This window comes from Acaryochloris sp. IP29b_bin.148, from assembly GCF_028285565.1.
In the GTDB taxonomy this organism is placed as follows: domain Bacteria; phylum Cyanobacteriota; class Cyanobacteriia; order Thermosynechococcales; family Thermosynechococcaceae; genus Acaryochloris.
In genome coordinates this window covers 1-44,019 of record NZ_JANQOY010000092.1, presented here as the reverse complement: position 1 = coordinate 44,019, position 44,019 = coordinate 1, and the positions used below count along the sequence as shown (strand labels likewise).

At 49.1% G+C, this 44,019-nt stretch carries 39 protein-coding genes, 1 tRNA gene and 1 pseudogene; 18 read left to right on the top strand and 23 right to left on the bottom strand.

Going from position 1 to position 44,019, the window contains the following annotated elements; genetic code table 11:
• Positions 1 to 78: 78 nt before the first annotated feature.
• From Q0986_RS09110 to Q0986_RS09070, 9 genes and pseudogenes are all read right to left on the bottom strand, one after another.
• Positions 79 to 624, bottom strand: a pseudogene (locus tag Q0986_RS09110) (Rpn family recombination-promoting nuclease/putative transposase); the annotation flags it as partial.
• 168 nt (positions 625 to 792) lie between these two features.
• A complete protein-coding gene (locus Q0986_RS09105; protein WP_299408369.1) occupies positions 793 to 2,493 on the bottom strand; it encodes a right-handed parallel beta-helix repeat-containing protein in 1,701 nt (566 codons plus the stop codon).
• A 63-nt stretch (positions 2,494 to 2,556) separates the two neighbouring features.
• Complete coding sequence (locus tag Q0986_RS09100; RefSeq protein WP_299408366.1) at positions 2,557 to 6,450, bottom strand: TonB-dependent receptor; 3,894 nt, start codon at positions 6,448 to 6,450, stop codon at positions 2,557 to 2,559.
• On the bottom strand, positions 6,450 to 7,982 hold the full coding sequence (locus Q0986_RS09095; RefSeq protein ID WP_299408363.1) for a hypothetical protein: 1,533 nt from the start codon (positions 7,980 to 7,982) through the stop codon (positions 6,450 to 6,452). Before Q0986_RS09095 ends, Q0986_RS09100 begins: the two co-directional genes overlap by 1 nt.
• A gap of 222 nt (positions 7,983 to 8,204) precedes the next feature.
• Entirely contained in the window at positions 8,205 to 8,765 is a 561-nt protein-coding gene (locus Q0986_RS09090; protein ID WP_299408360.1) for a hypothetical protein, read from the bottom strand.
• 107 nt (positions 8,766 to 8,872) lie between these two features.
• Entirely contained in the window at positions 8,873 to 11,563 is a 2,691-nt protein-coding gene (locus Q0986_RS09085; RefSeq protein ID WP_299408356.1) for a hypothetical protein, read from the bottom strand.
• Positions 11,564 to 12,527: 964 nt separating this feature from the next.
• Complete coding sequence (locus tag Q0986_RS09080; RefSeq protein ID WP_299408375.1) at positions 12,528 to 12,602, bottom strand: alkaline phosphatase PhoX; 75 nt, start codon at positions 12,600 to 12,602, stop codon at positions 12,528 to 12,530.
• A gap of 12 nt (positions 12,603 to 12,614) precedes the next feature.
• Entirely contained in the window at positions 12,615 to 12,800 is a 186-nt protein-coding gene (locus Q0986_RS09075; protein WP_299408353.1) for a hypothetical protein, read from the bottom strand.
• 67 nt (positions 12,801 to 12,867) lie between these two features.
• Complete coding sequence (locus tag Q0986_RS09070) at positions 12,868 to 13,083, bottom strand: hypothetical protein (RefSeq protein WP_299408349.1); 216 nt, start codon at positions 13,081 to 13,083, stop codon at positions 12,868 to 12,870.
• A 1,084-nt stretch (positions 13,084 to 14,167) separates the two neighbouring features.
• Between Q0986_RS09070 and Q0986_RS09065 the strand changes: the two genes are divergently transcribed.
• Together Q0986_RS09065 and Q0986_RS09060 are read left to right on the top strand one after the other, a co-directional pair.
• A complete protein-coding gene (locus Q0986_RS09065; RefSeq protein WP_299408346.1) occupies positions 14,168 to 14,413 on the top strand; it encodes a hypothetical protein in 246 nt (81 codons plus the stop codon).
• 462 nt (positions 14,414 to 14,875) lie between these two features.
• Positions 14,876 to 15,973: a calcium/sodium antiporter gene (locus tag Q0986_RS09060; protein WP_299408341.1), complete on the top strand. Its 1,098-nt coding sequence runs from the start codon at positions 14,876 to 14,878 to the stop codon at positions 15,971 to 15,973.
• Here Q0986_RS09060 and Q0986_RS09055 read toward each other — a convergent pair.
• Positions 15,970 to 17,043 (bottom strand): substrate-binding domain-containing protein, encoded by a 1,074-nt coding sequence (locus tag Q0986_RS09055; protein ID WP_299408336.1) that lies wholly within the window; start codon positions 17,041 to 17,043, stop codon positions 15,970 to 15,972. The genes Q0986_RS09060 and Q0986_RS09055 overlap by 4 nt on opposite strands.
• A gap of 625 nt (positions 17,044 to 17,668) precedes the next feature.
• Between Q0986_RS09055 and Q0986_RS09050 the strand changes: the two genes are divergently transcribed.
• The 6 genes from Q0986_RS09050 to Q0986_RS09025 all read left to right on the top strand — a co-directional run bounded on the left by Q0986_RS09050 (position 17,669) and on the right by Q0986_RS09025 (position 22,185).
• Positions 17,669 to 17,872, top strand: a complete 204-nt coding sequence (locus Q0986_RS09050) for a DUF2811 domain-containing protein (RefSeq protein WP_299408332.1) — start codon at positions 17,669 to 17,671, stop codon at positions 17,870 to 17,872.
• A gap of 251 nt (positions 17,873 to 18,123) precedes the next feature.
• Complete coding sequence (locus Q0986_RS09045; RefSeq protein ID WP_299408327.1) at positions 18,124 to 19,824, top strand: DUF3352 domain-containing protein; 1,701 nt, start codon at positions 18,124 to 18,126, stop codon at positions 19,822 to 19,824.
• A 184-nt stretch (positions 19,825 to 20,008) separates the two neighbouring features.
• Complete coding sequence (gene cysH, locus Q0986_RS09040; RefSeq protein WP_299408322.1) at positions 20,009 to 20,737, top strand: phosphoadenosine phosphosulfate reductase; 729 nt, start codon at positions 20,009 to 20,011, stop codon at positions 20,735 to 20,737.
• A complete protein-coding gene (locus tag Q0986_RS09035; RefSeq protein WP_299408319.1) occupies positions 20,730 to 21,002 on the top strand; it encodes a MoaD/ThiS family protein in 273 nt (90 codons plus the stop codon). The genes cysH and Q0986_RS09035 overlap by 8 nt, the downstream gene beginning before the upstream one ends.
• Positions 21,003 to 21,111: 109 nt before the next feature.
• Positions 21,112 to 21,708 (top strand): hypothetical protein, encoded by a 597-nt coding sequence (locus Q0986_RS09030; RefSeq protein WP_299408316.1) that lies wholly within the window; start codon positions 21,112 to 21,114, stop codon positions 21,706 to 21,708.
• Positions 21,709 to 21,813: 105 nt separating this feature from the next.
• Complete coding sequence (locus tag Q0986_RS09025) at positions 21,814 to 22,185, top strand: hypothetical protein (protein ID WP_299408311.1); 372 nt, start codon at positions 21,814 to 21,816, stop codon at positions 22,183 to 22,185.
• 323 nt (positions 22,186 to 22,508) lie between these two features.
• On the opposite strand, the gene Q0986_RS09020 is transcribed toward Q0986_RS09025, so the two are convergent.
• Positions 22,509 to 22,694 carry a hypothetical protein gene (locus Q0986_RS09020; RefSeq protein WP_299408307.1) on the bottom strand — a complete coding sequence of 62 codons (186 nt, stop codon included), beginning with the start codon at positions 22,692 to 22,694 and terminating at the stop codon, positions 22,509 to 22,511.
• On the bottom strand, positions 22,687 to 23,025 hold the full coding sequence (locus Q0986_RS09015; protein ID WP_299408304.1) for a type II toxin-antitoxin system RelE/ParE family toxin: 339 nt from the start codon (positions 23,023 to 23,025) through the stop codon (positions 22,687 to 22,689). The genes Q0986_RS09020 and Q0986_RS09015 overlap by 8 nt, the downstream gene beginning before the upstream one ends.
• A gap of 340 nt (positions 23,026 to 23,365) precedes the next feature.
• Here Q0986_RS09015 and Q0986_RS09010 point away from each other — a divergent pair, with 340 nt between their 5' ends.
• The 3 genes from Q0986_RS09010 to Q0986_RS09000 are packed head-to-tail and all read left to right on the top strand — an operon-like array spanning position 23,366 to position 27,848.
• A complete protein-coding gene (locus Q0986_RS09010) occupies positions 23,366 to 24,115 on the top strand; it encodes an ABC transporter ATP-binding protein (protein ID WP_299408299.1) in 750 nt (249 codons plus the stop codon).
• Positions 24,115 to 26,724, top strand: a complete 2,610-nt coding sequence (locus Q0986_RS09005; protein ID WP_299408294.1) for an ABC transporter permease — start codon at positions 24,115 to 24,117, stop codon at positions 26,722 to 26,724. The genes Q0986_RS09010 and Q0986_RS09005 overlap by 1 nt, the downstream gene beginning before the upstream one ends.
• Before the next feature lie 2 nt (positions 26,725 to 26,726).
• Positions 26,727 to 27,848: a lipocalin-like domain-containing protein gene (locus tag Q0986_RS09000; RefSeq protein ID WP_299408291.1), complete on the top strand. Its 1,122-nt coding sequence runs from the start codon at positions 26,727 to 26,729 to the stop codon at positions 27,846 to 27,848.
• Positions 27,849 to 27,923: 75 nt separating this feature from the next.
• Here Q0986_RS09000 and Q0986_RS08995 read toward each other — a convergent pair whose 3' ends face one another.
• On the bottom strand, positions 27,924 to 28,214 hold the full coding sequence (locus Q0986_RS08995) for a helix-turn-helix transcriptional regulator (RefSeq protein ID WP_212661944.1): 291 nt from the start codon (positions 28,212 to 28,214) through the stop codon (positions 27,924 to 27,926).
• A complete protein-coding gene (locus Q0986_RS08990) occupies positions 28,204 to 28,536 on the bottom strand; it encodes a type II toxin-antitoxin system RelE/ParE family toxin (protein WP_299408282.1) in 333 nt (110 codons plus the stop codon). Before Q0986_RS08990 ends, Q0986_RS08995 begins: the two co-directional genes overlap by 11 nt.
• Before the next feature lie 140 nt (positions 28,537 to 28,676).
• Here Q0986_RS08990 and Q0986_RS08985 point away from each other — a divergent pair, with 140 nt between their 5' ends.
• From Q0986_RS08985 to Q0986_RS08970, 4 genes are all read left to right on the top strand, one after another.
• The gene (locus tag Q0986_RS08985; protein WP_299408278.1) at positions 28,677 to 29,024 is read left to right on the top strand and encodes a CidA/LrgA family protein; all 348 of its coding nucleotides are present in this window, start codon (positions 28,677 to 28,679) and stop codon (positions 29,022 to 29,024) included.
• A 13-nt stretch (positions 29,025 to 29,037) separates the two neighbouring features.
• A complete protein-coding gene (locus tag Q0986_RS08980; protein WP_299408275.1) occupies positions 29,038 to 29,760 on the top strand; it encodes an LrgB family protein in 723 nt (240 codons plus the stop codon).
• Between the two features lie 7 nt (positions 29,761 to 29,767).
• Positions 29,768 to 30,388: an ABC transporter permease gene (locus Q0986_RS08975; protein WP_299408270.1), complete on the top strand. Its 621-nt coding sequence runs from the start codon at positions 29,768 to 29,770 to the stop codon at positions 30,386 to 30,388.
• Positions 30,389 to 30,463: 75 nt separating this feature from the next.
• On the top strand, positions 30,464 to 32,797 hold the full coding sequence (locus Q0986_RS08970) for an NB-ARC domain-containing protein (RefSeq protein WP_299408267.1): 2,334 nt from the start codon (positions 30,464 to 30,466) through the stop codon (positions 32,795 to 32,797).
• Here Q0986_RS08970 and Q0986_RS08965 read toward each other — a convergent pair.
• Both Q0986_RS08965 and cpdA read right to left on the bottom strand, forming a co-directional pair.
• Complete coding sequence (locus Q0986_RS08965; RefSeq protein ID WP_299408263.1) at positions 32,794 to 33,135, bottom strand: hypothetical protein; 342 nt, start codon at positions 33,133 to 33,135, stop codon at positions 32,794 to 32,796. The genes Q0986_RS08970 and Q0986_RS08965 overlap by 4 nt on opposite strands.
• Positions 33,136 to 33,230: 95 nt before the next feature.
• Positions 33,231 to 34,028: a 3',5'-cyclic-AMP phosphodiesterase gene (gene cpdA / locus Q0986_RS08960; RefSeq protein ID WP_299408259.1), complete on the bottom strand. Its 798-nt coding sequence runs from the start codon at positions 34,026 to 34,028 to the stop codon at positions 33,231 to 33,233.
• Positions 34,029 to 34,693: 665 nt separating this feature from the next.
• Here cpdA and Q0986_RS08955 point away from each other — a divergent pair.
• Positions 34,694 to 35,347, top strand: a complete 654-nt coding sequence (locus Q0986_RS08955; protein WP_299408255.1) for a retropepsin-like aspartic protease — start codon at positions 34,694 to 34,696, stop codon at positions 35,345 to 35,347.
• 63 nt (positions 35,348 to 35,410) lie between these two features.
• Complete coding sequence (locus Q0986_RS08950) at positions 35,411 to 36,928, top strand: SagB/ThcOx family dehydrogenase (RefSeq protein WP_299408252.1); 1,518 nt, start codon at positions 35,411 to 35,413, stop codon at positions 36,926 to 36,928.
• A 2-nt stretch (positions 36,929 to 36,930) separates the two neighbouring features.
• Here Q0986_RS08950 and Q0986_RS08945 read toward each other — a convergent pair whose 3' ends face one another.
• Positions 36,931 to 37,629 (bottom strand): HAD family phosphatase, encoded by a 699-nt coding sequence (locus tag Q0986_RS08945; RefSeq protein WP_299408249.1) that lies wholly within the window; start codon positions 37,627 to 37,629, stop codon positions 36,931 to 36,933.
• A 270-nt stretch (positions 37,630 to 37,899) separates the two neighbouring features.
• Between Q0986_RS08945 and Q0986_RS08940 the strand changes: the two genes are divergently transcribed.
• The gene (locus Q0986_RS08940; RefSeq protein ID WP_299408246.1) at positions 37,900 to 38,205 is read left to right on the top strand and encodes a DUF6679 family protein; all 306 of its coding nucleotides are present in this window, start codon (positions 37,900 to 37,902) and stop codon (positions 38,203 to 38,205) included.
• A gap of 252 nt (positions 38,206 to 38,457) precedes the next feature.
• Here the strand turns inward: Q0986_RS08940 and Q0986_RS08935 are convergent, their stop codons facing one another.
• The 6 genes from Q0986_RS08935 to Q0986_RS08910 all read right to left on the bottom strand — a co-directional run bounded on the left by Q0986_RS08935 (position 38,458) and on the right by Q0986_RS08910 (position 43,997).
• Entirely contained in the window at positions 38,458 to 39,021 is a 564-nt protein-coding gene (locus Q0986_RS08935; RefSeq protein ID WP_299408243.1) for a hypothetical protein, read from the bottom strand.
• A 148-nt stretch (positions 39,022 to 39,169) separates the two neighbouring features.
• Positions 39,170 to 41,254 (bottom strand): serine/threonine-protein kinase, encoded by a 2,085-nt coding sequence (locus tag Q0986_RS08930; RefSeq protein WP_366918548.1) that lies wholly within the window; start codon positions 41,252 to 41,254, stop codon positions 39,170 to 39,172.
• Positions 41,255 to 41,382: 128 nt separating this feature from the next.
• Complete coding sequence (nfi, locus tag Q0986_RS08925; protein ID WP_299408234.1) at positions 41,383 to 42,063, bottom strand: deoxyribonuclease V; 681 nt, start codon at positions 42,061 to 42,063, stop codon at positions 41,383 to 41,385.
• Between the two features lie 38 nt (positions 42,064 to 42,101).
• Positions 42,102 to 42,842, bottom strand: coding sequence for a hypothetical protein (locus Q0986_RS08920; protein ID WP_299408230.1), 741 nt, complete (start codon positions 42,840 to 42,842; stop codon positions 42,102 to 42,104).
• Between the two features lie 577 nt (positions 42,843 to 43,419).
• The gene (locus tag Q0986_RS08915; protein WP_299408227.1) at positions 43,420 to 43,767 is read right to left on the bottom strand and encodes an ADP-ribosylation/crystallin J1; all 348 of its coding nucleotides are present in this window, start codon (positions 43,765 to 43,767) and stop codon (positions 43,420 to 43,422) included.
• 153 nt (positions 43,768 to 43,920) lie between these two features.
• A tRNA-His gene (locus Q0986_RS08910) sits at positions 43,921 to 43,997 on the bottom strand.
• Between the last annotated feature and the right edge of the window lie 22 nt (positions 43,998 to 44,019).

The following is a 44,019-nucleotide window of genomic DNA, read 5'->3' as shown; positions in this document are numbered from 1 at the left end:
AAAGTGCGAACTCAACCCAGAGAAGGTTATCTCTCAGAAGCCCTACCTTATTAGCTTTTAGCCTTTCGTGTAGGAACGAATCGCACCAGCTAGAATCCCAGTTGAGGCCGCAACATTACTCTGAACCCGCAGCTCTGGCAAATTATCAATGCGCTCAGCCACCTGTCGCAACGTTTGTGATTGATCTGGAGTACTGGTTAAAACGGCGAGAGGGAGCAATCCCACCGATTCGATGAAAGGCTGTGTGGGTTGTTCCCAGAGTCGAATCACCTCAAACTCATGTCGGGTTCCCGGAATCTCAAACGCTGTTTGGAAAACATATTCTGAACGAGAGGGCGTCAGATAGATCACCCCTTGCTTCATTTCTTTTTGGGGAAAGCGGCGATAAACCCGCAGACGGTCATCAGCCATCCGATCAGCCATATTCTGGTCTGGTTCAGTCTGAAATTCGAGATGCAAAATATACGCTTCTGAATCGAGAAGAATCAGCGCATCTGCACGAATGGGTTCAAGTGAAAGTTCAGAAGAGCTGAGCTGCGTAAGCAGGATGGGTTCACCGAGAAGCCATCCTGCAAAATCACTGAAAAAGCTCTCTGTAAGGAACTTACAGGTGGAGTCAAACATCCCGGAATTATATCAGCCCTACCAAAGTCATATTCCTTATGAATTAGGTGCAAGGCTAGGGTAAAAACACTAGGGAATAGGGCCACCTGCAAAGCAGCCCTATTCATTTAAATGCATTTTGAATGGTATTCAGCAGTTTCAATTACTATTGGAGCCAATAGGCCGTTATTATTCCGCAGAGACGTCTAGAAGCTGGATCTCGACATTGAGGGCAGGTTCTGAAGTACCATAGTCGGGATGAGTTGCGATCGCACTGAATTGATCGCCCGGTTGCACATCGGTGAGGGTGGCTGTAAATCGTCCCTCCTCATCCGCCGTCACTGACATCATCGGCTTGCTCAAAGGCCCTTGCAAGTCGCCTTGTTCTAGCACTTGATACAGGACAACCTCTGCGCCTGGATCCGCCTTACCATCCAGATGCACTTGACCGTCCATCCAGTAGAACACGGAGCTAAAAAATTGTGGGGTGTTAATGCCACGATTAGCCGTATCTCGCTGGCGCTGATCCGAATTACGAGGGGGATTGGGACCATCACCGATTTGATAATCTTGGACCCTCGTGCTGGAGCGGGCCGCTAAATCAACCGAATTAATCGACAGACGAGAGAACCGATCCAGAAAACGATTATCGCGGGCAATCAGATCAATACTGAGCCCTTTAAGATTGGCAAACTGGTTCTCTTGGATAATATTGCGATTACTGGTGGGATAGGCCGTCACCAAAACCCCTGGACCGGGTTGATCTTGAATCGTATTACCGATCACTTGATGGTCATCGCCCATCAAGACGACCGCAGCCCGACGGAACCGTTGACCATTGCCCACGATCTGATTGTCCTTGATTTGAATCGCACCCTCTGGTCTATACAGATAAATACCGCTACCAGCATTATTCGTAATTTGATTGGCTCGGATTTGGCTACCTGCAATCCGGCCTTCTAAACGAATCGCATCGGGCATGCCTGCCACGCCATTACCTGCAATCATATTATTGGCAATTTCCGTTTGCTCAGCTCGAACACTGGTAATCACGGCACTACTGTCATGATTAGCAATACGGTTATTGAGAATGCGGGTACCCACAGCGTTATAAATGGAAACCCCAAAAGCAGAGCGGGGCGCTTGCACATCCATCCCCTCTGGAGAAAGCCCCAGCCAATTGGCCTCAATCACAACCCCTTGAGGCGGAATATCCTGCTCATCTTCATAGGGATAGGTGACTTCGGGATTATCTTCTTCCCGATGCTTCTCTGGCACGAGACGATGGGCAATAAAGATATCGGCAGGCGGTGTGGTGGCCGTGGTTTGATGCTGAGCGGTAAACCCGTAAAAGCTTAGCCCTTTCACCTGTACCTGGTCTGCGGCAATGGTGAGACCACGAAAGACTTCCACATCCTCAGCGGCAGTCAGCGCCACTACAGGGGCAGGAACACTCCCCTTATCAGCAACATAGCCTGTTTGGCTCGTGCCATCCACCACTAACCCCGGTTGTAAAATCGTCGGTAAGAGTGCCCGCAGACGGATGGTGGTTTGGTCGCTAGGCAGGTCGAACTCGATCCGGCTATGCTCTAGGCTAGGCGTAATTTGGGCCTGCTCAGCTGCACTCAGATCCGCCTTGTTCAGGGTGCCGTTGGTGAGTGCGATCGCTTCTCGCAACGTCAGCGCCTCATCTGCACGGATTTTACCGTCCAGATTGCTATTGACCACCACCCGCACAGATGAAGGATTAGGGGTTTGAGCATGGGCAACACGGGATAAGCCGAGGCCGGAACAGGTGACCAGGGAAACCAAAGCGGCCCAGGCCATAACGGTTCTACCCGAAAGACTGGATCGTCGGAGATCAGATTGAAGTGTACTGCGGAAAGACATGTTTCCTTCTCGATAATCACTCATGGGGAATCAATGGAGCAGTGGGTCAAGGTGTCCTTAAGACTAGTCCTTCGGCGAAGGACTAGAGGACGTTTGTTGTGAAACAGGAACAGTGGATTTGCGGTTCACCTTCGTCTTGGCCTGTTGGGCATTATCTTTCCCTTTATCCGCTGTGGTAGAAGACTCCTGTTGTTGAGGAGGAGCCACTTCATTACCAAACCCAAAATCCTTAAACAAGTTATTATCTAACTTCAGAGTGATGCCAAAGAACGGACCACTTGCCGACCGCGAGTTGCCTAAGTCGCGATCGCTCACATCACCAAAGGCATACCCCGCTGCCAACCGTACATTGGGGTTGAGGTAATAGCCCACTTCAGCAGAAGCCCCAACCTCATTGAAACCTGTGCTGTTTTGGCGAATCCAACGCACCTCGCCGCCAATATCCCAGCGGTAGCCTAGGCGATAGGTGGCTCGGAGTTGGGCCAGGGAAATGCTGCTGGTTCCTACCAAATCTTGAGCCAGGAAGGATTTGCTATGTCGCCAAGCGAACTTACCGTAGAGTTCCCAGCGCCAGTTCGGTGCATAGATCGCTTCTGCCGCTAGTAAATGATCCACACTGCCTGTCCCACTCCCAAACAAAATTGTGTCGGGAATCGTTGCCGGATTTTCACGGTATTCGTAGCGCAATAAAGCATTAAGCTTATCGCTGTCAGGATTACGATAGGCCAGCCCCAATTTCACATCCCGGCTGGTGCCGAGAGCCGACAGGGTCTGATTAGAGGCACTGGCTTGCTGATACTGAGCCAGCACCGTCAGGTCTCGAGTAGCGCGTCCAAGCGCATTGGCCGTCAGCACAGTATTGGAGCCTGTGGAGGTATCGCTATACTCAAATCGAGCACTCGCTTGAAAATCCGGGTTGTTGGTATAGGCCAAACCGACGCTAAAGCTGTTCCCAGAGGTGAGTCCTAAGGCAGAGGCACCAGCCCCAACAGCAAAGGGTTGGGCAATTTGCTGGCTGGCTGCGGTTCGTCTTAAGGAGTTATTAAAGACATGCTCGTAAGAAAAGTCTGCACGTAGCCCCGGCGCAATCGTTAAACCCTGATCAATCCCAAAATAGCCTGCCATGCCGAACCCTTCCGTCATCGCGAGCGATCCTCGGAGGGTGGTATCGGTGGAGAAAGTATGTTGACCCGTGATGTCAAGGCTGGTGATCAGGTCATCTTCAAACTCGCCCCCCGTGAGGTAGGTATTATTCAAGCCCACCACAATACCGGGATGCACCTGCCATTCCAAACCTACTAAGGTGCGATTGGGATAGAGCGGATCCACATCTGACGATAGGGTCAGGTCATTCTGAGCCCGCAAGGTGAGGTTTCTAGTTAGAGGAACCGTTAGCGAACTGCGAAGCTGATCAGAATTCGTGGTTTTGCCCGTGATTCGATCCGTGCGATCGCGGTGGACGTAATCTAATCCCACATCCGCTGGACCAATTCGCTGCTGAATCCCGGCGGTGATCGTGGTCAAAGAGTTATCCACCACGCTGCCAGGAGTGGGGGCAAAACCGGGTTGAATCAGCGCTTCAAAATCATCCAAAGGCCGAGGTGCAACTCCAAAGTTATCTTCGTGGTCATAACTGGCCCGCAATCGTGTATTTTTGGCAACGGTCGCTAGAATCTCAGCGCCGTAGCGCGTTTGGCCGGGGACAAAGCTCGTAGTGGCGTTGTTAGAGAATCCTTCATCCGCCCATTTGAAGTAAGCTCGACCCGTTAAATTCTCAATGGGATTGGCTTCTACCTCTACTCGGTAGGCGTTCCCACTGACCCCCTGAGTGAAATCCAGAGAATTATTGGAGTGGGCATATTCGGCAATCAGGCGATTATTCTTGCCAAAGGAAACGAGGGCATCGGCACCGTACAGTTCAAAGTCTTGGCTGCCTCGGTCTTCACGGAAATAGGTGGCACCAATCCAGCTCTCTTGATCCAGCGTTCGTGAAAAGGTGTACTGGGCGCGTCCTGCGATTGTATCGGTATCAGCATTCTCCCCTTCAAACTGGTAAGTGGTGACAATGCGGCGAACTAAGACATATCCTTGTTCATCGACATCGGTTCTGAGAATAGGACGCTCAAACTTTAAAGTGCCGCGATCATAATCGATCTGATAGTCTGCGCCCCGAGTCAGACGCTCGCGCTTAAGGACCGTACCTGGACGGTTGAGCTCTTCCAACTCCAAGAAAACTTGTTCACTCCCAGGAATCAGTAATCGACGAGAGAGGAAATAAAACCCACTGGTGCCATCGGGCGCAATGGTGTCCCGTTGAAACCCGTCATTGTTGTTCCCATAGGCCGCCGTCAGTTGCAGGTTACCAATATTGAAATTGCCTTTGAACCCATGCAGCGTCCGATTCGTTGCTGTAAACAACTGAGAGGAGCGGGAAAATTCCTCGGTATGGTAATCGCCCCACATAAAGTAATCACTACCCGCACCGGGAACAGGGGAGGTCCGTTCGAGTCGGACAAAGATATTGTCAGTGGAAGGTGCCGTCACATCCGTAATGGAGTTATCACCGTAGGTAGTGTAATTGTTGTAGTCACAATCCGAGCCCGATGCTTTGAACAGGCTGGCTTCCCCAGTACAGTCTTCGTTAAGGGGGCGCTCACTATTGTAGGCTCCAGTTAATAACCAATCGCCAATTGAGGTAATACCAAAGGCTTGGGACCGAACATCTACGTCATAACTATTATCCTGATCCAAGGGCAGAAACTCGCGGAAACTATCATAGAAGTCTGTGCCTCGACGGCCAATTCGAACATCGACAACTCCTGTTAATAAACCAGAAGGACGAATCGGTGTAGCAAATTGAAACTGGTGAAAGGCCTCTAGATCACTCGCGGTTGCCCGAATGCGGACTAAACCCGCATTAATGCTGGACTGTAAATCAGCGGTAAATTGACCATCAATCGCTTCCACCTGAAAACCAGGAACATCGGGTTTACTATCAGCACCAACGAACTCTCCGTCCGTGGCTTCCAGTGTCACCGTGGCATCCCAATTAGACTGGTTGCCATTTTCATCTAGTAGGAATCCTTGAACCTTAGCCGTAGAACGACCATCCGCGGGAACTTTGCTTTCAGCCGTCTGCACTTTCAGCTGAGCGGGTTCTCCGGGCACTTCGACCTGGATACTGGTAGCTGCCGCTTGGCCAACTTCATTCACACTAATGGTGTTAACACCAGAGCTAAGAATAACCCCGTACCAGGTTTGGCGGACCCGCTGAGTCTCAGAGTTGGTCGCGGTTCGACCCACTTGGGCTTTATCTACAGCCTTGCCATTAACACGAAGCTCAACGGATTGATCAGTACCATATTCAATAATGACGGTGACAGCAGGTTTATCCACAACCGAGCCAGTTACCGGTGTCAGGATAGAAATACCTGAGGCATTAGGAGCAACAGGAGTGCTCTCAGACTCCTGGGTAACAGGAGAAGCTTGAGGTTGTTCAATAATGTCCTGTGTCTGAATGATCTTAGAAGAAACGACCTCTTGAGCTAGGCTCCGTGGGGGAGCGACCTCAGCCAACTTATCCGCCTCAACGGGCTGGGCTGTTTTTTCGGTCGTAACCGCTTGACGAGTCTTAGTGGCTGCTTGAGCTACCTCTGGACTGACCACTTCCGGCACAGCCTTAGCAGCCGTGGGGGCCTCCTGGGCAGATGGGGTTGTTGGCAATACCGCCTCTGACTTCTCTGCAGCCGGAGCTTCCACTGTCTGAGCGGGAGCATCTATTGCTGCAGATTCTGCTTCTGATATAGGCTCTGCTTCCGACACCTCGTTGGTGAGCTGTTCTCGCCGCTGAGTTTTTTCTGCAAGCGCCTGAGCATTAACAAGGTTCGGTGTGAATGTTACGCTGCTAGCGATTAGTCCAAAAAGACTAGCCTGAAATATTTGAGTATAGCGTTTCATTATTTGGCCTCCTCTTGGAATGTGGGAGTAACGCCAAAATTCATGCGGACCGTGCCACCAGGTGAAAGCCGGACTAGCCGCGAGGGGCTATTTCGCTCTGCAAAGTGTAAGTTGGGCGCTAAGGTATAGCCTGGTAGAGTCGTTAAATCTAAAGCGCCAGTGCGAGCACCAGGGAGCACGCATTTGACATGGAATAAGCCATTTTCATCTGTAGTAATTCGGTTGCCATCATCCATCCACACCACGGCGTTGGGGATACCCGGCTCTCCGAGCTGTTGTTCACCATCAAAGTTTTTGTCTACAAACACCCGGCCTAAAACGTTGCCGCAATCCGTGAGAATGCCAGGGTTGACCCGAACCCGATGCACTGCAGGACCATCCCGAACCTCTAGGTCATTGTCGACTCGGGCTCCTTCAACGGTTGCCGAGTTTCTGCCATCCCCTCTAATTGCATCTGGGGTCAATTGGGCGGCATAAGCAATATTGAGAACCCCCTCTCTGGGCAGGACTGCATTGGTTCTTAAGGTTAAATTCAGTCCCTCTCCTTCCACTGAAATGGGAACAGCTGTCTCACTGATGATGCCTCTAACAGAGCTGGGCAGCAGTTTGAATCCAGCAGGGAGGACATCCTGAATGGTGAGTGTATCGAGGTCTCCATCAGAGCGGTTGCGAATAGTCAGTCGGTAAATGACCGTATCACCCGGGGCAGCGTTCGCGCGATCGCCAGACTTGCTAATTTCGATTTGATTGAGCTGACACAGGGTTGAGGAGAAATTAATGGCCAGTAACTGTAGGGGAATATTGTCCGCATCCCGAACTGTGGTAAATAATGTGGTGGCTGTTTCCTCAAAGTCAGTGACTGCCCCCGCAGCGATGGGCAAACCGTCTAAAGAGGTAGCCTGGTAGGTTACCAACAAGCGATTATCGGTGTCGGTGATTTGGGTCAGCCGGATCCGAACGCGACGTTGGTTATAGATAGACCCTTCCGGTGGATCGACAACCAAGATAAAGGTGCTACCCACAGAGAGCTGACCTCGCGACGGATCGAGTAGGAAGCTATAGGTTCCCTCACTTGCATTAGAAAGCGGGAAGGGATTTAGATTCGTGGTGTTGGGACTAATTCCCAAGGGAATATTATTGCCAGGGATATCAGGAACTTCAGTTGGAGTTAAAGCAATCAGGCTCCCTAGTTCAGATTGTGTCGGGCCAGCAGGGCTATACAACCCAACTGTAAATCCTGAGTAGTTATCGAGGACTTGCCCTCCACATCCTAAAATTTGTCCCCGCGGATCAGTTAGAGAAGTGTCCAGAGGCGTTTGTAAATCATTGGTCACCCCTTCAATCAGGGTGCCCCCATCACGCTGAGTAAAATAGCTGTAGCGGGCAATATTATCCAGCAAAAAGGTTTCAGGCTCTGATTCCTGGGCTATCGCGACCCCAGAGAATAGCTGTGGAAGTAATAAAGTGATAGCTGCTGCATATCGCCACGCTGCACGGGGGCGAGGTATCAACTTTTGGGGAAGTGGTCTCACGGTGGTGGACTCCTCTGGATCAGTCATTGGTAGAAAGGGAGGGGGGCAGCTAAGGTCTCTAGAGGGGGGCGCATCGGTCTAGAGAACAGCAATTAGTCGACAACTTAAGGGAAGATTTTGGGCGCACGATCCCTGTCAGGCCTTGATACACGCCTGAAAACAGCACGGTGCAGTATAGGTGAGTTAAGAAAGCAGGAAGGAGCAGCCCCTTCCTGCACAGAATTATTGGACGGTTACTTCGTAAACAGCTTGAACCTGAGCCATGGGCTGAAGTGTTTCGCTGTAGTCCCAACGGACATGGCTGTACATTTCAGCAGGAGCAGGAACCATCTTGACGGAACCATCAGGCTGAGTTTCCTCAATCATCGGCTGGGCAGAGTAAGTCTCACCACCATCGATGCTGTAGGTCAATGCTGCACCATTGGCACGAGCAGAGTCAGCAAGATAAGCAGTTTGCTCAGGAACGGGCTGAGTGACCACTAAGCTATTAGCAGGATTGTCGCCACCATTTTCACTATTTAATGTGTAGCGAATCACATCTCCAGGCTGAACGGAGACTTGCCCTTCAAGGGCTTCCCAGGAAATCACTTCTTCGCCTTCGGCGTTAATTGTGATTACTTGCTTCTCGGCACCTAAGACGAGTTTGACCTGCGGCTGCAGAATGTTTTGGACAAGGGCTTCACCCGCTTCCTGCAGGTTCGCTAAAACGGAGGTGCTGCTGACAAAGGGAACCGCAACAGCGATAGCCAATACTCCAAGGCCCAGGGATAAACGACGTTTCATGTTCAAAAAACCTCAATGCATTCTAGAACTAAAATAAGTAGGAAATAATGTGTAAGAGAGGTGGCAATGGGCAAAGCCGAGTCACTTTACCCATTGCCCCAGCGACATTAGTCAACGACGCGACGGAATTGGAACTGACCACTCTCTTGGGGGTCAACGATGCCAACGTTATTTCTGTAAGCATCAACCCTAGTCCCATCCAGTGGATCGGAAGAGATCAGGACATCGTCATTAGTCAAGTCATCACTCGTGGAGAAGTAGTCCACCGTACCTCGGTCAGCCGCAGTGTTCTGTTGGTGGGTCGTTAGTGCAGCCCAAGTGTTACCAGGCTCGCCATCTGCATTGACGGTGGCATCATTACCATCTTCAATGATTCGGAAGTCAAAAGCCGTTAAGCCAACGTTGCCAGAACCCACTTCCGGAGAAGAGATGTTTTGGTAAGAGATGCGGTACTCGATAAACTGGCCAGGCTCAATATCTTCAGTGATATTGGATGTCCAACCTTCAACCTCAGTGAATCCATCTGCTTCCAGGATGCGGGCCTGTTTCACTAACTCCATAAAGCCGGTGTACACTCGGTTAATGGTGATGTTGTTAGTGGTTTCGTCAATGAATCCACGAGTACCAGGGGAACCTGGAGTACCATCTCCATCATTCTCAGGATCGTCATCAGGGAAGGCGACGATAGGAATTGGGATCTCATCTAGTGGTGTGACTGTGCCGCCTGGAAGCTCTACTGTGACGTTATAGTTCTCGATTTCACCTGCATCGAGTTGTCCAACATTAACAGGAGCGTTACCAACGACAGTTGGATCGAGTTCAAAGATCGTGCCGTTATAGATGTAAACAGCTTGTTGCTCATCTCCATCTGTAGCATCAAGATCGCCATCCTGATCGGGGTCATAATCAATGGTAACCCTGGTCCCATTAGGAATGTCACTATTTTCACCGTACAGCCCTTCTAAAGCACTCTCATCATTATCTTGAGCCTGCGTTGGTGAAATGGGCTCGATAGTGACGTCCTGGATAAAGCCACTGGTGTTGGGATTCTGAACCGTGTTTGAAAATAGAACAGGTTCTAAGAATGCGCCATTTGTACCCGGTGCCGGAATTAGATCATCGTCATCTAAACCTGCTGGAACATCTGTTGAGAGGTTCGTGAAGTCATCATTGCTATCTGTAGGACCAATAGCAGCAGGATCACCATTGGGGCCATTGGATAGTTCGTCTGGACCTGCAGAGATTCCAATATTGACGACATTGTCCTCACCTTTGGGGCCTTCACCAGTGTTGTCACCGTCTATGTCAGTTCCATCTTCAGAGGGGTCGGCAACACCGTCGTCCTCGTTAGGATCATAGTTGGTGCCTGTAGGATTGGGATCTGCGTTAGGACCTGTCTCCGCTGGGGGTGTCCCATCATCATTGAAGTTGTTGGGATTGCTGTCACCCGATTCATCGTAAACAATCTCAGCATTTGGATCGCCATCGGTTGTACCAAAGGCCTGAGCAATGTTGGCAACCTGGCCACCTGCTGGATTTAGATCATCCGTGATCACCGTGAAATTGAGAGCTGGAGAAGTTGTACCCGGTGCAAGGGTGGCATTAGCAGTAAAGATAAAACCAATCCGGGTTACGGCACCAACACCACCCGCATCAGCTACATCTGTATACCAATCCGCAGCAAGAGCAGGGGTTGCATTAACCCCCGTCAAATCATCGCTCGTGTAAACTGGAATCCAGCCACCAGACCCCGTAGGCTCAGCATTCAAGCTTGTGCCCTCAGGAATAGCATCTGAGACTAAAATATGAGTGGCTGTAGTGTCATTGACTGAAATAGATGTACCAGCCAAGTCTGCAGGTTCAAAGGCAGCATTGGGAGATGTATCTTCTACCGTCAGGCTCAAGCCATAGGTAATTAAGTCATCATCTGCATCAGCAGTGTCACCGGGTGCTAAAGAAGCGACCTTTTCAACTTGAGCTAAGGCTACAGGTGTTTCAGAACTGGCAAAAGGAATACTCTGGCCAGCAGCCGCTTCACGTTCACCATTAACAGGAGTCTCAGGACCAAAGTTAACGGTACGCAAGTCAATGTCTAAGGGTGTTGTGTCACCATTGATGGGATCGTTGTCGTCGGGTTGGTTCTGGCTATTCCCTTCACCAGTGTTATCCCCAGTATCACCCAAGGTTACGCCAACAGGATCATTTGCTCGGGTACCCGCAGCAGGGGTACCGATGACTCGAACTGTAATAAAATCATCTGCGGGCCAAGCTGTAAGTGGGTCGGTATCAGGATCAAAGCCCAGATCAGCTACGAGCTGTTGTGGATCATCACCAGGATTAATTGTGCCAATGAGGTTGCCAGCACTATCATAAACTTCGATAGCTGTGACAGTAAAGTTTTCAGTCTTTGAGTTAGCAGGGTCGTTTAAGTCATCTACGCCAGGGATAGAGATGTCTGTGTCTGCATTACCAACGTTAGTAACTTGAAAGTCATATTCAAGAACGTCACCCGCTTGAACTGCGCCGCCATCCAGATCGTTAAAACCTGAAGGCTGAACGGTTAAACCTGCAACTTCAGCAACTTCAATACTGACAGTATTGGATGTTGCTTCAATGTCAGTCCCATTGCCGTCATTATAAGTAGCAGTGGCAGTGTTAGAGATATTGCTGCCAGCAGGGGTTCCAGCCGCGAAGGCAGGAAGAAGAGGCTGGAGAAGACCACCGGCTAAAAGAGCGGCAATGGCCAGAGGGCCAGCCTTCCTTGGGAGTCTTTGGGACTTTGGTGTATCGTGAGTCATAGATGTCGTCTTTAGAGTTCTTGTAGTAATGGACAAAAGGAAGATAGACATCTTCCGGCAGAGATTGAGTTGTCATTGACCTGCCATGAGCAAGGTCTTGGTCCTTTAGTTTTGAGCTGGACCCTCAAAACTGAAGGGGGAATGGCTCAGTCTCTGCCTTTATCTCTAGAAGAGATGTAAAGAGCCGAGAGCTTAAGCCGGAGAGCTGATTCGTAATGGCTAACGGTTAAAACTCTTGGTGTCTAAAAAAAATGCAATTCGCCTCACCAGCGCACATATTGTTTGTCAACTTACCTAATCAGTCTAGATGTAGTATTCCCGATATGTAATCCGAAATGACACCTAAATCACGTCCACTAAACGCCAAAAATCCGGCATCCTCCTCCTAAGCTATTCCTGCAAAATATACTGACCAAAACGCCTTTTTTTATATAAGTATTTAGCAGAATTTTCTTAAAAAAAACCATGAAGCCATTCTCCCAAGAGGCTTTCAGGCCCAGCAATCAAGCTTAGCGCGACTATTTTAGTATGAACCAAAATCATCTTTAGCAACAAGACTTCTCAATTTAGATATATTCGAATATATACACTAAGCAGAACTATCAGTATTTATACAGAGGAGATCATAAATTACTCAACAATGGATTTATAGGCTTAGTTTTATGGATGGATAAAAAAGAGCAATATCAGTAAGATTACGGATGTCTTTGTCTTTGTATAATTTCTATAAATCTCTATAGTTACCTTAGAGTGGAAATTTTAGCCATTGTTACATTAAAGACTTGTCCTTGATACTGTAGTCTTTGGGATTGCTTGGATCGACTTCCACCATCCAGCTATAGTTATTGCTAGCTAGACCAAAGGGGTTCCCCCGGCCATAGACCCTATCTTCTATTCATTCAAAGGGGGTATAAGAAGGGGAAAAGGACGATCCATCTGCCATCACTGGATCAGGAACTTGGTCTTAGAAATTTTCCTCAGCACTTAATATTGTTCTCCAATGCGTGGTGCCCCCTGCACAATTTTGGAAGGTACCAATAATGCGACTGCCTCAGTTATCGTCATAGCCCCGTTTGTTGACCTTGGTAAATACTGCCACTCCCGGTCCCGTAGCCTTTAAATAGCGGCCATCTTCTAACCCAGACATTCCGGTGATCTGCCGATCTTGGGGCGCAGACTGGTGCCCCCATTTACCCTTTTGAGACTGGATAGCAATCACCCCAATGCTCTGATCCATCAGTCCTTCTTATGGCATCGCTCCAATCTGGTGCTTTAGCAGATCATTGGCTAATAGGGCAAAGGCATTAATCTACCCTTGGCGTTGGCGCAGAGCAAATCGAACTTGATCGAAAGTCATTATTGTAGCCAAACCGAGAGTCCCCAACCTTTTCTCCCCAGGCGGCAATGGTTTCATAGGTATAGCCTTCTGACAGAACTAAGTCATCTATAACCTGAAAGGTGTTGTAGGTCTCTATTTGCTGTTCGGGCGAGAATCCTTCGATCCCTAATGGAATCGGCACCTGAACTGACTTGAAGGGGAGAGTGACTTTAGGTGACTGACGAGGCTGGCTACCAGTGGCGTTACAAGCAGCCCGACGGGTAGCTGCCCCTATACAAACAGAAATTCTCTGCGACTGATGGACATAGATCGTAGTTATGCCTGACCTTTATTCCAGAGGCTACATTAAATAATTTAAGAAAAAGGAATGATGCGATCGCAGGTAGAACATCTAGTCGATATCAATCTCTCCATCAAGGCCAAGGTTAATTAGGAAGTAAAGCCAGGATTAAACCCTAAAGAAGATGATCTAAGCACAAGAAAAGAGTATGTTATCAGTATCCTATAGGTGTCCTCCTAAGAAGACGTCAGGGAATCATCACTCTAATCCGCTGTTGATAGGTTTGGATGACATAAAATAACCAGCCCTGCCTTTTCCTATGACCAACGGTTGGGTTCCATTTACTCTTTGTCATTCCCTGTTGATTCAGATTAAGAGTGATCAAAAAAGACACAATATGGGCTTATCACACCCCTCACTACAAAAGTTTCCTACCGCGCTTTGACCGATTAGCCGTTATCAGCGCCCTATCGAATAGGATGGTGTCCCTTTCTCTACAGCGCCTCAAGAACCAACAGACCTATTCATCTCCCCTAAGCAAAACTCAAAGAATTTTTTATTCTCAAAAGAAGCTTAGCAAACTCAAAAAAGTATTTTCTGATACAGAAATAATCCTCGACTATATAGTCGAGGATTTTGACCATATGGAAAATATAAGATCTTAGATCGCCTCTAAATATATCATCTCGCGAAGGATTGATCGCGGCATAGAATACATTGTTTTTAGACAATTAAAATTTTGCTCTTTAGGAACAACCTTCTCTTCTTAAAGCGTAAACTTCCCTTTTTTATCGTTGAATTTAATGTTATTTCTCTTCCGAGCTGGATATGAATCACAGACAAAGGATACATCAGTTTTGATCTATTCTTCTCTAACAGACATGCAGTCAACGGGGTCTTATCTGCTTTTCGTGATTAGTTCCGACTTGAAGGGGGATATGGCACTCTGAAGTATAAATATTTAGACGGACGTAGCGACAGACCAATGGCAAACTTGGATGACAAAGTCACTGTTCGGGAAGCCTATCTTGCTATGTTCGAATATCTGCGTTGCTACTACGAGCATGGCAAAAGCGACGAAATCGGTGGTATGTTGGGTGACCTTTCGTTGCTACAGGACGGTGAGAGTGCTGATCCTGCAGTTATGTCAGACTTTTTGCTGGCAATGGAGACTGTCCTGCAGGCAGAAGGTGAGGGTGGTTACAATGCAGCAGACCTAAAGTTGTTATGATCTAGCTCAATAGCACTATCCTCCCATCTCTGTATTCCGTATCCAAAACTCCAGACGCAAGCTGTATCACTCGCCATTAGAGCGCGTTCATGAAAGATCCTGATGCAGACTATTGCGATCGCATCACCGTAGAAAGGAGTGATCTTAGGTAGGCTTGATCGATCGCTAGTGAGCAATCGCTAGAATAATAAGAGCTGTCGTTCTCTGATATATCTCTCTGATTCATCTGCCCGGGTGGAATAAACTTTTTTGCCAATGGATATATTTGGTGCATGATGTAAAAGGCTGAAAGCATCTTCTTTAAGCCTCCAATCGTCTTTTCAGTGTGCACAGAGGTGATCTGTACAACATATTGAAGCAGGTTGGCTGAGAGAAGAGAGTATTCAGCTTTCTTGTTGCTGCCTGATTTAGCTACAATCGCGGTTATGCATGCAACTTGGCAATCTTATCTAGGGAACAACCATGAGCGTAACGGCTATCGCTGCAATTGTTGGCGGTTTAGTGCTGTTAGTTGTTGGGGCAGAAGCTCTGGTTCGAGGTGCTTCTCGTTTAGCAACAATGGTTGGTCTCTCTCCCTTAATCATTGGCCTCACGATTGTGGCTTATGGGACCAGTGCTCCTGAGATGGCAGTCAGTGTCAAATCTAGTCTGATTGGCCAAGGTGACATTTCCCTCGGAAACGTGATTGGCAGCAATATTTTCAATATTCTGCTGATTCTAGGGTTATCCTCCCTAATTACGCCGCTGCTCGTTGCCCAACAATTGGTACGCCTAGATGTCCCCATTATGATCGGGGTCTCTACCCTGATGCTGCTATTCAGTTGGGATGGGGTCTTAGGGCGATCAGATGGCGTAATTTTATTCTTGGGGGGAATCATTTACACCCTCTTTTTGATTTATCAAGGTCGGCGGGAACATAACGAAGACGTCCAAGCCGAATATGCCAATGAATATGGAAAACCGATACAACCATCTGGACCAGCCCTCATCGCGAACTTTAGCTATATCGTTGTAGGAGCAGTGCTCTTAGTTTCAGGTTCCCATTGGTTAGTGGATGGATCAGTGCGTATCGCTAAATCCTTGGGAATATCTGAATTAATTATTGGCTTAACCATTATTTCTGTGGGAACGTCATTGCCAGAGCTAGCCACATCTGTTGTGGCTAGCTTCCGCGGAGAGCGTGATATTGCAGTTGGCAATGTGATCGGCAGTAATATTTTCAATATTTTGACGGCTCTGGGCTTAGCAAGCATGCTGGCACCTGGTGGTATTGCCGTCACCAATGCAGCCCGCTCCTTTGATATCCCGATTATGATTGCAGCAGCAGTGGCTTGTCTTCCCATTTTCGCCACAGGCAATGTGATTTCTCGTTGGGAAGGCATTCTATTTCTAATTTATTACATGGCTTATAACAGCTATTTAGTCCTGAATACCATGCATCACGAAGGCATTAGTGTGTTAACTACTATTGTCAGTACCTTTATCGCACCGTTGACGGCCATTACCTTCGCCATTATTACCTTTAGAACGGTTCGGCACCAACGAAACAAAAAGCCCTAGGGCAACTTGCCCCGCGAATGCTTCAAAATGCCCACAAACCCAGCTTTATCCAGCAACTCTTGCCCCTGATGACTGAGTAATAACTGAGCATAGGCGTTTCCAGGGTTTTCTGTTTCACCCGCCTTATAGATCACATAGAGTTGATGGGTTAAAGGATATTGCTGAGTGATAAATGCCTGTGCATTGATGCGATTCCGTTGGTTCGGACAGTTAGTAGATGAGACATAAGGCGCTTGATAGGGGGAGATCCAGGGTTGATCGTCCTCAGCAATCGCCAAGGGCTTAATGGAGCACTGAGGAATAATTTCCGCTGCAGAGCCAAAGAAAATGCCGCCAGGACTAGCGGCTAATTGTCTCAGCGATTCAGTCATCGTCGGCAAGAACTCCAAACTTCGACCATAGGACTTTCCCTTCATCACCTGCTCCAAAAACAGGTCTACCGTTTCCTCGGCTTGAACCGACAGGGAGTATGGTTGAATCTTGAGGTTCGGTCCGCCCAGCTGCTGCCAGTTGGTTACCTGGCCCTGATAGATTTTGGCCAGATCCGACAATGTTAATCCCTTGATAGGAAGACTGGGATGCACTGCGATCGCAATACCATCCATCGCCACAGGAGTTTGTTGCAGGTTATAGCCTTTTTCCTGGGCACGCTGGATCTCAGCAGGACGAAGCGGACGACCCGACTGCACAAAGCTGAGCTTGTCCTGAAGCAATAACTCAATCGCTGTGGTCGAATTCACCGCTTTGTCCACAGGCTGCACATAGCTCAACTGATATTCCCGCCGTTCCGCTTGAATCGCAGAGTCGACCACCAGTCGAATCGGTGACCAATCCGGACTACCACTATATTTAAATCGACCTAAGGGCACCTCTGGCACTTGGGCAAATAGGGAATACTTAGAGAGTTGCTGACCTGGAAGCGGTTGAGACTGATCGGTCAAGGATTCTGGCTGTTGCAGATTTCGCAATAAACCAAAGCCCAACAACCCTAAAGACCAAATCAGACCCACTGCAATCATGCCCGGCAAGGCAAGATTTGCATACGTCTTAGACTTGTTAGAACGGTTCATGGAGTATGTCCAATAAATTCCTGCAGTGCTGAGTACAGGAATAAACAGTATTTATCTTTAGCCAGTATTATCCCATCCTCATCTCAAGATTTTTCAAGCCCCAATCATATTCCCTATCCAACCGCAAATTCACAATCAGGTCGGGGGGAAGAATATTAGTGAGGTGTCTGGTTCGAATCTGCTTAAGCCAAGTCTGAAAAATAATCAAATGGTGACTTAAGCCCAAAAAAATATAATTTTCTCAGAGAAATACATTTCCCCAGGTTATCCCCAGACTTTCCACAAGTTATTCCCCAGTTTTCCACAGGTTATCCTCCGTTTTCCACAGGTAATGAATGAGTCTAAAAGCCCTTGGCATCGTTTTGGGGATTTTGACTAAAACCAGAGATTTCCCCAGGCATATATAAAGTTATGAAACAAAAATCGACCAAAACCCCTAATAATTCGTTTCCTATTTAATTTTTTCTTAAGATTCTTCTCGGCGGTGAACCATTGACAACCCCACCCCCACATAGCGCACAATGAGTCGGCCAACGTAATTTGGGTGTTCTCAACCGTGGAAGAGGGCAGATTTCGTGCACCCAAAGCAGGGCTAGTCCACTACATACCGCCAAGACTGATGAATATGAACGCAACCATTAGCATTCTTGCTGAAATTCCCGAAGAACTCCATCAAACCTTGAAAGGTTACTTGGAATCTCATCCAGACTGGGACCAAGATCGAGTCTTTTCCGCAGCGCTGTCTTTGTTCTTGTTACAGAATGGCGAAGGCGATCGCCGCGCTGCGCGTGTCTATTTAGATACGTTATTTCATCGCTCTGCTAGCTAGCCTTTCGACAGGATAGATCGAGCATCTGGACTGAGCGACCTCTGATCCCATGTCTTAGATCATGGGGGTTGATGGATAACGATACAGGCTAGATGCAAGCGCATTCCGAGTGTTATAGATTTTAGATTGCTTAACTTGTTCGGGGACAGTTTGCTGAAATAATAGGGGCGGATACGGTCAAATATCCTTTGAGGATTCCCTCAGACTAACTGCAACCTCTGGTCCTTTGTGAGCTTGACTCTCGGAAATGTATGGTAAAACTTCGTTCTGTCTTTCTGCTGTTATTTGCCAGTGTTCTTGCCCTCTTTCTGTGTGGGGGAATGGCTTGGGCGCTTGAGTCTGAACCAGCCTCGCCTCAACCTGAGCCAGAATTAGGACCTGCTTCCGCCCATTTCATCCCCAATACCGCGCCGTTAATGGTGTCCTTGAGCGGCTCATCCAGTTCCTTTAAACCCCTTGAGAATGAGACGACGGGAACCGCAGCCCAGTGGTCAGAGATTCCAGCGCTCTTGCTAGCCAGTGCAGGGATGGATTACCAAAAAGATATCCGTTCCTGGGGCAGTGACGAGATGACCTTTGCCTTGACCAACGTGGAGCGAGATCAGCCGGGTTATCTATTGGTGGTCAAAACCCGCAATAGTCGAGATGCAGATGCGTTTTTAGAACGGTTTTGGCAACAGCAGGCAGAAACCGGAGAAACCATCCGTTTTGAGCGTTATGCTGGGGTCGATCTGATTTCCGCACGGGTGTCTTCCAGTTTAGCTGCGGCCCAAACATCCCAACTCCCTAGTCTGTTTAAGCCCATTCGCTCGCTAGCGACCGCCAAAGTTGAAGATCGTTTTGTTCTCGTCACCAATCAACGTCAGGTCTTGCAGCAGGCGGTGGATACCCTCAAAAAGCCTGACTCACAACTCGCCAAACAGGCTGATTACCAAAAAGCGATCGCAACCCTGACTCAAAAGCAGCAGTCCAGTCTGGCCTACGTCAATTTAGAACAGCTGATTCCTGCCCTATCGGGTCAGTCATCGACAACACCCTCCACCTACCGCAGTTTGGGGGTCGCCTTGGGTGAATATCGACAAGGGCTACTGGCTGAAACGGCTCTGATTGCCAATCCTGATCGGCCACTGCCACCCGTACAGACCCATCCACTCGATCCCACCCCCGCACTCAGCTACTTCCCAGGCAATAGCCCCTTAGTGGTTTCTGGCTCAAATTTAGGCCAGCTCTGGTCGCAAATCAACCAGGATTTACAGGGGTACCCAGGCATCCAGTCTTGGGTTGAACACACCCTCGCTGATTGGGGGAAAGAACGAGGTGTCAAGCTCACCAGCAAGATTTTTCCACGGGTTGATGGTTCCTATACTTGGGCGCTGTTACCAGAGTCCTTATCCCCCGCGCTATCCACTCCACCCCGATCTGGCGCTGATTGGCTGTTTGCCTATGAACAAACCAATAGCGATCAAGCCCAGCAGTTGCAAAACTATTTAAGTGAGGTGGCCAGCCAACAAGATTTAGGCACCAGCCCCTTCGAGCTGGCCGGAAAGAAAGTCTATGCCTGGACCCGGCTAGTGTCCCAAAATATGGATAGCCCGGGGAGTCCCCTTACCTTTAAAACCGAAGTCACAGGCGCTTATGCCAATCTGGATAACCAGAAGGTCTTAGCCAGTTCTCCTGAAGCGCTAGGACTGGCGCTAGATGCCGGGAATAGTGCCTTGAGCAATCAACGTTCGTTTCAGGATGCGATCGCCCCCTTCGAACAACCGAACCAAGGGGTTTTATACCTAGATTGGCCCGTGATGCGCCCCATCTTGAAAAAAAACTTACCTGTAATTTCAAAACTCGAAACCAACGCCCAAACCCTATTTAGCAAGCTGCGTACCCTATCCATTAGCAGTTACGGCGAAACTCCTGACGTCCAACATAGTCAGTGGTACTTACGGTTTGGCTAAGGGCTTAAAGGGACTTTCGTCGAAAAAAACTGTCACATCTACTACACCACCCGCCGTAGTTCAGCCTCTAAGCTGAGACCAATTCGGTGGAACCGAACCTTATACTACGGTTTTCCAATGGGGATTAGGAGAATAAAAAGGTAGAATGTTCGTACCCAATTCGCAAGAGGTTGGCACCTATTATATGGATCCATGCATTGTCACCCCTGAACAGCATCCCCTAGATTTAGATTTTTTAAATCACAAGTTTGACTCAGCTCATCCCAAAAGTATCTTGACCTGGTGTCTAGACAATATTCCGGAAGGATTGGTCCAAAGTACAGCCTTCGGTGCCAGCGGTATGGTGATCTTGGATTTTCTCTACCAAGACCTCAATCCAGAACCTGCCATTCCCGTTTTATTTTTGGATACGCTCCATCATTTTCCAGAAACCCTCCAACTGGCCGAGGATGCCAAGGCGCATTATGATTTAGACCTGCATATCTTCCGCCCTCAAGGTATAGACTCTCGGACTGCCTTTGCCGAAAAATATGGTGACCAGCTGTGGGAACACGATATAGAACAGTTCCATCAGCTCACTAAAGTTGAACCGCTACAGCAAGGACTACACACTCTCAACGTAACGTCTTGGATTACCGGCCGCCGACGGGATCAGGCCTCTAGTCGAGCTAAAATGCCCATCTTTGAACTCGATCTCCAAGGACGCCTCAAGATCAACCCGCTTGCGAACTGGACTTACAAAGCCGTCTGGAGTTACCTCGTCAGTCATCAAGTTCTATACAATCCGCTCTATGACCAGGGGTATGCCAGTATTGGCGACGAACCCTTAACCACCACTACAAAAACTGGGGAAGAAGAACGGGCTGGACGTTGGCGAGGGACAGCCCGCGTGGAATGTGGAATGCATGTCTGACCTGGGTTCTACTGCCACGGTTAAAGTAACGGTGAAGCTTTTTGCCGCTTACCAAGACGTAGTCGGCTCACCTGAACTCGATCTAGAGCTGCCAGCTGGTTCCACCGCCCAACAAGTCGGTGAGTATTTCTGGACCCATTACCCAAGGCTAGACTCCCTCAAATCAATCACCCACTTTGGCGTTAATCTGGATTTTGTCCCTGCCAATACGCCCTTACAATCTGGCGATGAAGTGGTATTAATTCCACCTGTAAGCGGTGGCTAATTTCCCAACCGACACACCTCATTTGCTCCAATACCTCCTATTCGCAATATCTTCTGGGTGCTGAGCTGTATTCAGGAAATTCTCACATAGAGTGCTTATGCTGAGGAAGATGACTGGAAAAGGTGTTGCGATGAAGAAATTACCGTTGCTGATGATGTTGACTGGGGCTGTGACAACTTTAGTGTGGGCTAGGGCTAGAACTGAGTTCTTCCCTCAAGTCCAAGTTAATACCTTGTATGCTCAGCTATTGCCGGAAGCAACGAAACCAGACACTCCCTCATCTGGGTCGACAACCGTTGACCAACTCGAAGCCATTCTCCGCCAGGAAGCGAGTGATGTGCAGGTGGAACAGGGACAGGTTTCCTTTAAATACGAAGGGCAAACCATGCTGATCTTGACGAGTGCCCAACATAATCGGATGCGGATTATTGCTCCGATTAAGAAAGCAGCAGAGATCACCCCTGAGCAACGAGACAATATGCTACTGGCCAATTTCCACTCGGCTTTGGATGGCCGATATGCCGTCAGCAATGGCATTGTTTTTGCCACGTTTCTTCACCCCCTATCGTCGTTGCAAGAGCAAGACTTTCGGTCGGCCTTGAGCCAGGTGAACCAGTTAGTACAGAATTTTGGTACTACCTACTCCAGCGGTGCGTTGGGGTTTGGCGTGAGTGAGGAAAAACCGGAGCCGCTACCCGCGATCTAATGCGTTCTAGTCCTACATTTTTGGTCTAAGTGCATAATGGCATCGAGTTAACCCTATGAAGTGGCAAGAGCAATTTAGCTCACCACCCTTTCTAGGAGAAAACTCATGAAAAAGTCTTTGTTAATCGGTTTAACTCTTGTTGCCAGCCTCTCACCTTGGACTACACCACAGCCTGCCGCCGCTGCCCCCCTGAAGCCTTACTGTTCAGTGGCTTCTAATTCAGGAGGTAGTTGGCATACCTGGACCGCACGTAGTCATCAGTCCGCTTGTTACACAGCCGTTTTCAAGGTGTTGGGATTTAGGCAAAGTGTGGATCGAGCTTGGAAGGGCTACTATTCAACGGGTTTGAATAAGGCCAAACTGTCCTGCAACCAGGGGAGTAAGACGGTTTACGGTAACAACACTCAAGTCTTTACCAATGCCATCAATATGAAAAATCAGCTAGGCTGGAAGGGGTGCATTATTCGGGTTATTTAGGATGAGTGTCCTGGGGAAGGAGAGGGCCTAGCCGAATTGGACAAGCCTGCGATTAAACCAAATGGCTGCTGTCTATAGTTGATGCGATCACAGTAGGTCACTCTTCTTCCTCTCCAAGTCATCCAATCAAACCGTTTCACCCACTATGCTAGAAACAATGAGCTATCAAGAGCTTAGAGCAGAAAACTAGGAAATCAGTGCGCACTCACTTGTTTTTGTGATTCGACTTCGATAGCCAAGCGATAGCCAAGGGTATTTAGAATACAGCGGACACTCGCCAAGTGAGGGTTGCCTTGTTCAGATAACGTCTTATAAAGACTCTCTCAATTGCGACCAGATTCTTCGGCTAACTTAGCCATTCCCATTTCTGCCTCAACTACGTTGCGAAGGGCTAGGAGAAACACAGCCTCATCACCATCCTCCAGTGCCGAATTTAGATAGGCCTTAGCTTCGTCAGGGTCTTGCAACGCTGTTAAAAGATCTTCTTTGTAACTTCTGCTCCTAGGCATCCTCTCGACTCCTATAATCATCCCAATAATTTTTAGCTCTCTCAATATCCTGTTGCTGGCTACTTTTATCCCCACCACATAACAAAATGATGATAATGTCACCTACCTGAGCAAAGTACACACGATAACCTGACCCGTAGGAAATTCGTAACTCTTGTACACCTCCACCAACTGATTTGTAGTCACCCAGCAAACCAAGACTCACACGATCAAGACGGGTACGGATGATAGCACGTGCCTTGCGATCTCTCAGCCCAGCTAGCCATTCATTAAAGGGGACTCTACCATCAGCGGATTCATAAGTGCGAAGAGTTCGTTCACGAGCTTCCATACATATGAATGTAGCCCATAAACTACAAAAATCCAGCAAACAAGGCAACAGGCTGCTGTACAAAGTATCCTGATATTGCACACAACACATAGGATAGCTTTAGTGGATATCAATACGGCTTGGCATCCATGTCATCAGCGAAACTTTCTATAATGCGAATGCCAAATTTTGCATCCACAACGAATCGCAGGTCATCAGTTATCCACTTGGATCGCCACTCATCTTCCCCAATAGTCCCGTGAATCTAGCGACTCTCTAAATCAACTGCTTCTATAAACCTTGTTGCCTCAAAATGTTAACCTTTGTAAAGGATTTTCATTCTTATTCAGGTTAATTGACGATGGCTCGATCTTCTCCCCTGCAAGAAGCGCCTTCAGAAAAAGGTTCTAGCGGAATTCAACCCTTTATTCAATTAGATAGGCTAAGTAAAGCCTTCCAAGAAGGGATGGTTGACCGCCAGGTCCTGCGAGAGATTACGGCAACCTTTACAGCAGGCGAATTTGTGGTCCTGTTAGGTCAAAGCGGCAGTGGTAAAAGCACGCTCCTGAACTTAATTAGCGGCATTGAACAGCCCACCACCGGACGGGTCACCATTCATGACGTGGGATTATCTGAGCTAAATGAGCGAGATCGCACCTTGTTTCGTCGCGATCGCATTGGTTTTATCTTTCAGTTTTTTAACCTAATCCCTACCCTGACGGTGTTAGAGAATATCACCCTACCCCAGGAATTAGCAGGTATATCTCAGTCGGAGGTATCGAAAAAAGCGATCGCACTGTTGCAGCGGGTCGGTCTTGAAGAGCGCGGCGATGCTTTCCCAGACAAACTCTCGGGGGGCCAACAACAGCGGGTAGCGATTGCCAGAGCAATAGTCCATGACCCCATGCTGGTCTTAGCCGATGAACCCACGGGAAATCTGGATGAGGAAACAGGCAAGATTGTACTGGATTTGCTGCTAGAGCTGACCCGTTCAGCCCAGAAAACCCTAATTATGGCCACCCATAACCCCGAAATCGCCAAGCTGGCTGACCGAGTGGTGCGAATGCAGGATGGGCATTTGGTGGAAGACGTGCAACGGGGGGCGGCCTGATGACCGCAGTTTTAGAACCACCCCAAAGCTCCAATCGACCCTTATGGCGAATGGCCTGGCGGCGCTTTCAGCAGCGCTCCTTGCAATATCTTCTCTGTTTGCTTGGGGTGGCCTTGGGGGTAGCTATGCTAGTGTCCATTGATCTGGCCAATGGCTCCGCTCAAACCGCCTTTGAATTATCGACGGATGCGATCGCAGGTCGGGCTACCCACCAAATTGAATCTATTGCGCCTGCAGGTATTGACGAGTCGGTTTATCTGCAAATTCGCCAACAGGCGGGCCTGACTAAAACCGCCCCGATTGTGGATGGCTATGTCTTGGCTCCTGACTTGGGTAACCAGCCCATACGCCTCGTCGGTGTGGATCTATTCTCGGAACCGCCCTTTCGCAATTACTTTGCCCCAGAGAATCAAACCGTGGGATTGGCGGGATTACAAACCTTTTTGACCGAACCCAATACCGTTGTCCTGTCTACGGATGTGGCCCGACGCTATCAGGTGGATTTGGGCGATACCCTGACCCTCGATTTAGCGGGGCGTCTGGTTCCCGTCAAGTTAGTAGGCAAGGTGCAGCCGGAGAGCACCACCACCCAGCGGGCCTTAAGCAGCCTGATTTTTACCGACATTGCCACAGCCCAAGAAATTTTGCAGATGGACGGGCACCTTAGCCATATTGATCTGATTGCTGAAGCAGAGGGGGATTTGGATGCGATCTCATCCCTGCTACCCGAAGACGCCAGACTAGAAACAGCCGCCGCCCAAAAAAATGCCGTGCGGCAAATGACAGCAGCCTTTCGGTTAAACCTGACAGCTCTGAGCCTGCTGGCCCTGGTGGTGGGCATGTTTTTGATCTACAACACCGTCACCTTTAGTGTGGTTCAGCGTCGTCCTCTATTTGGGGTACTTCGCTGTTTAGGTACGACCCCCAGACAGCTTTTTACCCTGATTATGGGCGAAACGGCCATTCTGGGAATTCTTGGGTCAGCTCTGGGACTGGGATTAGGAATTGTCCTGGCCCGCAGTATTGTCGGCCTTATTACCCAAACCATTAACGACTTCTACTTTGTGGTTAGTGTGCAGCAGGTGGCTATCCCGCCCGTCTTACTGATGAAGGGGATGCTGATTGGCATCAGTTCTGCCTTGCTCGCCGCTTTGGTGCCTGCCATAGAAGCCATGCGTACCAGCCCTCAAACCATCTTGCAGCGGTCCTCCTTAGAAAATAAGGTGCAAAAGCTTCTGCCTTGGCTTTTTCTAAGCTGGGTGGTGATTACGCTGATTGGGATTGGTCTCTTACGACTCAATGCAGGTTTAGTTATCGCTTTTGCCGGGTTATTCGCTATTATTCTCGGATCGGCTTTGCTCACCCCTCCTGTCACCGCTGCCTTGATGAAGCTAGTGCAGCCCCTTACCCAGTCTCTGGGCGTGTTGGGGCGGCTAGCACCTCGGGATATTGTTCGATCCTTGAGCCGGACTTCAGTTGCGATCGCAGCCCTAATGGTGGCGGTTTCAGTGATTGTCGGCGTTTCAATTATGGTGGGGTCTTTCCGGGTTACTGTGGTCCAGTGGCTGGACCAAACCCTCCAGGCGGATATTTATGTCACTCCACCCAGTACTACCGCCAACCGGGTCTTAGGCCAACTCGATCCAACCGTGGTGGCCGAGATGAAACGCTGGCCAGGGCTAGATGATGTGGTCACCTATAACGATACTGATGCCACCGTCACTGCCTTTACCTATGGTGACGAGACCTTAGAGATCGAGCGATCTATCAAACTGATTTCTGCTGAAGGGGATGTTTCTCATGGTCAGCGTCCCTATTCCTGGCGGCAAGACTCCATTGATCCGTGGCCTGCCCTAGATCGGGGCGAAGGTGTGATTGTCTCTGAAGCCCTACTCCTCAAAGCCAATTTGAGCGATCCACCTACCTCAATTACGATTGATAGTCCCCAAGGTCCACAGACCTTCCCCGTCCTGGCGGTGTTTTACGACTATTCCTCAGACCAGGGTACGGTTATTCTCGACAACGATCCGTTTATCCAGATTTGGGGAGACGAGGGTATTGCTTCTATGGGCCTATTTACCGCCCCCGATCTTGACCTAGATACCGTAGTGGAGGATCTGAGGGAACGATATCAAGGCCGTACGGATGTGGTGGTGCAATCTACCCGCAGCCTTCGGGACGGCTCCCTAGAAATCTTTGATCGTACCTTTGCTATTACCCAAGCCCTGCGCTTACTCGCCGTGATCGTAGCCTTTATCGGCGTTCTAAGTGCCCTGATGAGCCTGCAGCTAGAGCGCACCCGCGAAATTGGTATTCTCCGAGCCACAGGCATGACGCCTCAACAGCTCTGGTGGATGACGTTGCTGGAAACAGGACTCATGGGAAATGTGGCGGGTTTTCTGGCTATGCCCCTCGGTTACGTGCTGGCCTGGATTTTAATCTATGTAATCAATGTGCGGTCCTTCGGCTGGACTTTGCAGATGCAGCTAAATCCTAGCTATTTCTGGCAAGCGTGGTTAGTGGCCATTGTGGCCGCCTTACTAGCAGGCATTTATCCGGCTTGGCGATTGAGTCGGGTCACGGTGGCAAGTGCAATTCGGGAGGAATAATCATGAAGCGATGGCTGATCAGTTTGGTTCTTGGGCTGTTTATTATGGGCAGCCCTGCTTGGGCCATGGAACAGGGCACAGTGGAATGGGCCACTCCCACAGAGGTGCCTGAATTCCAAAAAGCAACTGCCCCGATCAAACTCTCGTTCCCCAAGGATTTTGGCTCCCATGAAGACTACCAAACCGAATGGTGGTACTACACAGGCAATCTAGAAACAGACTCTGGTCGGCCCTTTGGCTATGAGTTAACCCTATTTCGTCGGGGTCTCACCCCTGGTTTACCCGACCAGCAGGGGTCAGCTTGGCGCAGCAATCAGGTCTATTTCTCCCACTTCACCCTCAGCGATATTGAAAACCAACAGTTTTATCCTGTAGAGCGATTTAATCGCGGGGCCGCAGAGCTGGCAGGTGCACAGGCGAATCCTTACCGCATTTGGCTAGATGACTGGTCTGTGGAGGAGGAGCAACCGGGACAGCTGCAGCTCCATGCTCAAGGGCTAGACACCGAATTAAATCTACAGCTTTCTCTGACCAAACCGATTCTTCAGGGCAATCAGGGATACAGCGTTAAGGGACCTGAACCGGGCAATGCATCCTACTATTACTCTATTGTCCAGCAACCCACTCAAGGAACTGTTGCAGTCAAAGGAGAATCCTTTGATGTGGAGGGGGTGAGCTGGACCGACCATGAGTTTTCCACCAGTGCTCTTAGCAAAAGAGCTCAGGGCTGGGATTGGTTCTCACTGGAATTAGGAGATGGTTCAGCACTCATGCTCTTTGGCCTTCGTTTGCAAGACGGTTCCATCACGCTGGAGTCCCATGGTACGTATGTCACAGCTGATGGCAAGGTGTCCCATCTGAAGCGAGAAGACTATCAGATTAAGGTGTTGGATCGGTGGACGAGTCCCAAATCACGCACTCAGTATCCTTCCAAATGGGCGATTACTATTCCCAGTCTCGATTTAGAGATGCAGGTGGCACCCATGATGAATAATCAGGAGTTACTGCTATCGACGACGTATTGGGAAGGAGCAGTAAGCATTGCTGGTACTCAATCACAACAACCGATTCAAGGGAAAGGGTACGTTGAGCTTACGGGATATGACCGCAATCTCAACTTATAATTCATTGGGATGGAGCTTTCTCCTAGACCATTCCCTTGAATGAAGTGTCCACTGTTTCGAAACAAGGCCAAGGTACTATTGTTCTGGAATTAACGTCACTTCTAAACGACAACCCACAGCTTTGGCATATTTTCTCAAAGTGGAAAGCGACGGCGAATGCTTCCCACTACTCAAAGATGATTCCAGTCGAGTCACCGCTGTTGCCTTAGTCCCCATTTTTTGAGCAATATCCGCCTGAGTCATACCTGCTTGCTGACGGGCAGCCAGCATTTGTCTTAACAGACTAAACTCTTCCTCTAACTTGTTGTATTCTTCAGCTACTTCGAGTTGTTCTAAAGCTTTGGCCTTTAGTTCTTCATGGGTCATGTTTCAACACCTCTTTTAGTCTTCGACGTGCAATTTGCAGTTCTCGATTAGGAGTCTTTTGAGTCTTCTTCACAAAACCATGCAGCATCACTATTTTTTCACCCACCAGGGTGCAATAAAACACCCTCGCAATTCCTTCTTTGCTCTTGACCCTCAGCTCAAATAAGCGATCGCCCATTGATCGGGTGTGAGGCATCCCCAGATTGGGACCAAACTCTAACATGAGATCGGTGAGCCTCAAATATCTAGCTAGCAAACCTGCAGGGAGAGCGAGTACCTCAGATTCAATTGCTTCAGAATAATATTGGATATTCCATGCCATAAAGAAAACATAACATATTTGTTATCTTATGGTTTTCCCCAGCATTTGATACGCAAGAAAGTAGGAAAAACGTACCCTATTTTTGCAACAGCAGTCTTGATGATATGGGGGAATTCAGGGATACACACAGGGAGACAATTATGGACTTTATCAACGGCATCACTCTACTGCTGATATACGAGCTGGTGGGTGAAGCTTGCACATTGCTTTTACGCCTACCCATCCCTGGGCCAGTTTTGGGGATGATGTTTCTCTTCCTAACCCTAATGTGGCGAAGGCAGATTCCTAGCTCACTTAACCTGGCCTCCGAAACTTTGCTGGGCCATCTGTCCCTATTGTTTGTGCCTGCAGGCGTCGGTGTGATGATCCACTTTGAGCGCATTCTGCAAGAGTCCATGGCCATTAGTTTGACCCTATTACTTAGCACCATTATCACGATGACGGTGACTGCCACCATTATGGAAGTGACTCAGCGTCTACTTTCTTAAAGGAGCGATCAGTATGCCAAGCGCAAATCTTACTGAAATCTGGGTTTACCTATCGGCCTCCCCCCTACTGGGACTAACGATAACGCTAATAGCCTACAGCCTGGCCTACCGTCTGTACCGAACAGCGCGATACAGCCCCCTTTTAAACCCCGTCGTTACCTCGGTTGCCACTCTGATTCTGTTCCTGTCTGCCACACGAACCCCCTACCCAGCCTATTTTGAAGGAGGGCAGTTTGTTCATTTTTTGCTGGGGCCGGCAACGGTAGCTCTGGCAGTTCCGCTCTACCAGCAGTTTGCCAAGCTCAAAACGCTTTGGCTACCCGTCGCCATTGCCATTCTCACCGGCTCAAGTGTGGGGGCATTGAGTGCAGTTTTCTTAGCTCGGCTCTTGGGGGCCAGTACCCAAACCCAGCTTTCTCTGGCCCCCAAATCGGTGACAACGCCTGTGGCCATGGGGATCTCGGAACAAATTGGCGGTCTACCGTCGTTGACGGCAGCACTGGTTGTCACCACAGGAGTCATGGGTGCGCTGGGTGGCACCACACTGCTCAGACTTTTGCGGATTAAAAACGACAGTGTTAAGGGGATTACGATGGGGGTCACGGCCCACGGGATTGGAACCGCCCGCTCTTTTCAAGTCAGCTCGGAAATGGGAGCATTCTCGGGATTAGGGATGGCACTGTCTGCGCTAACCACAGCCGTGATGTTGCCCTGGCTACTCAATCTAATGCAATGATGGCTCCATGAGCTATTTCCTGCAAAACCCAGCGCTAATCTTAGAACTGTTGCTGGAACATCTACAGATGACGGCAACGGCCTTAGGCTTGGCCGTGCTGATTGCGGTGCCCCTCACCTGGCTGATTTATCACTACACTTGGTTGCAGTCACCGATTATGGGTGTATTGGGGGTTATTTATACCATTCCCAGCTTGGCGTTAATGATCTTGTTGATTCCGCTGTTTGGGTTGAGTGTAACAACGGCCATTGTCGCCATGGTCCTTTACGCCCAAGTTATCTTAGTACGCAATCTCTTGGCAGGATTGCAGTCTATTCCTCAACCTATGTTAGAGGCGGCGCAAGCGATGGGCATGTCTGCTTGGCAATATTGGTGGCAAGTGCAGATGCCGTTGATGTTACCGATCTTCTTAGCAGGGGTGCGGCTGGCAGCAACTATTATTATTGCCTTAGGCACTATTGCGGCTAAGTTTGGCGCTGGAGGGCTAGGCGTATTGCTGTTTGAAGGCATTGCTCAAGCCGGTCGCTATGACAAAATTTGGGCTGGAACCATTGTGGTCAGTGGTGTTGCGATCGCATTCAATGCTCTCTTGTGGTTCCTTGAGCAACAGCTGACGCCTAAACGATAACGGCCCCAAGTCAACCAACACAGGGGAGTAGAGCGAAGCGTTAGCTACAATCGGAAAGAAACCCCTTATACACGCATGGATGCGGATCAGGCCCTGACCCAGATCGAAGCGCTGGTCATCGCCCAAACAGGCAAACGGCTCAGCGAATTACAGCGGATTATTCTGCAACAGGTTTGGTTAGGCAAAAAATACTTTGATATCGCCAATACCTATGGCTGTACGGAAGGCCATGCCAAGGATGTGGGGTCTGATTTGTGGAAATTTCTGTCCCAGGTGATGGGCGAGAAAGTAACCAAACAGAATTTACGCCGAGTGGTGACCGATCATGTCCGTTTATCCTTGAATCCCCCTCCTATTGAAATTGATCCCATGCCTGACTTTGTGGGACGCAGTCAGGCCATCACTCAGCTGAGTCAGTGGGTTCAACAGGGCACAAGGGCCATTGCCCTCCAAGGAGAAGGCGGGTTAGGCAAAACCACCCTGGCGCAGCAATACCTCCAAAGTCAAGGCTATGACATTATCCTAGAGCTATTAATGGCCAAGGAGCCTGAGAATATTACCTCCGTGGAGCGAGTCGTAGAGGAATGGTTAACCCGCGATTTGGCAGACGATCCGGGTCGAGAATTTGGGATTAGTCTGGATCGATTGAAACGTCATCTCCATCAACGTCGGATTGGTGTCCTGATTGACAATCTAGAACCTGCCCTCGACCAGCGTGGGCTTTTAATTGCCCATCATCGCCGCTACTTAGACTTATTCCGAGTCCTCACGGACCCTCGCAATCAAGGACTCACACTGTTTACGAGTCGAGATCGCTTATGTGAGGGTAGCCTCCACCTCCACCATTACCGTTTACCGGGCTTAGACTTCGCCGCATGGCAACATTATTGGAGGTATCAGGGCCTATCAACGGAGGTTGAGTCCTTGCCGCAGATGCACCGGGCCTATGGTGGGAATGCCAAAGCCATGACGCTGCTATGCGGGGCCATTCAGTCGGACTTTGGCGGTGACCTAACCGCGTTTTGGCACGATCAGCAGCATGATTTACTGTTAGTCGCTGATCTTAACAACCTAATTAACCACCAAATCAACCGTCTCCAAACCCTGGACCCCCAGGCCTATCGACTCTTTTGCCGTCTGGGCTGCTATCGGTACCAAACCATCGCGACTCTGCCCATCGATGGGGTTCTGGCATTGCTGTGGGATGTCCCAGAATCAGAGCAGCGAGCGAGAATCGTGTCCCTCCGAAATCGTTCCTTAGTTGAGTTCCGGGAAGGTCAGTATGGGCTGCATCCCGTGATTCGGGCAGCGGCCATTGCTCGTCTACGAGACAGTTCAGACTGGGAGCCTGCGAACCAGCATGCCGCCCAATACTGGACAAACAGCATCCAGACCATTGCCTCTCCCCAATCCGCACTCCAAGCCTTGGAAGCCTACCATCATTACATGGCGATTCAGGACTATTCCCAAGCGGCGGCGGTTCTCCTACAGGCGCGAGACAATCAGTGGCACCAGTATTTGTCCCTGGGCAGCACGCTCTATCGAATGGGGCTGCATCAGTCTTTGCTGAGTGAACTGCCGCAATTAATGGCGCGTTTGCCTTGCGATCGCAGATTTTGTGAACTCCATAATATTCTTGGGGACTATTACTGGAGCACCGGCCAAATTCATCCAGCCATTGCGGCCCAAAATCAATCTTTACACCTGTCTACCCAGACCCTAGCGGATCCTCACAACCTGGATCAGCGCAGCCTCCACCATTTACAAATTCAGGAACTGGATTCTCGCCTTAGCTTAGGGCTGTACCACCTGGACTTATGGGAATTAGAGACCTCAGCTCAGTTTTTTCAACAGGTGATTGAACTGGCCACCCAGACAGACCATCACCGCTGGATCCCCAAAGCCTCAATCTGTTTAGCCTTAGTTTCCTCCCACTTAGGCGATTTGAAGCAAGCCCGTGAGTTAGCCGCTCAGCCTCTGGGAACGCCCCTACTGGATACAGACCAAGCAGCCCGACAAGCGTACTTTATGCAGCTACTGGGCCAAACCCATACCCAGCTTGAGCAGTTTGAACAAGCGACCACTCTATTTGATCAAGCGCTAACCGTTGCCGAATCCAGTCACTATCCCCAAATTCAGGCCCGGACCCTGACTGGAAGAGCCACCATTCACCGCCACCAAGGTCACTTTACCCTGGCCATCACTGACCACCATCAGGCCCTGACCTTACTCAGCACTCTTAATGCCACCTGTGACTTGGCAGAAGCCCATTTGCAGTTGGGACTGACCTACCAAACCATGAACCATGCCTTAGAGGGTGATCATCATTTCCATCAGGCCCTGCAGCTCTTTCAAGCCATGAACGCCCCTTACCAAGTCAAGCGAGTGCAATCTCAACGGTCCAGTTAACCCCGCTGACGGATCCGTCGACGCTTTCGGCGGCGAGCCACAAAGGCCGCCCACAAGAGCAATAGGGAACAACTCAAGCCTGTCGCAATCGGAATCGCAACCGCTGCGGTAAAGCATAACTGGTAAATGCCTTCTCCCCAACCTCTGGCCTGGGTCAATCTCAGAAAATACTTCAATAGATAGCTCATCGGCACCAGGGATAGCAATGCCATCAATCCAGCACCAATAAACCCTGGCGTCGGCCCTTTCTTGCGAATGACCCGCCCACCGAGCCACGTTATCAATACAAACAAGCCAGATACAATCAGACCCGCTCCAAGCATATAAAGTGCTAGCATATGAGTCTTGTTGAGCTGCTAAATACTCAATTTTTACCCCCTTAGCAGCTAGCTTACTGAATGACGGCTCATCCTTCAGTATTATCTAGAATAATTTAATATCCCTTGGCAGAAAAATCTAGCTGTTGAGAAAACATGACCCGCTTAATTTCGGTTGCAAAGGTGCCGTCAGCCTGCAAGTGAAATAGCCTAAACCCCGGTTGAGCTTGATCTAGCGCAAAAGTTTTGCTGTGGGGAGCGAACTGAATACAGGTTGAAGGGGTACTTAGATAATGAACGTTATGCCGTTGATGCTCAAACTGCTGATGGATATGACCAAAAACCACCAGTTTGACATGAGGGTGGGTATCTAAAATTGCAAATAGGTCAGCAGAATTTTGCAAACCAATTTTATCCAGCCAATCCGATTTGATGGAAAAGGGCGGATGATGCAGCGCAATCAGGGTGGGGTGAGGATGACATTGCTCCAACTGCTGATGGAGCCAACTTAAACTCTCAGCAGACAAAGCACCATAGACCTTGCCTGGCACACTAGAATCCAGCAGTAGGAACTGCCATGCTCCCATTCGGTAGGATTTATGGGACTGAAAGATGGGATCCGTGAAGGTGGCTTGCATGGTAGGCAGATGGTCGTGATTACCTGGTAACCAGTACGTGGGAATCCGTAACGGCGCGATTAATGCCTGTACCTGCTGATAGGCAACATCCGATTCATCTTGGGTTAAATCACCCGTTAATAAGAGCTGATCTGGCTTGATCGGTAAGCGCTTTAATGCTTGTAAAACAACTTCGAGAGAAGAAAAAGTATTCAATCCCAAGAGCTCACGATCTGAAGTTGCAAATAAATGCAAATCAGAAAGCTGCGCTATCAATAGGGATGACGTTTTTTTCATTCGTTGTTATTAATTAGAGAACGGATGTTCGTCCTACGATTTATAGTTTTAGGATACCTGATTTAACAGGCAAAAACAGCCATTCAATAGTAGACTAGCCGGCAGGATGACCTATTTCTGGACGGGACCTCTAGGGAGGGAAGATGATATGCCAGCTGCGTTGATCCTACTCCTTATTTGAGCTTAATCGTAGTGCCCCATTCCCAATCTTAGAGTGATGTATATCACAGCTTGTTTGGCGGTATGAGTATTTGCAGTTTGGCATGGTTTATCGCCAGAATTCACTTATCACAAGCGCGATCGTAAAATTGCACCTCAAAAATATTCAGATAGGGTTCCAATCCGTTGTTAGGTGTAGCCTCTCTCCCAGCTCACAGGGATGATGGCCTCAATCATTCGGTTTTAAATAATTGGGTGAGGGTCGATCAATCGAGTTTTTATATGAATGGCCCCAATCCTGCGTGGCCCCCCCACCCCACCCAATTCTGGGGGGAGAGTATTGAAAGATAACGTCACGGTTGCCACTTCAGTTGCATCCAGCTCTACCCACCACTGCGTGCCTGATTCGCCAAAGAATCGGGGTAACCTGAATAGTAGTGGTTCCTAGCTATTCCGCCTCCACCCTTGACCGACATCTTCTTCCATTACTCCCAGTGCGCCAATCTATGAAGGTTTCTATTCCAGTCTTGCTGTTCGGTCTTCTGCTGACCCTAACGCCTTTACAAGCTGGAGCCCAGTCTAGTGTCACAAGCCTCAACCAACAGTTGCAACAAGCCGTCAATGGCCAAAACTGGACTGAAGCAATTCAGGTCATCAATCAACTGATCCAGGCTGCACCAGGCCAAGCAGCCCAACTAAAACAGTATCGGACTCAACTTCAACAGCTTCAGAAATCCAACTTCCAGGGAACCCCCTCCCGTCCTGCAAATTCCAGCCGCACCAACAAGGTGGGCCTTGTTCCCATCAAGCGGCGATCCGCAGGCGTTGCGATCGTAGATGTTAAATTCAATAACCGTCGCACCTTTGAAATGATGGTGGATTCAGGTGCGAGCAAAACGGTGATTACTCGGCCCATGGCCAAGGCGCTCGGTATCAATGCATCCCATGTGGTAGGCACCCTACGAGCCTCCACCGCCAACGGGTATGCCGAATTTCCGTTGGTCTATATTAAGGCCATGGAAGTTGGCGGTTTAAAAAGCTATCAAGTCCCGGTGGCGGTGGCAGGTCCCGATATGCAGATTGGCTTGTTGGGGCAAGATTTTCTCCAGAAGTACGATTTTACCTTCCGGGGCAATCAGATTGAGTTTCATAAGCGCTAGGCAATGCTTAGAGGCGTATGCCAGGATTGAAGGTGGATTGTTCACGCTAGAATCTCCCGCCTTATGGCCCATGCCTTTAGCATTACCCAGCATTATCATCAACGCACAAAATATGAGCCAGAGACGATCTCTCAACGGAGTCGGGCTTTGGACTTTAACCAACAGCCGGTTCCCTTTAAGGACTACAAATTTGGGACCACCATTGGCCTTAAAGAATATTTAGAGCCCGGCGTTGATCCGACCCAAGCCCAGTGGCAACGGCTCTCTCGGCTATTGTACTGTAGCTATGGGATTACGGCAGTGATTCCCTATCCTGATAATCCGCTGTACTTAAGAACAGCGCCATCGGCTGGGGGGCTCTATCCCGCTGAACTCTACGTGATTGCGGGAGAAGGGACCCTCTTACCCGCCGGTTTATATAGCTACCAGGTTAGAACCCATTCCCTGCTGCGGTTTTGGGACAGCCATGTTTGGTCTGCGTTAGAAACAGCCTGTCTCTGGCATCCGGCCCTTGCCAAAACCCAGTTAGCGTTGGTGGTAACGGCCGTGTTCCAGCGCTCTGCCTGGCGTTATGAAGACCGTGCCTATCGCCGCATTTGTCTAGACAGTGGCCACTTGCTGGGCAATATTGAGCTGGCGGCTTCGATCTGTGATTTTAAGGCCCATCTGATTGGTGGATTTGCTGACCAGCCCTTAAATCAGCTGCTCTATCTAGATGCCGATCAGGAAGGTGTGGTGGCTGCGATCGCCTTGGCCGACTTACTCGATGCAGACCAAAACTTACCCCCAGCGCCAACGGTATTGCCATCACCCACCCTCACAGACTATCCCCAGATACCCGATGGAGAGCTGCTCCTGTATACCCACAAGGCGACCTGTATTCAGACGGAAGAAATTACCTACAATAGTGAACTTTCAACCGCGGTCAAAGAAGATCAGTACAACTTTCCCTTTTGTTTAAAGGTTCCCCTTTCCAATGCCCCCATCGATTGGGGCGCAGGCTTGGTGAATTTAAAGGAAGCGATTCTCAAACGTCGCTCGACGCGCCGCTTTACGGGGGGGTCGCTGAGTTTACAGGCGCTCAGCTATCTGCTCAGCTTCACTTACTGCCCAGATCAATACCAAGCGCAAAGCTTAGATGGTTACCCTGATTTCTTTGATTTAGGGTTGATTCAAACGTTTATGGCAGTTCTGGATGTCACGGATTTGGAAACGGGCTGTTACTACTATGCCGTGCAGGCCCAAGAGCTGCGTCAAATCCGATTTAAGAATTTCCGCCGGGAAGCTCACTATCTCTGTTTGGGGCAAGATCTTGGCCGAGATGCGGCGGTGATTTTGTTCCATACGGCGAATTTGCAGAGTGCGATCGCACGCTATGGTGATCGGGCCTATCGCTATCTGCATATGGATGCCGGGCATCTGGGTCAACGACTCAACTTAGCAGCCACCCACCTCAATTTGGGAGTCAGCGGCATCGGCGGATTCTTTGATGATCAGGTCAACGAAGTCTTGGGCATTCCTGCAGAAGAAGCAGTACTGTATATCACCACGCTCGGGCAACCGCCTCCCCCAGCCGAGTAAGACTACTGATCAAAAATGGCTTGAATCCGGTCTAGCTCAATTTGATGGAGATAATCAACACACCAATTCGCTTGGCGTTGCAGCATATGGAAAGGAAACGTATGAGCCACCCCTAGCACAGGAATTTGCGCCAGTTTTGCCGCTTGAATGCCAGCAAAACTATCTTCAATGGCCAGACAGTCGCAAGGGGCAAGATTGAGAGCGGGAAACTTCCGATTGAGACGTTTGATCGCTAATTGATAACCTGAGGGATCGGGCTTACTTTTTTTGACATCCTCAGACGTGACGGTGATCGGGAAAGCGGCCTCTAGATCAGTCCGATTCAACGTCATGCGTACTTCAGCCCGCAAGGCTCCACTGACAATGGCCAGCTTCATCCCAGCCTGCAATAATTGCTCAACCAGTTCAATCAGACCCTCAAAAATGGGAAGGGTTTCCAAGGACTCTAAATATTGTCGATAGGCCTTCGCTTTCATCGATAAGAGTCGGCGCAGCTGCAACGGTTTCAGGGGCTGTCCTTGACTGGCAAAGAGGTCTTGAAAACAGGCTCGATCCGTTCGTCCTAAACAGTGCTGCTGCAACTCTTCTAGAGACGGACGGAGGTCCTCGCGATCAATCATCTCCAAAATAATCTGTTGATGAATGCGCTCATCATCTAGGACAACGCCATTGAAATCAAATAAAACTGCCTTTAGGGGCATGAGAGCCAATCAAAATAGAGTAACCAAACCACAGCGATTGCTGCTAAACTCAGGTCAATTTAACGGCAAGTCCAACCACTTGCCAAGGGAAGCAAACACTTGCGTCCCAAGCGCCAAACCCAGGCGCGATCCGAGTTAATAGACTACACTGGATTGAACAGTAACGCAAAGTAGTCAGTGGGCGCATTCAGCCATCTAGGCTGTAAGCTGCTGTTTACGTTGATACCTTGATTCGTCCACTGTTTGAACGTTGTTTTAGAGAGGCCCACCATGTTAGACCGCAAGATCTACCAACTCTACAATGACGGACAAGAAGTTTGGATTTATTTACGAGACCAGCAAAGATGGCTGGATAGAGCCCGTATTACTGCATTGGAAGGTGACTTAGTCACGATTCGCTACGAAACTGAAGAAGAAGACGAAATTTGTGCCTGGGAAGAGATGGTTCGTGTTGAAAGCATTGGTGCTGTGACGTTGCGGTTAGCCGCCGTGCCGAAACATAATGTTGACCCTATTGTGTCTGATGATTGCCCTGAAGCTGAGCAAATCCCCAACCCTGAAAGCAATTCGGATTAGTTGTCCGTCATACTTTAAGTTAAGCAGGTCATTTGTCTCCTAAGGCAACTTTTGCCGTATGGAAGATGCGGAGAGTTTTTTGATTTCAGCCGTAATGGCTGAAATCAAACTGTTTTTAGGCATTGAGAGTCAGTATATATAGGATTAGGAGGTTAACTGTGATAAGCCTCCATTTTTTCAGCTATTCATGTTCAAATCAGCAGGATAGTCTCCATCCTACTGATTTGAACAATTCAATGGATTAGATAAGAATTACCACAATCCGCGTACGGGTTCGGGGGCCGATTCAGAGTTCGTAGGTGGGGTTGTCGTATCTGTTGACCCTGGGGCTGTTGTATCAGGTGTGATCCCCTCTGGCGTTTCCTCTGCCCCTCCGGTTGAATCCGGTGCATCGGTCTCTGTTGATCCTGGAGCTGTCGTATCAGGTGTGATTCCCCCTGGCGTTTCCTCTGCCCCTCCGGTTGAATCCGGTGCATCGGTCTCTGTTGCCCCTGGGGCTGTTGTATCAGGTGTGATTCCCCCTGGCGTTTCCTCTGCCCCTCCGGTTGAATCCGGTGCGTCTTCTGTTGTAGGAGAGACCTGGTTATTGGTATCAGGTATGGTCTCATTCGCTGGTGTTTCTTCAGGTGCAGTGGGTACGGTCTCTGTCGGGTTAGGGGTTACTTCCTCCGTGGTAGGGGGGGCTTGATCTGGCTGAGGAGAATCTTCAACTTGGGCTTTAGCCAGGGTTGGCATCAGAATACTGAAGCTAACTGTCCAAAGTAATGTGGCTGAACGGAATAATAATCCTTGATTACTAGGTGCTTTCTTAGCCATTGATTTGAGCCTCATCAATAGGGAACATTTGGGGGTTCTATTGACGAAAGTTCAATAAGAATAGTTTCGAAATGTCGATTTAGGCCTCTGGCTGGGTGGTTCAGCCAAAGGGAGAAGGTTGACGTCGAAACATGACGATGGATTAGCCCTACTGAAGGGCTTTGATTTTATCGGCAACTTTCAAATAAGCTTTATTCTGCTGCTGCTGATAGATCTCTGCTGCCTTTTGCAAATCTTTAATCGCCCCTTGTTTATCTCCCAGTTGACTTTTAGCCATACCACGATTGTTATAGGCTTGAGAGTACTGAGAATTCAGGCGAAGGGCTGCGGTGTAATCCGCGATGGCTGCCTTCAAATTTCCGAGATCAGATTGGGCAATCCCCCGGTTGTTATAGGCTTGAGCATAATTGGGGTTGAGGCGAAGGGCTGCGGTGTAGTCCGCGATGGCTGCTTTTAAATTTCCGAGATCAGACTGGACAATCCCCCGGTTGTTATAGGTTTGAGCATAATTGGGGTTGAGGCGAAGGGCTGTGGTGTAATCCGCGATGGCTGCTTTTAAATTTCCGAGATCAGACTGGACAATCCCCCGATTGAAGTAGGCTTCAGAAGATTGCGAGTTTAACTTTATCGCTTGAGTGTAATCTGCGATCGCTGTATTCTTCTCTCCTTGCTCAGAATAGGTGGTTCCCCGATTGTTATAAGCTTGGGCATGCTGTGGGTTAACTCGGATCGCAGCCGTAAAGTCAGCGATCGCAGCCAATTCATCTCCTAACTGACGTTTCACTAAACCTCGATTATTATAAGCATCGGCAAAGTCAGGATTGAGACGTAGCGCCGTGGTGTAATGGGCCATCGCTCCCTTGAGATCCTTAAGCCGACGCTTCGTAATGCCGCTGTAAAAATGGGCCATCTCATTGTTCGGATCAAGCTGAAGGGCTGCCTTGTAGTCGCGGAGCGCCTGGTGATAGTTCCCTTGCTTAAATGCTTGACCACCTTGTGCAATATGCACTTCAACTGAGTGACTCGAACTCGTCAGGGTGGGCTGAGATGGAACAGACGTGGGAGTAAACAGTAGATTCAGCGCATATCCTACCCCCCCCAGTAACACCAATACTAAGAAAATCCTGACTCTCAAGGAGCCATTCATTCGTGGTCTTTTCCAATGTCGAAAACTGGCTGACCTCAGTTTGAGGGCAGGAAAAAAGGCCAGACGAATGGGACGACAAAATGAAGATTTCACTAAGGTCGTGGTAAGAAGTGTATGTAACTGGACGGGGTCAGACACAGTGGATGTCTGGGGTGAAGATAAATCAGTTGTCCTAGCAGTTTGGAATTGTCGGGGTAACGACTTCCTTATATCTGCAAGCGCTAGCGTTGCAGATTGATAGCGCAAGGCCGATTCTTTCTGGAGAAGTCGATTGAGGACTCGCTGTAGCGACGGGCTCAGTGATTGGGAAACATAATCTTGCCAAGATACTAGCCAACTATAGCCATGCTCTGTCGACAAAGCAGCAGGAGAAGTTTGACTGAGGAGATGAAAACAACTCGCTCCTAATCCGAATAAGTCACCACTCGGTGTAGCGACACCCTGATGCATTTGCTCAAAGGGAGCATACCCAGGAGAACCGAGCACTGTCCCAGAATGATCCATCCTGATTTCAGGTATGGATTTGGCGACTCCAAAATCAATCAGGATATATTGCTCAGAACCAGAAAGGTGCATAATGTTGTCTGGCTTAATATCTCGATGAACAACCCCACGCTTATGAATGAATTGCAAAACCGGCAGGATACTCAACAAGACTTGCCAAACTTGCTTTTCAGAAAGAGGGCCTTCGTCGTCTAGAAATTGCGCTAAATTCTTGCCCTCAATAAATTGCTGTACCAAAAAAAGGCAGCCCTTCTCCTCAAAATAGCCAAGGAGCGCCGGAATTTGAGGATGAGTACCGAGTTGTTGCAGCTGTTGGGCTTCTCCCTTAAACAGCTGCATTGCTTTTTGCTTCTGCCATACATTGGTAGAGTAATAGGCGAGTTGCTTAACGACACAGCGCTCGTTAAGCTTATCGGTGTCATAGGCAAGATACGTTTTACCAAATCCTCCTCTGCCTAGGAGCTTGGTGACTTTGTAGCGCTTCCTCAACAGCGAGGATAGAGGCACACCACATCGTTGGCAGTATTGATTGCCATCAGCATTATGAGGCCTATCACAGTCAGGATTAAGGCAACAGATCATGGGGGAACACCAAAAAGATTTGGGTGTTATGCCTATTTTTATACAGGTTGAGATTTATAAGCATCTAGACACCAGCATTGATGGTGTTTGTTCCCATGTGTCCTTCTCAAACTAGGGCATAGAATTTTCTATCGGGTGACGGGTTGGGCATTGCCCTTGGATAACTGATCGGCTTGGCGGGTAGTCTCAGGCAAACGATATATAGGAGCACATTGGAGAACCAAATCAATAGCACTTTGCAAACTAATGCGATGGCCAACGGACACAAAGATAGGCTTAACCTTGGTTTGGGTTCGCAGGGCTGCCCCAATAACCTCTCCCCCATCTGTGATCGGCTGCCAAGTCCCACGATCATTGGCTAGAGGTTGGAATTTCCCGATGTAGGGAGTCTTGGCGACTCCGATAGAGGGCAGCCCACTGACAATTCCCAAATGACAGGCGAATCCACACCGACGAGGATGGATGGTGCCATTGCCATCACAGATTAGAAGTCCAGGTTGGGTTTTCAAACTTGCTAGGGCTTCCATAACGATAGGAACCTCTCGGAATGCCAGCAATCCCGGTACATAGGGGAAGGTAACCGGACGACGAATCGCCACAGATTCCTGCACCTTGAGATCAGATAGTCTCAGTACTGCAACTGCAGCACAGGCAATTTGATCCTGATCCTCAAATCCGACATCCACGCCTGCCACCGTTTCAAGGGGACCAAAATCATCTTCTCGGATGACATGCTGCCGCAGTTCTTCTTGAAGGGCAAAGGCCGATTCAGGATTTTTCACCTGGTTAAAGTGGTGTTTGTGGGGCATAACAATCTCCTACAGAGAGCTAGGACTTTCAACCCCTCTCAGGAGGTAGGTTTAACTGCTTTAATCTGACTCAAAATAAATCGGATCTCCTTCTTGTTACACTGCTTTTTCTTGACTGCATAACGGGTATTGATATTGCCATATCGAGTCTGCCGGGGGATTTCGCCCCGCAGCACATCTCTCACTGTCATCACAGGGAAAGGCGGAAAGTCCTCATAGGTAATCAGATACCAAAGCTTGTTTAGTTGCTGATATTCATGATAGGCATCGATAACAACCCTATCGTTTGTGGGGCTTTGTCGCTGCCGCTTACGAGGTTTCTTTTCAACTTCACATAGAATTCGAGTCTCAGGATGCACATAGAATTTGTCCCGATAACAACGATAATCTAAAGGTTGAAAGGATCCCCAGTAGGGCTTGTGGTAAAGCACGCCATCCATGATTTCAACATGGAGTTCAACAAAGTCCCATACATGGCTTAGTACATGTTGTCCTGCCATGGTGTTGGTTTTAAGTCGTCGACAGAGTTTGCTGTAGACGTCATCCCAGGGTTGACCCACATGGGACTTTAAAAATCGCCGCAGCGGTCCCAAATGATCTGAAAGCCACTTGGTTTTGCCTCTCGGTTTGATGAGGTACGGGCTGAGTAGCCCATCCTCGGTGGCCACTTCTGTGAGGCGATCCAACTGCTTTCTTGCCCCCTTGACTTTTCTGAGGCTTCGCCTCATTCCCCCGCGAGGTCGTTCAATGGTTATTTCACTTAATCGATGTTCACTCATGGTGTGGTTCTAGATAATCTGTACATGTTTTGGCAACACTCCCCATCGCTAAGGGGAGTGGAGGGGAATAAAAGCCGCCCATATCAGAAATCCAGAACTTGCGCCCGAAGAACTCCGCCCAAGTCAAAAAAACAGTTGGACACAGGAGTTGAGCCTGAAGCCAAGTCCCTTACCGCTTAGTGAGGTTGTATGCTTTTTCGTTCAGGTGCGAAAGCGAGTTTTGAGCCATAACCCTACTTCCAGGCAAGTTTATAAAGCCGTTCATGATGACCCCTCTTACCCAATCCACCTTGGCGGTGGGCTAACGGCGAGAGATATCGGATGCTTCGTTAGTGAGATCGCTCAAACATCGCTACCCTAGGACCGTTATTCGTGGGTCAGCTTTCTCAATTGGGGCACGAGAGTCATTGATCCGTAATCTGCCTCGGGTCGGCCCCTCACATCCCCACATGGATTCCTAAATATTGTTCGGCAACATCATGAGATCGCCTTTCAAATCGAAACTGCACCATTATGACCTCCTGAATCATGACAGATGGTGTTCTCTTGCTATTGAGACCAGAGCTATGGACTTAGGTTAGCGATACTCCCCAATGACCTCAATTTCACCGACGATATTGTCGTTTAGCTCTTCCAGTTTTTCTGCGGGAATCCACCATTCAGTGTGGTGGGCACCCCCAACTTTTTGGATTTCATAGTTGTCCATAAAAGATTTTTTGACGCTGAACCGAGTGACGTATCCAACCCCACTTGCTTTGATATTCCATTGGGTGGCAATAGCGATCGCGTACTGCTCGTTTGTAACTGGATAAAAGATGGGCTGCTCCGGTAGCCTAGGCGGCCAGCGACGGAAATTAGCAGCTTCGAGCAATTTCAATTCTGCAGGACCTGTCGGTCGATACATTGTAATAACGGAATTTTTCATTGTTTTTGATATCAGGCATTGCTAATATTTCAGTTAAAAAAATTTGTGAATGATAAGAGGAAGGTGGAGGAATCGAACCCCTACAGCGAACCATACCCTGGTTTTCAAGACCAGTTGCCGACCATTCAGCGGCACCTTCCATAAAGCGTGAATTGGGTTGACCGACGGGACTCGAACCCGCTAACACTAGGATCACAATCTAGCTCCTCGTCCGCTTCGGATTCGGCCAACACAGTGGATTCTGGTCGGATT

Excerpts from the sequence above, each read along its gene's own strand:
- Q0986_RS09105 (WP_299408369.1), bottom strand. The coding sequence starts at position 2,493 with ATGTCTTTCCGCAGTACACTTCAATCTGATCTCCGACGATCCAGTCTT.
- Q0986_RS09100 (WP_299408366.1), bottom strand. The coding sequence starts at position 6,450 with ATGAAACGCTATACTCAAATATTTCAGGCTAGTCTTTTTGGACTAATC.
- Q0986_RS09090 (WP_299408360.1), bottom strand. The coding sequence starts at position 8,765 with ATGAAACGTCGTTTATCCCTGGGCCTTGGAGTATTGGCTATCGCTGTT.
- Q0986_RS09085 (WP_299408356.1), bottom strand. The coding sequence starts at position 11,563 with ATGACTCACGATACACCAAAGTCCCAAAGACTCCCAAGGAAGGCTGGC.
- Q0986_RS09075 (WP_299408353.1), bottom strand. The coding sequence starts at position 12,800 with ATGGATCAGAGCATTGGGGTGATTGCTATCCAGTCTCAAAAGGGTAAA.
- Q0986_RS09065 (WP_299408346.1), top strand. The coding sequence starts at position 14,168 with ATGGCAAACTTGGATGACAAAGTCACTGTTCGGGAAGCCTATCTTGCT.
- Q0986_RS09060 (WP_299408341.1), top strand. The coding sequence starts at position 14,876 with ATGAGCGTAACGGCTATCGCTGCAATTGTTGGCGGTTTAGTGCTGTTA.
- Q0986_RS09055 (WP_299408336.1), bottom strand. The coding sequence starts at position 17,043 with ATGAACCGTTCTAACAAGTCTAAGACGTATGCAAATCTTGCCTTGCCG.
- Q0986_RS09050 (WP_299408332.1), top strand. The coding sequence starts at position 17,669 with ATGAACGCAACCATTAGCATTCTTGCTGAAATTCCCGAAGAACTCCAT.
- Q0986_RS09045 (WP_299408327.1), top strand. The coding sequence starts at position 18,124 with ATGGTAAAACTTCGTTCTGTCTTTCTGCTGTTATTTGCCAGTGTTCTT.
- cysH (WP_299408322.1), top strand. The coding sequence starts at position 20,009 with ATGGATCCATGCATTGTCACCCCTGAACAGCATCCCCTAGATTTAGAT.
- Q0986_RS09035 (WP_299408319.1), top strand. The coding sequence starts at position 20,730 with ATGTCTGACCTGGGTTCTACTGCCACGGTTAAAGTAACGGTGAAGCTT.
- Q0986_RS09030 (WP_299408316.1), top strand. The coding sequence starts at position 21,112 with ATGACTGGAAAAGGTGTTGCGATGAAGAAATTACCGTTGCTGATGATG.
- Q0986_RS09025 (WP_299408311.1), top strand. The coding sequence starts at position 21,814 with ATGAAAAAGTCTTTGTTAATCGGTTTAACTCTTGTTGCCAGCCTCTCA.
- Q0986_RS09020 (WP_299408307.1), bottom strand. The coding sequence starts at position 22,694 with ATGCCTAGGAGCAGAAGTTACAAAGAAGATCTTTTAACAGCGTTGCAA.
- Q0986_RS09015 (WP_299408304.1), bottom strand. The coding sequence starts at position 23,025 with ATGGAAGCTCGTGAACGAACTCTTCGCACTTATGAATCCGCTGATGGT.
- Q0986_RS09010 (WP_299408299.1), top strand. The coding sequence starts at position 23,366 with ATGGCTCGATCTTCTCCCCTGCAAGAAGCGCCTTCAGAAAAAGGTTCT.
- Q0986_RS09005 (WP_299408294.1), top strand. The coding sequence starts at position 24,115 with ATGACCGCAGTTTTAGAACCACCCCAAAGCTCCAATCGACCCTTATGG.
- Q0986_RS09000 (WP_299408291.1), top strand. The coding sequence starts at position 26,727 with ATGAAGCGATGGCTGATCAGTTTGGTTCTTGGGCTGTTTATTATGGGC.
- Q0986_RS08995 (WP_212661944.1), bottom strand. The coding sequence starts at position 28,214 with ATGACCCATGAAGAACTAAAGGCCAAAGCTTTAGAACAACTCGAAGTA.
- Q0986_RS08990 (WP_299408282.1), bottom strand. The coding sequence starts at position 28,536 with ATGGCATGGAATATCCAATATTATTCTGAAGCAATTGAATCTGAGGTA.
- Q0986_RS08985 (WP_299408278.1), top strand. The coding sequence starts at position 28,677 with ATGGACTTTATCAACGGCATCACTCTACTGCTGATATACGAGCTGGTG.
- Q0986_RS08980 (WP_299408275.1), top strand. The coding sequence starts at position 29,038 with ATGCCAAGCGCAAATCTTACTGAAATCTGGGTTTACCTATCGGCCTCC.
- Q0986_RS08975 (WP_299408270.1), top strand. The coding sequence starts at position 29,768 with ATGAGCTATTTCCTGCAAAACCCAGCGCTAATCTTAGAACTGTTGCTG.
- Q0986_RS08970 (WP_299408267.1), top strand. The coding sequence starts at position 30,464 with ATGGATGCGGATCAGGCCCTGACCCAGATCGAAGCGCTGGTCATCGCC.
- Q0986_RS08965 (WP_299408263.1), bottom strand. The coding sequence starts at position 33,135 with ATGCTAGCACTTTATATGCTTGGAGCGGGTCTGATTGTATCTGGCTTG.
- cpdA (WP_299408259.1), bottom strand. The coding sequence starts at position 34,028 with ATGAAAAAAACGTCATCCCTATTGATAGCGCAGCTTTCTGATTTGCAT.
- Q0986_RS08955 (WP_299408255.1), top strand. The coding sequence starts at position 34,694 with ATGAAGGTTTCTATTCCAGTCTTGCTGTTCGGTCTTCTGCTGACCCTA.
- Q0986_RS08950 (WP_299408252.1), top strand. The coding sequence starts at position 35,411 with ATGGCCCATGCCTTTAGCATTACCCAGCATTATCATCAACGCACAAAA.
- Q0986_RS08945 (WP_299408249.1), bottom strand. The coding sequence starts at position 37,629 with ATGCCCCTAAAGGCAGTTTTATTTGATTTCAATGGCGTTGTCCTAGAT.
- Q0986_RS08940 (WP_299408246.1), top strand. The coding sequence starts at position 37,900 with ATGTTAGACCGCAAGATCTACCAACTCTACAATGACGGACAAGAAGTT.
- Q0986_RS08935 (WP_299408243.1), bottom strand. The coding sequence starts at position 39,021 with ATGGCTAAGAAAGCACCTAGTAATCAAGGATTATTATTCCGTTCAGCC.
- Q0986_RS08930 (WP_366918548.1), bottom strand. The coding sequence starts at position 41,254 with ATGATCTGTTGCCTTAATCCTGACTGTGATAGGCCTCATAATGCTGAT.
- nfi (WP_299408234.1), bottom strand. The coding sequence starts at position 42,063 with ATGCCCCACAAACACCACTTTAACCAGGTGAAAAATCCTGAATCGGCC.
- Q0986_RS08920 (WP_299408230.1), bottom strand. The coding sequence starts at position 42,842 with ATGAGTGAACATCGATTAAGTGAAATAACCATTGAACGACCTCGCGGG.
- Q0986_RS08915 (WP_299408227.1), bottom strand. The coding sequence starts at position 43,767 with ATGAAAAATTCCGTTATTACAATGTATCGACCGACAGGTCCTGCAGAA.